The organism is Coleofasciculus sp. F4-SAH-05, assembly GCF_040222985.1.
Taxonomy (GTDB): Bacteria; Cyanobacteriota; Cyanobacteriia; order Cyanobacteriales; family Coleofasciculaceae; genus Coleofasciculus; species Coleofasciculus chthonoplastes.
This window is the reverse complement of the sequence record NZ_JAVKBY010000212.1, coordinates 1-57,671: the sequence shown is the minus strand read 5'-3', so window position 1 is coordinate 57,671 and position 57,671 is coordinate 1. Positions and strand designations below refer to the sequence as shown.

47 protein-coding genes and 2 pseudogenes (1 of these 49 running past the window's edge) are annotated in these 57,671 nt (G+C 46.5%); 21 read left to right on the top strand and 28 right to left on the bottom strand.

All coding sequences use genetic code 11. From position 1 onward, the window contains the following. From pilM to RIG27_RS25630, 8 genes are all read left to right on the top strand, one after another. Positions 1-326 carry the end of a type IV pilus assembly protein PilM gene (pilM, locus tag RIG27_RS25665; RefSeq protein ID WP_446349923.1) on the top strand. Its footprint begins 778 nt before the window's first position, so the window shows 326 of its 1,104 coding nt (coding positions 779-1,104); its start codon lies off the left edge, out of view; it ends in the stop codon at positions 324-326. A 5-nt stretch (positions 327-331) separates the two neighbouring features. Next, positions 332-1,201: a PilN domain-containing protein gene (locus tag RIG27_RS25660; RefSeq protein WP_446349921.1), complete on the top strand. Its 870-nt coding sequence runs from the start codon at positions 332-334 to the stop codon at positions 1,199-1,201. Positions 1,202-1,208: 7 nt separating this feature from the next. Then, entirely contained in the window at positions 1,209-1,991 is a 783-nt protein-coding gene (locus RIG27_RS25655; RefSeq protein ID WP_446349919.1) for a hypothetical protein, read from the top strand. A 151-nt stretch (positions 1,992-2,142) separates the two neighbouring features. Continuing rightward, positions 2,143-4,962, top strand: coding sequence for an AMIN domain-containing protein (locus RIG27_RS25650; RefSeq protein WP_446349917.1), 2,820 nt, complete (start codon positions 2,143-2,145; stop codon positions 4,960-4,962). A 233-nt stretch (positions 4,963-5,195) separates the two neighbouring features. Continuing rightward, positions 5,196-6,344, top strand: coding sequence for an RNA-guided endonuclease InsQ/TnpB family protein (locus tag RIG27_RS25645; protein WP_446349915.1), 1,149 nt, complete (start codon positions 5,196-5,198; stop codon positions 6,342-6,344). A 363-nt stretch (positions 6,345-6,707) separates the two neighbouring features. Then, the gene (locus RIG27_RS25640) at positions 6,708-6,989 is read left to right on the top strand and encodes an HU family DNA-binding protein (RefSeq protein WP_044207165.1); all 282 of its coding nucleotides are present in this window, start codon (positions 6,708-6,710) and stop codon (positions 6,987-6,989) included. 75 nt (positions 6,990-7,064) lie between these two features. Next, a complete protein-coding gene (cobD, locus tag RIG27_RS25635; RefSeq protein ID WP_446349913.1) occupies positions 7,065-8,219 on the top strand; it encodes a threonine-phosphate decarboxylase CobD in 1,155 nt (384 codons plus the stop codon). 132 nt (positions 8,220-8,351) lie between these two features. Beyond that, complete coding sequence (locus RIG27_RS25630; protein ID WP_446349911.1) at positions 8,352-10,022, top strand: dihydrolipoyl dehydrogenase family protein; 1,671 nt, start codon at positions 8,352-8,354, stop codon at positions 10,020-10,022. Positions 10,023-10,142: 120 nt separating this feature from the next. Here RIG27_RS25630 and RIG27_RS25625 read toward each other — a convergent pair whose 3' ends face one another. After that, positions 10,143-11,252, bottom strand: a complete 1,110-nt coding sequence (locus RIG27_RS25625; protein ID WP_446349909.1) for an S-(hydroxymethyl)glutathione dehydrogenase/class III alcohol dehydrogenase — start codon at positions 11,250-11,252, stop codon at positions 10,143-10,145. Positions 11,253-11,525: 273 nt separating this feature from the next. Here RIG27_RS25625 and RIG27_RS25620 point away from each other — a divergent pair, with 273 nt between their 5' ends. Next, positions 11,526-12,128: an esterase/lipase family protein gene (locus tag RIG27_RS25620; protein ID WP_446349907.1), complete on the top strand. Its 603-nt coding sequence runs from the start codon at positions 11,526-11,528 to the stop codon at positions 12,126-12,128. A 60-nt stretch (positions 12,129-12,188) separates the two neighbouring features. Here the strand turns inward: RIG27_RS25620 and RIG27_RS25615 are convergent, their stop codons facing one another. Further along, on the bottom strand, positions 12,189-12,617 hold the full coding sequence (locus tag RIG27_RS25615) for a VOC family protein (RefSeq protein ID WP_446350103.1): 429 nt from the start codon (positions 12,615-12,617) through the stop codon (positions 12,189-12,191). A gap of 221 nt (positions 12,618-12,838) precedes the next feature. On the opposite strand from RIG27_RS25615, the gene RIG27_RS25610 reads away from it, so the two are divergent. Beyond that, a complete protein-coding gene (locus tag RIG27_RS25610) occupies positions 12,839-13,609 on the top strand; it encodes a TIGR00297 family protein (protein ID WP_446349906.1) in 771 nt (256 codons plus the stop codon). A 159-nt stretch (positions 13,610-13,768) separates the two neighbouring features. Here the strand turns inward: RIG27_RS25610 and hetR are convergent, their stop codons facing one another. The 3 genes from hetR to RIG27_RS25595 form a co-directional block, all read right to left on the bottom strand. Beyond that, the gene (gene hetR / locus RIG27_RS25605) at positions 13,769-14,668 is read right to left on the bottom strand and encodes a heterocyst differentiation master regulator HetR (protein WP_446349904.1); all 900 of its coding nucleotides are present in this window, start codon (positions 14,666-14,668) and stop codon (positions 13,769-13,771) included. A gap of 273 nt (positions 14,669-14,941) precedes the next feature. Beyond that, the gene (patX, locus tag RIG27_RS25600) at positions 14,942-15,208 is read right to left on the bottom strand and encodes a heterocyst-inhibiting protein PatX (RefSeq protein WP_446348031.1); all 267 of its coding nucleotides are present in this window, start codon (positions 15,206-15,208) and stop codon (positions 14,942-14,944) included. A gap of 300 nt (positions 15,209-15,508) precedes the next feature. Beyond that, positions 15,509-17,455, bottom strand: a complete 1,947-nt coding sequence (locus tag RIG27_RS25595) for an FAD-dependent oxidoreductase (RefSeq protein WP_446349902.1) — start codon at positions 17,453-17,455, stop codon at positions 15,509-15,511. A gap of 180 nt (positions 17,456-17,635) precedes the next feature. Between RIG27_RS25595 and RIG27_RS25590 the strand changes: the two genes are divergently transcribed. The 3 genes from RIG27_RS25590 to RIG27_RS25580 all read left to right on the top strand — a co-directional run bounded on the left by RIG27_RS25590 (position 17,636) and on the right by RIG27_RS25580 (position 18,779). Beyond that, positions 17,636-17,863: a photosystem II protein, Psb35-related gene (locus tag RIG27_RS25590; RefSeq protein ID WP_446348214.1), complete on the top strand. Its 228-nt coding sequence runs from the start codon at positions 17,636-17,638 to the stop codon at positions 17,861-17,863. A gap of 231 nt (positions 17,864-18,094) precedes the next feature. Next, positions 18,095-18,541, top strand: a complete 447-nt coding sequence (gene msrB / locus RIG27_RS25585) for a peptide-methionine (R)-S-oxide reductase MsrB (RefSeq protein ID WP_446349900.1) — start codon at positions 18,095-18,097, stop codon at positions 18,539-18,541. Positions 18,542-18,572: 31 nt separating this feature from the next. Beyond that, complete coding sequence (locus tag RIG27_RS25580; protein WP_446349898.1) at positions 18,573-18,779, top strand: RNA-binding S4 domain-containing protein; 207 nt, start codon at positions 18,573-18,575, stop codon at positions 18,777-18,779. A gap of 396 nt (positions 18,780-19,175) precedes the next feature. On the opposite strand, the gene RIG27_RS25575 is transcribed toward RIG27_RS25580, so the two are convergent. Further along, a complete protein-coding gene (locus RIG27_RS25575; RefSeq protein WP_446349896.1) occupies positions 19,176-19,439 on the bottom strand; it encodes a hypothetical protein in 264 nt (87 codons plus the stop codon). 1,221 nt (positions 19,440-20,660) lie between these two features. On the opposite strand from RIG27_RS25575, the gene RIG27_RS25570 reads away from it, so the two are divergent. After that, the gene (locus RIG27_RS25570) at positions 20,661-20,828 is read left to right on the top strand and encodes a hypothetical protein (protein ID WP_446349894.1); all 168 of its coding nucleotides are present in this window, start codon (positions 20,661-20,663) and stop codon (positions 20,826-20,828) included. A gap of 317 nt (positions 20,829-21,145) precedes the next feature. Here the strand turns inward: RIG27_RS25570 and RIG27_RS25565 are convergent, their stop codons facing one another. Together RIG27_RS25565 and RIG27_RS25560 are read right to left on the bottom strand one after the other, a co-directional pair. Beyond that, entirely contained in the window at positions 21,146-21,676 is a 531-nt protein-coding gene (locus RIG27_RS25565) for a 2-keto-4-pentenoate hydratase (protein ID WP_446349892.1), read from the bottom strand. Positions 21,677-21,951: 275 nt separating this feature from the next. Continuing rightward, positions 21,952-23,643: a GH3 auxin-responsive promoter family protein gene (locus tag RIG27_RS25560; protein WP_446349890.1), complete on the bottom strand. Its 1,692-nt coding sequence runs from the start codon at positions 23,641-23,643 to the stop codon at positions 21,952-21,954. A 250-nt stretch (positions 23,644-23,893) separates the two neighbouring features. On the opposite strand from RIG27_RS25560, the gene RIG27_RS25555 reads away from it, so the two are divergent. Beyond that, on the top strand, positions 23,894-24,079 hold the full coding sequence (locus tag RIG27_RS25555; protein WP_446349888.1) for a hypothetical protein: 186 nt from the start codon (positions 23,894-23,896) through the stop codon (positions 24,077-24,079). Between the two features lie 4 nt (positions 24,080-24,083). Then, positions 24,084-24,656: a Uma2 family endonuclease gene (locus RIG27_RS25550; protein ID WP_446349886.1), complete on the top strand. Its 573-nt coding sequence runs from the start codon at positions 24,084-24,086 to the stop codon at positions 24,654-24,656. 108 nt (positions 24,657-24,764) lie between these two features. Here RIG27_RS25550 and RIG27_RS25545 read toward each other — a convergent pair whose 3' ends face one another. Further along, entirely contained in the window at positions 24,765-24,941 is a 177-nt protein-coding gene (locus tag RIG27_RS25545; protein WP_446349884.1) for a hypothetical protein, read from the bottom strand. Positions 24,942-25,208: 267 nt separating this feature from the next. Between RIG27_RS25545 and RIG27_RS25540 the strand changes: the two genes are divergently transcribed. Continuing rightward, positions 25,209-26,732, top strand: a complete 1,524-nt coding sequence (locus tag RIG27_RS25540; RefSeq protein WP_446349882.1) for an MFS transporter — start codon at positions 25,209-25,211, stop codon at positions 26,730-26,732. Positions 26,733-26,953: 221 nt separating this feature from the next. On the opposite strand, the gene RIG27_RS25535 is transcribed toward RIG27_RS25540, so the two are convergent. The 3 genes from RIG27_RS25535 to RIG27_RS25525 all read right to left on the bottom strand — a co-directional run bounded on the left by RIG27_RS25535 (position 26,954) and on the right by RIG27_RS25525 (position 27,656). Next, positions 26,954-27,190, bottom strand: a complete 237-nt coding sequence (locus RIG27_RS25535) for a hypothetical protein (protein ID WP_446349880.1) — start codon at positions 27,188-27,190, stop codon at positions 26,954-26,956. Further along, positions 27,187-27,312: a hypothetical protein gene (locus RIG27_RS25530; RefSeq protein ID WP_446349878.1), complete on the bottom strand. Its 126-nt coding sequence runs from the start codon at positions 27,310-27,312 to the stop codon at positions 27,187-27,189. The genes RIG27_RS25535 and RIG27_RS25530 overlap by 4 nt, the downstream gene beginning before the upstream one ends. A 152-nt stretch (positions 27,313-27,464) precedes the next feature. Further along, positions 27,465-27,656, bottom strand: a complete 192-nt coding sequence (locus RIG27_RS25525) for a hypothetical protein (protein ID WP_446349876.1) — start codon at positions 27,654-27,656, stop codon at positions 27,465-27,467. A 14-nt stretch (positions 27,657-27,670) separates the two neighbouring features. On the opposite strand from RIG27_RS25525, the gene RIG27_RS25520 reads away from it, so the two are divergent. Continuing rightward, positions 27,671-29,914, top strand: a complete 2,244-nt coding sequence (locus RIG27_RS25520; RefSeq protein WP_446349874.1) for a molybdopterin oxidoreductase family protein — start codon at positions 27,671-27,673, stop codon at positions 29,912-29,914. A gap of 321 nt (positions 29,915-30,235) precedes the next feature. On the opposite strand, the pseudogene RIG27_RS25515 reads toward RIG27_RS25520, so the two are convergent. The 7 genes and pseudogenes from RIG27_RS25515 to RIG27_RS25485 all read right to left on the bottom strand — a co-directional run. Continuing rightward, positions 30,236-30,991: pseudogene (locus tag RIG27_RS25515) on the bottom strand (AAA family ATPase); the annotation flags it as partial. 171 nt (positions 30,992-31,162) lie between these two features. Continuing rightward, entirely contained in the window at positions 31,163-34,780 is a 3,618-nt protein-coding gene (locus RIG27_RS25510; protein WP_446349869.1) for a PAS domain-containing protein, read from the bottom strand. Positions 34,781-35,019: 239 nt separating this feature from the next. Further along, positions 35,020-35,334, bottom strand: a complete 315-nt coding sequence (locus tag RIG27_RS25505; RefSeq protein WP_446349867.1) for an HNH endonuclease — start codon at positions 35,332-35,334, stop codon at positions 35,020-35,022. Then, positions 35,331-35,693, bottom strand: coding sequence for a hypothetical protein (locus tag RIG27_RS25500; protein WP_446349865.1), 363 nt, complete (start codon positions 35,691-35,693; stop codon positions 35,331-35,333). The genes RIG27_RS25505 and RIG27_RS25500 overlap by 4 nt, the downstream gene beginning before the upstream one ends. A gap of 150 nt (positions 35,694-35,843) precedes the next feature. After that, complete coding sequence (locus tag RIG27_RS25495; protein ID WP_446349863.1) at positions 35,844-42,890, bottom strand: PAS domain S-box protein; 7,047 nt, start codon at positions 42,888-42,890, stop codon at positions 35,844-35,846. Between the two features lie 104 nt (positions 42,891-42,994). Continuing rightward, complete coding sequence (locus RIG27_RS25490; RefSeq protein WP_446349861.1) at positions 42,995-44,761, bottom strand: ATP-binding protein; 1,767 nt, start codon at positions 44,759-44,761, stop codon at positions 42,995-42,997. Further along, the gene (locus RIG27_RS25485; RefSeq protein ID WP_446349859.1) at positions 44,712-45,215 is read right to left on the bottom strand and encodes a hypothetical protein; all 504 of its coding nucleotides are present in this window, start codon (positions 45,213-45,215) and stop codon (positions 44,712-44,714) included. Before RIG27_RS25485 ends, RIG27_RS25490 begins: the two co-directional genes overlap by 50 nt. Positions 45,216-45,396: 181 nt before the next feature. On the opposite strand from RIG27_RS25485, the gene RIG27_RS25480 reads away from it, so the two are divergent. Beyond that, positions 45,397-46,365, top strand: coding sequence for a cation diffusion facilitator family transporter (locus tag RIG27_RS25480; protein ID WP_446343170.1), 969 nt, complete (start codon positions 45,397-45,399; stop codon positions 46,363-46,365). 188 nt (positions 46,366-46,553) lie between these two features. Here the strand turns inward: RIG27_RS25480 and RIG27_RS25475 are convergent, their stop codons facing one another. Both RIG27_RS25475 and RIG27_RS25470 read right to left on the bottom strand, forming a co-directional pair. Then, positions 46,554-47,054 (bottom strand): hypothetical protein, encoded by a 501-nt coding sequence (locus RIG27_RS25475; RefSeq protein WP_446349857.1) that lies wholly within the window; start codon positions 47,052-47,054, stop codon positions 46,554-46,556. A gap of 68 nt (positions 47,055-47,122) precedes the next feature. Beyond that, positions 47,123-49,876 (bottom strand): valine--tRNA ligase, encoded by a 2,754-nt coding sequence (locus RIG27_RS25470; RefSeq protein ID WP_446349855.1) that lies wholly within the window; start codon positions 49,874-49,876, stop codon positions 47,123-47,125. A gap of 196 nt (positions 49,877-50,072) precedes the next feature. Here RIG27_RS25470 and ilvN point away from each other — a divergent pair, with 196 nt between their 5' ends. Then, positions 50,073-50,591: an acetolactate synthase small subunit gene (gene ilvN, locus RIG27_RS25465; protein ID WP_446349853.1), complete on the top strand. Its 519-nt coding sequence runs from the start codon at positions 50,073-50,075 to the stop codon at positions 50,589-50,591. A gap of 376 nt (positions 50,592-50,967) precedes the next feature. On the opposite strand, the gene RIG27_RS25460 is transcribed toward ilvN, so the two are convergent. From RIG27_RS25460 to RIG27_RS25450, 3 genes and pseudogenes are all read right to left on the bottom strand, one after another. Then, positions 50,968-52,443, bottom strand: coding sequence for a M23 family metallopeptidase (locus RIG27_RS25460; RefSeq protein ID WP_446349851.1), 1,476 nt, complete (start codon positions 52,441-52,443; stop codon positions 50,968-50,970). A 145-nt stretch (positions 52,444-52,588) separates the two neighbouring features. Further along, on the bottom strand, positions 52,589-53,449 hold the full coding sequence (locus RIG27_RS25455) for a biotin--[acetyl-CoA-carboxylase] ligase (protein ID WP_446349849.1): 861 nt from the start codon (positions 53,447-53,449) through the stop codon (positions 52,589-52,591). Positions 53,450-53,614: 165 nt separating this feature from the next. After that, positions 53,615-53,710, bottom strand: a pseudogene (locus RIG27_RS25450) (transposase); the annotation flags it as partial. Positions 53,711-53,843: 133 nt separating this feature from the next. On the opposite strand from RIG27_RS25450, the gene pgeF reads away from it, so the two are divergent. After that, positions 53,844-54,635, top strand: coding sequence for a peptidoglycan editing factor PgeF (pgeF, locus tag RIG27_RS25445; protein WP_446349847.1), 792 nt, complete (start codon positions 53,844-53,846; stop codon positions 54,633-54,635). Between the two features lie 351 nt (positions 54,636-54,986). On the opposite strand, the gene RIG27_RS25440 is transcribed toward pgeF, so the two are convergent. The 4 genes from RIG27_RS25440 to RIG27_RS25425 all read right to left on the bottom strand — a co-directional run bounded on the left by RIG27_RS25440 (position 54,987) and on the right by RIG27_RS25425 (position 57,460). Further along, entirely contained in the window at positions 54,987-55,787 is an 801-nt protein-coding gene (locus RIG27_RS25440; protein WP_446349845.1) for a TPM domain-containing protein, read from the bottom strand. Positions 55,788-56,025: 238 nt separating this feature from the next. Further along, positions 56,026-56,550 carry a DUF948 domain-containing protein gene (locus RIG27_RS25435; RefSeq protein ID WP_446349843.1) on the bottom strand — a complete coding sequence of 175 codons (525 nt, stop codon included), beginning with the start codon at positions 56,548-56,550 and terminating at the stop codon, positions 56,026-56,028. An 11-nt stretch (positions 56,551-56,561) separates the two neighbouring features. Then, on the bottom strand, positions 56,562-56,915 hold the full coding sequence (locus RIG27_RS25430; RefSeq protein WP_446343189.1) for a YtxH domain-containing protein: 354 nt from the start codon (positions 56,913-56,915) through the stop codon (positions 56,562-56,564). Between the two features lie 209 nt (positions 56,916-57,124). Continuing rightward, complete coding sequence (locus RIG27_RS25425; protein ID WP_446343190.1) at positions 57,125-57,460, bottom strand: hypothetical protein; 336 nt, start codon at positions 57,458-57,460, stop codon at positions 57,125-57,127. Positions 57,461-57,671: the final 211 nt, after the last annotated feature.

Genomic DNA, 57,671 nt, shown 5'->3' with positions numbered 1-57,671 from the left:
TGGATGGCATTCGCACGGGTGCCACTGGAATTAATCCGGGAATGGCAGCACTGCTGAGAGTTTTAGGTGAACTCGCCGATGAATTGCGTCGTTCCATCGACTTTTATTTAAATCAGAGTGAAAATCTAGAAGTGGCTCAACTCCTCCTCGCTGGACCTGGTGGCGGAATTGGACAACTGGATGAATTTTTCACCCAACGATTAAGCTTGCCTACCACTCAGGTTGATCCGATTGCGGCACTATCCTTAGAGATGGAGCAAGATGTTCCCCCAGTACAACGACCCGGATTGGGAACGGTATTAGGATTAGGATTGCGGGAGGTTTAACCCTAATGTATAGTCTCGATATTAATTTTCTTAAAGATAGACCCGATTATCGCCAACCCGATAAAGGATCTGAGTCCCCCAAAGCCAAAAAACAGATTCATATTGGGGAAATGACGCCGCTGGTTCTGGGTGTGATTGTTGGGTTACTGCCGCTGGCGTTAGCCGCCGGCATCGGTTTTTTGTGGCTACCTCAGCAAAATGCCAAGTTAAACCAGGAAATTGCTGAAATCGACCAAGAACTAGCAAGTTTGGAAGCGGAAAAAAATAAAATTAATAACCTGGATAATCAAATCCAAGCGGTGAGACAGGAAACCGAAGCCTTGGCAACGGTCTTTAATCAAATTAAGCCCTGGTCAGCCATTCTACAGGATATTCGCGATCGCGTCCCCAGCGGAGTCCAAATTCAAGCGATTGAACAAACGGAAACCGAAACTGAAGCGGCTGAGGGGACTGAGGGTAGCACCCCCTTACCCACAATTAACGTGGAGATTTCTGGCGTAGCGCGTTCGTTTGATGATGTGAACAACTTTCTGCTGACGCTACAGGAATCTCCCTTTTTTCAAGAGGAAGAAACTCATATCGTTACCGCTCAACTGGAGGAGAACCCCGCTGAGTTAGAAGTACCGGAAAAGGAAGACGGCGAGACGGTGGCTGAGATAACCTACGAGTTGCCCAAAGTGGTAGGCTATAGCGTTGAAACGAGCTTGACAAATGTCCCTGCTTCTGAGCTATTGCGCGAAATTGACCGCAAAGGAGCGGTGGGATTAGTGGCTCGGATCAAAGCCTTACAGCAGATTGAGCAAAATCAGGCAACAGAGACACCTAGCCCAGCTCCAAGCCCCAGCCCCAGCCCAACTGAGACAACTACGGAGTGATCTAACTATGACTTATGCTGATCCAGATTTTATCCCCGTTGAAGAGCAGGAGGAAGAACCCAGTTATCCGGAGGCGTTTGGGATTACCTTCACGCCAAAAGTTGCGGGAATTATCTTGGCTATTTTAGGACTTGGTGGGGCTGCTTATCTCGCCTGGAAAGTTGTGCAGCCTGCCTTGGTTGAAAATCAAGGGTTAAGGGCGCAGCGTCAAGAAAAAGAGGGTCAACTCCAAGATCCCCAAGAAATTCAGCAGCAGATTCAACAGAAACAACAGGAATTAGTTCAGGTAAAGCAGCAAAACCAAACGGTGACAGGTTTATTTGCTGATGAACAATCGGCAAATACCTTGCTGCTAGATGTGAATCGGTTTATCAAAGACGCAGACGGAAAATTGACGAGTTATGAACCGGTTCAAGTCAATGAAGAAGAAAGCGATATCGTTACCGATGGTTCCCTGGGAGCAGCCGTTAACGGCAAACTCAAACGCCAAAGCTTTAATTTAGAGATGGAGGGCAGCTTTAACGCAATCCAGTCAATTTTACGGAGTATTGAGCGACTACAAACCCTAGTTGTGGTGAAAGAGTTGACAACAGATATCAGCACACCGCAAGGGCTGTTGGTCGATGACCAAGGTACGGTGACACCCATTGTAGAGAAAGATGAACAAATCATTCGCGGTGCTCCACCGACTCTGACAACAAGCTATAGACTGGATGTGTTGATGCCCTTGAGTGAGGAACAAAAGCAGGCAGAAATGGAAGCCGCCGCTGAAGAAGAGGCTCAGGAATAGGGTAGTAGAGCAGGGGAAGCAATGTAGAGACGCGCCATGGCGCGTCTGGGAGCAGGGTGAAGAAATTCTGAACCCAGATTAATTAATTAATTTATCCCCATAACATCATTATGATTAAGGTGGTTTAGAGGTCATAAGTGAGGAGTGAATTGTGAGACAGGAGCAACTGTTCAGTGGAATCGCGATCGCGACGGCCGTCTCCCTATCGATAACACAACCCGTCTGGGCGGCGACGGCTGAAGTTACCGCCGTTCGGCTCAATCCCAGAGGTAGTAGTTTAGAACTGATTCTGGAAACCCAAGCGGGGGATCAGCGCCCTCAAGTTTTCCCGGTGAACCGGGGTAAGGATTGGGTGGCGGATATTGTCAATGCTCGGTTGAACTTAAGGGAAGGCAATAGCTTTCGTCAAGACAACCCCATGCCCGGTATTACCGCTGTTACGGTGAGTCAAATCGAACCCAACAGCATTCGAGTAACAGTTAGTGGGGCAGAAAGTCCACCGGAAGGTCAAATTCTTCAGCAAGCGTCTCAGGCAATTACTCTAGGAATTAGTCCTGCTCCCAGCAATCAAGCCGCCGTTTCGATTCCCGTTTCCTCGCCCTCTGGGGAGTCAGCGTCAATTACTCCACCAACACTACCCTCCTCTACTGCATCAAATAGCGCTAGGAGTAGAGAAAATGTCAGTATTCCCCAACTGGGAAGCAGTAGTGCAGGGACGCGAACAGAGGCGAGTAACGCGGCTTTGAACCCGATTGCCGCTCAACCGGAGATTACCACTCCAGCTAATTTCAATCTTAATCCAGCAGTAGAAAATCAACAGAACATTTCCATTCCCGTTACTCCGCCACCCAGAGAATCAGGATCAACCGTTGCCACTCTACCCAATCTCGGAACCACTCGCTCTACCTCAGACTTTTCATCTCCCGCCACTCCCCGATCCCAATCCCAGCGTTCTAATTCACCCCCAGTCGTTGCCCAAACCCCGACACCGGACTCTCCTGAACCCACTCAAGCTCAACCCACTCCCGTAGTTCCAGCACCTTCACCTGATGTATTAGTTCCCAATCCGACAATTACCATTGATGGGGTTCCGGCTGCACCTGCGGGGACAGTCCAACCGGTTGCTCCAGCGCCCCCATTCTTGCCTAGGGCGGTTGCGCCACCGGTGGGGGATATTGCCGTTTCTAATATTAATGCCGCCGCCAGCGAGATTGACCTGGGAACAGCCGCCGTAGTACCCCGCCTATCCTTACGAGAAGCCCCTGTCCGAGAAGTCTTGGCACTCTTGGCGCGATCGGCTGGATTGAACCTTGCCTTTGCTGGAGGAGGCGGTGGTGAGGCGGCGGCGGCGGCTGAGGAAACGATTTCCCTGGATTTGGAAAACGAACCAGTTCAAGATGTGTTTAACTACGTTCTTCAGCTTGCTGGACTCCAGGCAAATCGTCGGGGACGTACTATATTTGTGGGGACTCGCCTACCTCAAGCGGCACGTAATGTGATTAGTCGCACGTTACGGTTAAATCAAGTTAGCGTTTCCAGTGCTTCTGCCTTCCTGGCAACCCAAGGAGCAGAGGTTCAACAAGTGGTTATCCCCATTGAACGAGAATTCAATCAAGAGACGGGAGCCGTGATTCGGGAAACCGAACAACCCGCCGAGTTGAGACCCCTCACCGTCAATCAGCCAGGGGAAGCAATGGGTGCCTTGCTGCTGAGGGGATTATCGGTTTCTACAGATGAGCGATTGAATGCGATTACCATGGTGGGTGAACCGCGCCAAATTGAACTGGCTTCGGCTTTCCTGACGCAATTGGATTTGCGGCGTCGTCAAGTGGCAATCAATGTCAAGATTGTTGATGTTAACTTGTTGGGAGAAGATGCCTTTAATACCAGTTTCTCTTTTGGCGTTGATGACGGCTTTTTTGTCGTAGATAATGGGGCTGCAATTTTTAATTATGGAGAATTCAGACCCCCGAGTGATTTAGAAGCAACGTCAAGTCTTGGCGCTCCAACGATTATCGCTAATCCCTTTAGCGGTGCCAATACGTTTCTTAATCTTAATGAGACAAGAGCTATTGGACAAACTGATCCAGGAATAGTATTGATAGATGAAGCGACTGGTTCTGTTAGAAGACTCTTACAAAGAGGAGCATTAGAGTTTTTTACCCGAGAAGCTGGGATTTCTGAAAATCCTCTGCAAGCCCAAATTACAGATGTTACTTTGGCAACAGATACCATTATCACGCGCGACGCAGAGGGGAATTTAAACATATCACAGGGCGAGGAAGGAACAGCTACGGCGGCTTTACCCAGTTTATTTAGATTTCCCCAAAATTTCCTTGCCCAATTACAAGCTCAAATTACGAGCGGAAATGCTAAGATTTTGACCGATCCCACTTTGTTAATCCAAGAAGGACAAACAGCAGGTGTTAACCTGACGCAAGAAGTGGTAGGGAATATTCGGAGAGAGACGGAAAGCAGTGATAACCTAACGACAGTGACTGTCACCACGGAAATTAAAGAAGCCGGTTTACAATTGGGCATCACCGTTGATCGCATTGACGATAATGGATTTGTTACGCTAAATGTCAATCCGAGAGTTACCTCTATTGGCAGTGTACAAAACATCTCGATTGGAGAAGATACGAACCAAATTGCACTTTTGAATGTGCGTGACCTTAATTCCGGTCAGATTCGTCTACGGGATGGGCAAACTCTAATCCTGACAGGCATTATTCAAGAGAGCGATCGCACAACGGTGAGAAAGGTGCCAATTTTAGGCGATTTGCCAATTCTGGGGGCGTTGTTCAGAAGTACCGAGCGGACAAACCAACGTCAAGAGGTAATTGTGCTGCTTACGCCTCAGATTTTGGATGACTCAGAACGAGGCTCCTTTGGCTACAACTATACGCCAGGGCGAGAGGCGCAGGAAGTGTTACAGCGCCGAGGGTTTCCCACGACGGGGGGTTTTTAGACATCGGTATAGTCGGTATTTATAGTTAAAAATCCCGAAATCTACATAATTTAACAAACCTCGCGGAATTCCCCACCCGTCTAAACGGTGGGGATGGATAGGGAACATTCAAAAAAATGTTGCTTGACTGTCCTTTTCTGGGTATAATTTCAGATGATAAAAACCAGAAAAGGACGAGGTAAAAATTGGCAGTGAGACGGTGTAAATTTAGATTGTATCCAAACAAGCAGCAATTGACAAAGTTATTTGCTGCCCGTCGTCTTCATGCCTACTTATACAACGCCTGCGTTGCCCACCGTCGTTATGAATGGAAGGCAAATAAACACAGTGTAACCTATTTTGAGCAACAGAATTGTTTGCCAGAATTCAAGAAATTCTGGGAGGAATATGCTCGGCTTAATTCTCTAAGTTTGCAGGCAACAGTAAAACGGGTTGACCTAGCCTATAAAGGCTTTTTCCATGGGTTAAGAAAGCCGCCGAAATTCAAGTCAATTTGTAAATATTCCGGCTGGACTTATCCATCTTCACCCAAGAAATCAGGATGGAGAGTGGAAGGTAAAGGGGAACATGGGCGGCTGACTCTCAAAGACCTGGGGATCACCTTGCGGATGAGGGGAAAAGTCAAGCAGTGGGGAGAACCGACAACGCTCACCATTGTCCATAAGCCAGGAGTGAATCAGTGGTTTGCCTCAATTACGGTTGAGCTAGAAGACGCGCCACCGAAGTTCGGATCGCAATCTGATTTGAGCTATGAGTCGGTGGTAGCCTTCGACTTGGGAACCGAGACGGCAATCACCACCTATAACGGGCAAGAATTTGAGGAGATAACCAACCCTCGGTTCACCCAAGTCCTGGAACCCAAGATTAAGAAAGCATCCAAGGAGCTAAGAAGGAAACGCGCTCCCAACCGGAAGAAACGAATCAAGGCATCGAATCGGTGGAAGAAGCATCGCCGGAAAGTATCAAAGCTGCAACGGAAAGCCGGAAATCAACGGAAAGACTGGCAGCATAAAATCACGTCAGATCTAGCAAGTCGTTATGACATCGGCGTGAGCGAGAAGTTGAATACGAAGGCGATGACACAAAAGGCGAAAAAAGGGGGTAAAGGGAAGAAACAAAAAGCCGGACTAAACAAATCCATTTTGTCAGTAGGGTTTGGCAATCTGAACAAGTTGCTGACCTATAAGATAGAAGGGAAGGGGGGCTTAATGTTAATCCTAGATACCCGAAAACTGAAGCCATCACAGCGCTGTCCTCAATGCCACACAGTCCATAAAGAGTGGGCAGAGTTATCAAACCGATACCATGTTTGTGACAAGTGTGGATTTGAGATTGAGCGGGATAGAGGCAGCGTATTGCTAATGTATAACGTTGACGAATAAGCAACCGGAGTTAGGAACTAGCTCCGTCAGTCTTGGATGCTCTGGCTCTACTTCATCACCCAAAGTTCCATTGAATTGCGGAGGGATGAAGCAACTGGGGCAGATGAAGAGACGAAGATCCCAAGCTAAGGAGAAAGGGGAATTGAAACCGCAATTTCCTACGAGTTGGGGTTAGTTCATAGGTTTCCACGTTCCATATCGGGCAATCAGCCATTAGAATAATGCAGTGAAACTTTGAGCCGATGGGTGTTTCGGGCATTTTTCCCTGAAACCCCTGGTTCTGGGGGTCAAATAGTGAACTCTAGACTAATGGGTTAGAGTAAGCGTTGACCTAAGATTCACGCAGAAATAAGGAGATTTATAATGAACAAGGGCGAATTAGTGGATAAGGTGGCGGAAAAGGCTGCTGTGACCAAAAAACAAGCGGATGCGGTGTTAACTGCGGCATTGGAATCAATTATGGAAGCTGTCTCTGAGGGCGATAAAGTCACCTTAGTTGGCTTCGGTTCCTTTGAATCGCGGGAACGCAAAGCCCGTGAGGGACGCAATCCTAAAACTGGCGATAAGATGGAAATCCCGGCGACGAAGGTGCCGGCGTTTTCTGCGGGCAAGCTGTTCAAGGAACAAGTTGCCCCTCCCAAGTAAGGGTGTGAGATAAGAGAGAATGTAGAGACGCGCCATGGCGCGTCTCTACAGACGGATTTTGAGGAGACGTGATCCTTGAAACGACCCATTCACGGGGGAAATCTAGCCTGGGCAGCGGCGCGGGCAGGTTGTTCCCCTTCCCTGATTCTGGATTTTTCGGCGAGTATCAATCCTTTGGGACCGCCAAAATCTGCGATCGCGGCGATTGAGTCTCATCTGGATGACTTGGTGGCTTACCCTGCACCGGATTACTACCCGTTACGGGTGGCTCTGAGTCAATTCCATCCGACGCTGAACCCTGACTGGATTCTACCGGGGAATGGCTCGGCTGAGTTGTTAACCTGGGCTGCCAGGGAACTCTCAGAACTGGAGGAAACGATTATTTTGACTCCTGCCTTTAGCGACTACCAACGGGCGCTGAGGGCGTTTAATGCCAGAATCAGGGGGTGTTTTTTATTTGGGGGAGATGGGGGAGATGGGGAAGATGGGGGAGTTGTCTCAACACTCAGTCAGGGCGGGTTTTGCCCAAAGGTTATCATCAATAGTCAAAACAAAATCCCTAAACCCGCCCCTACATTAGGGCTTGTCTCTGGCAAAAATCAGGGTTTGCTGCTGAATAATCCCCATAATCCGACGGGTCAATTATGGGATACAGCTAGCCTGCTGCCTTTTTTGCAGCAATTTGCTTTGGTGGTTGTGGATGAAGCCTTTATGGACTTTTTGCCACCGGATCAGCAGCAAAGCTTGATTCGGTGGGTGCAGGATTATCCGAATCTGGTCATTTTGCGATCGCTGACTAAATTCTACAGCCTGCCTGGACTTCGTTTAGGTTATGCGATCGCTCATCCTGAACGGTTACAACGCTGGCAACAGTGGCGTGATCCTTGGTCTGTAAATGTCCTGGCTGTGGCGGCTGCTATTGCTGTGGTGCAGGATCAGGCATTTCAACGCCAAACTTGGGATTGGCTTCCTGCTGCGCGATCGCATCTGTTTCAAGGGTTATCATCGTTACCAGGGTTACATCCCTATCCCAGCGCGGCTAACTTTTTGCTGGTACACTCAGAACACTCCTGTTCCCAACTACAGGAACACCTACTCAAGCACCATTGTATTTTAATTCGGGATTGCTTGAGTTTTCCGGAATTAGGCGATCGCTATTTTCGAGTCGCTATTCGGACTCAAGCAGATAATCAATGTTTATTAGATGCTTTGAAAGATGTTATAAGTTAGAAATTCTGAATCAGAATTATTTTTTTTAACGCAGAGGAACGCAGAGGTTAACGCAGAGGAACGCAGAGGAATTGGGAGTATTGGCGTGAAAAGTTTATAGAATTGGAGAGACAAGCGGAAATAATATGACAAATGACAAATGATTATGACCTTATTGTAATTGGTAATAGCAGGGCTGGCGCTTATGCTGCCTTGGCTGCGACTCAATTAAAGGCTCGTGTTGCCTTGATTGAACCTGAGAACCTCCAGAGCAACGGGTTGGGTCAAGATGTGCTGTACAATAAGGCATTGATGCAGGTAGGGCGAGTTCTTCAGCAAGTACGGAAAGCGCCTCACTTTGGGGTTAATTCTGCTATAAATCCCTCGATTGCTGATAATCCTGGATTACAAAAACAGTTGATAAAAAAATCAGAGGAAGCCGGGGAAGAAGGTAGAGACATGCCAGGGTTTGTCTTGGAGTCATTCCCCCATTTTGCTACTGTACACATTACTGAAGCAATGGAATGGGCGGATATGTTGGTTTCTACTTGTTCTGAAGCCACTTCTCCAGCAATTTTGGCATCCTTTGGTGTGCATGTCATTTCTGGGGGCGGAGAATTTTGCCTTTTACCTCACTTGGGCTTTGTTGTCAATAATCGACGCTTACGGGCAAGGGCATATTTAATTGCAACGGGTTCTTGTCCAGAAATTCCTGATATCGATGGGTTAGAGACAATCCGTTACTTTACCCCAAGAGATATCTGGAAACAGGTAGACAAGTATAGAAGCAAAGTTATCAGGACAGATTTGACTGATACCGTTCCTCAAAAAAACGATAAGGTAACGACACATAGTCCTCAAGGAAAACCGGAGAACTTAGAAGAAACTATTCCATTTCAGTTACAGAAAAATTGGTTAGTTGTGGGTAGTACTCCCAATGCGGTGGAACTCGCTCAAACATTAGCGCGGCTGGATTGTCAGGTTACACTGGCGGTGAGTGAGGCTTATATTTTTCCCCAAGAAGATTTAGAGGCGTCGCGTCTGGTGCAAGCGCAATTAGAAGCCGAAGGAATTCGTGTTTTGACTCAAAGTTCGGTGACTCAGGTAAGGTGGATTGAGGGACAAAAATGGGTGCAAGTGGGAAATTGGGCAATTGAAACCGATGAAATTTTGTTGGCGACGGGTCAAACTCCTAATATTGAATCGTTAAATTTAGCTGGAGTTGGGGTCAAGTTTTCCCGAAAGGGGTTGAAACTCAACCAAAAACTGCAAACCACGAATCCGCGTATCTATGGTTGTGGTGATGTGATTGGCGGTTATCAATTTGAGCATATTGCCGAATATGAAGCCAGTATTGCAATAAAAAATGCTTTATTTTTTCCCTTATGGACTGTAGACTATCAGGGAATTCCTTGGGCAATTTTTACTGATCCAATCTTAGCACGGGTGGGGTTAACAGAAGCGCAAGCCAGACGCCGTTATGGGAAAGAGGTTTGGGTGGTGCGACAGTATTTCAAAACCTTGGATAAGGCGCAGATTCTAGGGGAAACGACGGGATTTTGCAAACTGGTGCTGCGTCGGAATGGGACAATTTTAGGTGGATTAATTGTGGGAGCAAATGCTGATGAATTAATTGGTGCGATCGCGCTACTAATTCGCCATAAGATTAAAGTGGGTTCACTGGCTAAAATGCCGCAAGCTTCGCCTACAATGTCAGAGATTCTTTATAAAACGGCGCAGGAGTGGCAACGTCAACGTTTAGAGGGTAATAAGATGTTACAAAATCTGCTGGAAAGCTTTTTTAACTGGCGACGGAAGTGGTGAGTTGATACATAGGAATGTAAAGACGTTGCCTGTAACATCTCTAGCAACATCTCTAGCAACATCTCTACCAACATCTCTACCAACATCTCTACAATGGAGGGTTTTTAAGCTCTGCCTTAATTAAAATGTAACCACGCTGCGAATGGATTCCCCTTGGTGCATTAAATCAAACCCCTCATTTATTTTTTCTAAGGGCATGACATGGGTAATTAAATCATCAATATTAATCTTACCCTCCATATACCAATCCACAATTTTCGGAACATCAGTGCGTCCCTTTGCGCCACCAAAAGCCGTTCCTTTCCAAACCCGTCCAGTTACCAATTGAAAGGGACGAGTACTAATTTCTTGTCCTGCGCCTGCTACTCCAATAATCACACTCACGCCCCATCCTTTATGACAACATTCCAAGGCTTGGCGCATCACATTGACATTACCAATGCACTCAAAACTATAATCGGCTCCACCTTTAGTTAACTCCACCAAATAAGGAACTAAATCTCCCTCGACTTCACGGGAATTGACAAAATCCGTCATGCCAAATTTTTCTGCTAATTCCCGTTTATCTGGATTAATATCAACGCCAACAATTTGACTTGCGCCTACCATTCGCGCCCCTTGGATCACATTTAAGCCAATCCCACCGAGTCCAAATACCACAACTCTGGAACCGGGTTCAACTTTGGCGGTATTAATCACCGCACCAATTCCCGTGGTTACGCCGCAGCCAATATAACAAACCTTCTCAAAGGGCGCATCTTCGCGAATTTTCGCCACGGCAATTTCTGGTAATACGGTATAGTTGGCAAAGGTAGAGGTTCCCATGTAGTGATGCAGCATTTTGCCATTACTTGAGAACCGACTTGTGCCATCGGGCATGACACCTCGTCCCTGAGTTGCCCGAATCGCCTGACAGAGATTGGTTTTGAAACTTAAGCAATACTCACAGTTCCGACATTCGGGTGTGTAGAGCGGAATCAGATGATCACCGGGTTTAACGCTTTTTACCCCGTCTCCAACCTCGACGACTACACCAGCACCTTCATGTCCTAAGATAGCAGGAAAGAGTCCTTCTGGGTCTTTGCCAGAGAGGGTATAGGCGTCGGTATGACAAATCCCTGTTGCTTTAATTTCAACCAGTACTTCCCCAGCTTTGGGTCCCTCTAGCTGAACGGTTTCAATGGTTAACGGTTTCCCAGCTTCGTAGGCGACGGCTGCTTTAACGTCCACGTTTTCCCTCCTGCTTTTTCCACTATCGTTTAGTGTATCGCTATCCCAGAAGGCAGTTGGGTTTCCTACGTCAACCCAACATCTCAGTCAAGGCGATTGAAATCGCAGCTACACAAACAAAGTCCGCCTGCGCGGACTGGGTTATAACGGGGGTAGCTAATCCGAATTTGGTGTAATATCCAATTTAAATGCATGACAGCTTACTTATCGTAGGTGGGCATTGCCCACCCTACATCAAATGACTAATGACTAATGACTAATGACCAATAACCAATGACAAACCCAGTTATTCTCGTTCACGGTATTTTCCGCACCTCATCAGTTTTCCGCAAACTCTCTCCCTACCTCAAAAAACAAGGTTTTTCCGTTTATACCCTTGACCTAAAACCAAATAACGCCACATTGGGTTTAGACCAAATGGCAGCCCAATTAGCTAATTTTATCAACCAAACATTCCCCCTCAACCAACCTATTGATTTAGTCGGTTTAAGTATGGGAGGACTCGTCACGCGCTATTATGTGCAGCGATTAGGTGGAATTGACCGAGTGCAGCGTTACATTACCATTTCCGCCCCCCATCACGGCACCTGGTTAGCCTACCTATTGAACCGTCGCGCCTGCCTGCAAATGCGCCCAGGAAATCCTTTGCTAGAGGATTTAAACCGAGATGTCCAGATGTTAGAACGCCTCAATTTTACATCAATTTGGACACCCTGGGATTTTATTATTATTCCGGGTAATAGTTCACGAATGCCCGTGGGTCAAGATGTGAAAGTTACCGTTTTTGCCCATGCTTGTATGGTGATTAATCCTCACAGTATGCAAGCAGTAGCTTCGGCTTTATCCGAACCCTTTTATCAAATTCAGGCAAATTAGGTTTGTAGTTCGTAGTCAGGGCTTTAGCTCTATTTTAATGATAGGTGTCACCTCAAAACGTTACCGCTCGCCGATCGCCGCTAACTCGTGACTGCCGAAAATTGCCTCTGGATGAGCATAAAATTTAAACTCTATTAAATTATAAAAGGGGTCTTGTAAGAAAAAGGTGCGATGTTCGGTCACATCACCCGGAAAGCGTCGCTTCGGTTGCTGATAGAATTGAAGCTGTTGATGTTGGGCGCGATCGCATAAGGCTTGCCAGTCAGCTTCAGCGGTAAAAATCAAGCCAAAGTGACGCGGATAAATTCCCCGTTGTGGCGTTAAGGGTTCATCAGTGAGATGGGCTACCAGTTGATGCCCATAGAGGTTTAAAATGACCGCTTGACGGGTTTCTCGCCCAATGTCACAGCCGAGTCCTCTGCCATAATAGTCTTTGGTTTGCTCAATATCGCTAACGGGAAATGCCAAATGGAAGAGAATGGGATTCATGCTACTCATTGAAGTTTTGCCTAATCCTATAATCACCCTAAACAGTTATTCATCGATCGCATACCCGAAACTGTCGCCTACGATACACCCGGCAACGTCCTCTTAACCCTTAAGATACGCCATGGTGGGGTCAGGGCGGGTTTTGAACAAAGGTTATCATCAATAGCTTGCGCCAAGTCCCTAAACCCGCCCCTACACAATCAAAACTCAACACTTAGTAAATGCTTGCAACCTTCAATTCTCTCAACCCTTGGCTTATTGCTGTCCTCTTAAATACAGTATTATTAGCGATCGCCTGGGTAATCCCCAAGCAACTCCTCACCCGCCCTGGAATTCTCCACGCCTGGGCGTTGGGAATTGTGATCTGGGGGACGTTAGGCTGGCAAGGGTATCTGATTGTTATGGTTTATTTCCTGGTAGGTTCAGCCGTTACCCGTATCGGTATGGCGGAAAAAGAAGCGGCGGGAATCGCGGAAAAGCGTTCAGGCGCCAGAGGACCGGAAAATGTGTGGGGTTCGGCTTTAACGGGTACGCTTTGTGCGGTGGGCGTTCTTTTCCTGGATGAACCCGATCGCAGTTTTCTCCTACTGGGGTTCGTCGCCAGTTTTGCCACTAAGCTTTCTGATACTACCGCCAGTGAGGTGGGTAAAGCTTACGGTAAGCGCACGTTTTTAATCACCACCTTACAACCTGTATCCCCCGGAACCGAAGGTGCAGTTAGCTTAGAAGGAACTCTGGCGGGGGCTGTCGCCTCGGCTGCGATCGCGGTTCTGGGTTGGGGTGTTGGCTTTATCGACTTGACAGGTGTCTATTTTTGTGTTTTAGCTGCCTTTGTTGCCACTAACCTAGAAAGTGTGATTGGTGCCACTTGGCAATCTCAGGTGGAATGGATGACCAACGAAGTCGTGAATTTTATCAATACGTTAATTGGTGCGATCGCGGCTATCCTGTTTGTCGTCATCTGGCACAGTATCATGGGATTACCTGGATAGTATAGTTTTCCTGACCTTTTATCCTGAGTCATAGAAAAGTCCTCAGTTAAATAACCAAGGACAAATAATCAATAATCAATGACCAATGACCAATGACCAATGACCAATGACCAATGACCAATGACCAATGACTAATGACCAATAACTAATGACCAATAACTATTCTATTTGCCGACCAAACACCATTTGTAAAACCATCGGTTTACCATCATCGCGATGATATTTATCCGCCCAAGCGCGAATAATCTCATCAAGTTCTGCCATGGCTTGATCAACATTTTCCGGTGGAATATCCAATTCCTCCAACACCCGCATCACACCGTCCTGACGTTCTGCCCACTCTTTCATCAACCGGAAGTACTGCGCCGTATCCTCCACCATCGTGTAGGTACGTTCTTTGCCATCTACGGGCGAATACGAGGCACTGGTCAGAGCATAATACGGTAAACCCCAAGGACAATCAATGCGCGTAACGGTTCCGGAGTACAGCAAACGCCTTTTGATATGTTCTGCCATGGCTTCCGAAAGAGATGCCCGCCGTTCCGGAGGTAAATCTTCCTGAGAACGACTGTGCAGGAACTCAATCAATTCCATGAACTGTAAGGAACTCACCACCTGGGCATCTGGGAGATGATCCGGCAGTTTTTCTTCGAGAATTCGCTTTTCTTCCTTGTGCAGGCTAGTGCCAGAGATCCGCGATCGCCCCGGTTGCCAGGAATACTGATCCATCCACACGTAAGGAAACTGGATCAAATAGCGGGGTTCTTGAGACCCCAGCATCTTCAGCAGTTTTCCTTCCGTTAATGCCTGTCGAACTTCTTCAACAATAACCTTGACCCGCTTTGGTTCAATATGGTGTAAATGTCCGGTCATCCGGATATTTTCACTCTGTTCCAAATAGGTCGTGTAAATCGCACATTTAGCAGCAGTCGCCGCCGCATCTAGAAATGCCCCATGTCGGTGTCCACTGGTTCTCATTGCGCTGAAAGCCAGATATATCATAATCTGATCCATGGCGCTGGGGCTAAGGCTTTTGATCAGATCGAGATGATTAGTCATTTTAGGGAGCGGTCACATCGCATGGGTACAACAGAATAAAAGGTAATGACGAACCCACGGCTTCACCTAAACCAGCGAGTCCAACTTCAAAAGCAAAACATGCGCTTAATTTAAAGCACCCTAATATTAAGTCTAAATTCTCCTTAGATTATAGACGACGGAAGATAAACAACCCAGGAGATACCTTAAGCTGGAAGCCCCCCTGGGTGGGTCACAACTAGGGGGTATAATTCTTCCAGGAAAGTATATATTATATCAAATGGCACTAACTACCTATGCCCAAGTAAATTCGCGCCGTCCACTACCCCGGTGACAAATCTGGGGCGCGAGGGTGTCTTGGGAGGTGAAGAAACGCCGTTGTCCACCGCGATTGGTCTCAGGACCTTGAGGACCCGCATCTCCAGTTTTCACTAAAGACAATAGCGAGTGGGCAGGAGTAGACTGAAAAAGTGAGACCGAGCGATCGCGAATATCATGAGCATTGACAGCCAATGAGAGCGTAAGCAGGCTCACTAAAGTAACAGAAGTGTAAAAGCGCATAGATGTCCGTGTCAGGGTTTCTAGTCCCTGTTACGGACTCTTTACTCATGGTTCAGGAAAAATCCCCGTCAGAGTTAATGTGGATTGTGTGAAGTTTAATGGTAAACTAGCCTGTTTATCTTGAGTTTGTTCCCAATTTGGGTGAGGGGAATTGGGGTGCAGAGGTACACAGATGCCATGGCACGTCTGGGAGCAAGAGAAAGGTTGTAGGGGCGGGTTTTACCAATAACATTTTGGAGACAACCCCTAACCTCACTAAACCCGCCCTTTTTAGCGCAACAGGAGCAGACTAATCCCTGATCACTGTAAACAGTTTACGAGCAACCAGTTTCCCGCCGGATTAAAACGTCCCCACCCTTGTAGCTGTTGCTGATCAGGATAATGCTGGAGTTGCTGATTAACATCCGGTTGTACCGTAATCAACATCCAAATTTGACCCATAAGACTTTCAGGTTCGCTCAGGGTAATCATGTAATCCTGGTCAGCATGGCGTTGGAATATGCCAGTGAAATAGATTAAGGTATATGATTGGCGATTGGTGATTAGTGATTGGTGATGGGGAAAATTCTCCCCCATCTTCCCCATCTTCCCCATCTTCCCCTGCTCCCACTGCTCCCCCTGCTCCCCCTGCTCCCCCATCTTCCCCATCTTCCCCTGCTCCCACTGCTCCCCCTGCTCCCCCTGCTCCCCCATCTTCCCCATCTTCCCCATCTCCCTCATCTCCCCCTGCTCCTCAACCATGCCCGAACTGGGATACTCTTCTGGATGATCCAAGTAATAATGTTGCCAGTACCGCCAATCGGGATCATCAAGGGATTGATTAAATATAGGAATCATGACAGCCGGGGCAATAGCATCGCCCAACAATGCCTCTTGAATATGTCGGACAGCTAACTCCCTCGGCTGACAGCCAAGTTCCACACACAATGCCGCCGCCATTCCTGCGGCTTGACCCAGATTCATCACCACAGGCTGCAACCGCGTCGAACCATTGGCAATGTGAGAGACCGAGATATTTTTATCACACACCAACAAACCATCCATTGACACGGGTACAAGGCAACCATAAGGAATCGTAAACGGTGTTCCTGTCCAACGCCCTCCCCAACGGATGGATTTTGGGGCTAAGGGAAATGTAAAACCGGGATAATGATGGTCATTGGCATAATTTCCCACAGCAATTCCGGTAAAATCGCCTGACTCATCGACAGGCAAAGGCGCAACTTGACCTCCCGCTATCGGTAAAATCTCTTGTTCCCGCAATGTCACCACCCCCACCAGACGCCGACTTTCTCGATAGTAAGGATGTAAAGCGTAAGCCCCACCCCCAATAGACGCCTCTGGAAACATATCATCGGCTAAACCATAACGCCGTCCCAGTTGAGATTGAATAAAACAGGCAAAGCCTTGACTATGCCAACGGGCTTCTTGGAGAAACTGCTGTCGGGATGCATCCGATTCCACTAAGCGCCCAACTCCCTCACCATAATCATTGCCAGATTGGGGCCAATTCAGCATAAACAGTCCCCCCGGTAAGCGTCCGTAATTGAGAAAGGATTCCATCCCATAACCCTCCCACGTACTGATAAACTGTTCTGGTTTGTATTCAGGCGGGGGAGGAATTTCTGGTGCGGTATCAGTGCCAAAATCTTTGAGGATGACGACCCATGTTGGTGCTTGAACTGGATAGCGTTGAGTCAAGTCATTGTCAGAAACAGGCGCACTCAGTTCACCAAAGCGCGATCGCAACTCCCAACCCCAGCGATAGGAAATCTCGGCTAATTCCAGTACATCTCCCAATTCCGTGGCGTCTAGGGTGACTTTGGCGTGAATCACAACATCAGTAAATCGCACGCCGGTGACACAATCCCCTGCTTTGAATACCGCTAACGGCGTTTGTCCAGAAATCCACTTGAGGTTAGGTAATACTTGCACCCAATCCGCCAAGAGTTGAGCGCCAATTCTAGGGTGGTAGGTAAACAAACTCACCCACCCATGATCAAGTCCTCCGGGCTGTCGCTGTTGGAGTTCTCGCAAAAACGCGCCCCATAACCCTGTTTGCCACGCGGCTAATTCATTGCCATCAGGCGCACAGACACCGGCTGTTGTTAGCATTCCTCCTAGCCAGGAAAATTCACTAACTAGAATTGTTTTTACGCCTCGACGTGCGGCTTGGATGGCTGCACTTGTGCCACCTGTACCACCACCGACAACTAAGACTTCTGTTGTTAATTCATTCACAGCCATACAAAAAAATGGGGAGCCTGTCACCTTACTCCCAAAAAATGGATTTAGTCAGGGATAGTGATTATCATCACTTCTGGATCAGAGTCAAGTCACAGATACTTTTTGTAATGATTCGTTACATTGTGAATAACATAAATTTACAAAATAGCTCAACAAAGGAGAACGATTATGATTAGCCCAATGGTTATCCTAGTTTCATTGTTTGTCGTCGGTTGGGTCGCCGTTGCTGTATTAGGGACTCAGGCTTACTTCCGAGGCGAACAGAGGAAGCCAATCCACGATCGCAACTGGCGTTCTGAGTCCTTTGAGCAGCTAGCTGAGTCGATCACAGGGACTCAGACGAATTACAGCGATCGCACACCAGCTTACAAGATGGATGCTTATGCGAGCAATAATTTGCCTTCCTAACCACATCCCTGTTTGATCAACGATTTTCAACGCTTTTACACCGCCATCTCGCTTTTAGCTGCATTTGCTGTTAAGGACAATGGTGACTGTAGGACAGTAAAAGTAGAGATTTGAGTTGTGGGTTATGAACTCAAATCTCGCTAATTTTTCTCTAAGCCAACGAATCACCTTATCATGTTGGGTGTAGATCTGGCTTAACCTGATGTTTGCATAGTTAAGGAAGCTGAAACAATGATTCAGAAAGTACAAAAGAGTGACACGGAGTGGATACAACAGCTTACCCCGGAACAATATAAAGTGACCCGACAGAAGGGAACAGAACGCGCCTTTACTGGAGAGTATCACGACAGCAAGCAGCCGGGAGTCTACAAATGTGTCTGCTGTGGCAATGACTTGTTCACCTCCAAAACCAAATATGATTCTGGTACGGGTTGGCCCAGTTTTTGGGCGCCGATTGATGAAGAAAACATCAAATACGAAGCCGATAATAGTCTGTGGATGCGTCGCACTGAAATCCTCTGCGCGGCTTGTGACGCTCACTTAGGTCATGTCTTTAATGATGGACCAGCACCAACGGGTCAGCGTTACTGTCTAAATTCTGCCTCGCTAAACTTTGTCAAATCCGATCAGGTTGAATCAGAATCTGAGGCGGAAACCGATAAATCTCCAACCACCTAACCCTCCAGATCAGTGATTTGTCTATTTTGGCATGACCAGCCCCATCCAAACCATTAAGTTAGATCAGTTCCTCAAGTGGGTAGGTGTAGCGTCCACAGGCGGCGAAGCTAAACTGATGATTCAAGACGGTGATGTTACCGTTAATGGCATCATTGAAACTCGACGCGGACGTAAATTAGTTGCAGGCGATTTGGTAAGTGTACAAGGAGAAACCTATAAGGTGGGAACTCCACTCTAGACATAGTTGAGCGGAGATTTTTTGAACCATATCCGCTTAAAAAAATGGCGAGGTAATTCCCACATTTACAGACGCGAGTCCTTGTTTCTACATGGCTATCCTCCATGGAGGACAAGTATTTAGAAGCTTATCGGGGCGGGTGAAAGACGCTTAATAAAAGGTGTCACATAAAACTAAGATTTTTGCCCAACCCGCCCTCACCCAACCTGTAAAATGAAGGTAGGTTTCTTTACGATATTAGGGTATTGAGATTAACGGAAATGAGAAAAATTAACGGCAAAAATCTGCTACTTCTTAGGTATTGAGTTCAGGATGATGCCCGTAATAACTTGGGCAAGTTGATTCATTAAGTCAGAGACAAAAATAAATGGAAAGCTGTTGAATCTTAGGGATAGCTTATAGTTCCCATTCGCGATAGTTAACTAGCATGTCGTCTAAGTTTGTTTCAAACTCCTTCCAGTCATTAAACCAGATGTCCCTATTGTTATCATTTACTGGATAATCTGCATCCCATTCCTCGATAAAAGCATCCGCATCCCAGTCTTGGGATAAGACATCTGCATCCCATTCCTCGAAAGATATGTACTCATTGTTATCTGTGTCTTTTAACAGAAGTTCTATATCTCCTTCGCTGACTGTATAATTGGTAAATACTCTCATTGTTAGTTCCCCGTTTGCTCTCAACTCAATTTAACTAATCAACCAAGTTACATCTAAATCATCTCCCATTTTTCGGGAAATTATTGTAATTTAATCCATAAAAAATAGTGATTATTCTCACCATTTAGTGTGATAAACTCGTGAAAAAATGGTGATTTTTTAAGCGTTTAGCTGTGATTAATGTCACAGATTTTTCAAAAAAACTCCAGATTGAGATGTTGTCAGATCTTTTTTATATACTTTTAGTTACTTTCCTTTCATAATGCTCAATAGATGTAATTAAAACTTTACATTTGTGTCAATAATTGTAAATAAGCTGTTCGGCATTTAAATTGGGATACCTAAAACCCTGAAAGGCAACAGGTAACAGGCAACAGAGAATACACAATTTAAATGTGTTTTAGCTTATAACTGTCCTGATTTATCGGTAAATCGGAAAGATCCCGTTACAAAAGTTTAGTTATTGGAAAAGTTTTGAGTTGAAAGCGCTCCCGGAGCAAGGCTGTAGGACAAGGATTTACAGTATCGGCAATTCCTCTTCCCTGACTTGTTTAGCAAGCTAAAGCCGGAAGCCCAACGCCATACCTGTACTTCGACAGGCTCAGTAACAACTTAGGTTGGCGTTGGGATGAATAGGCGATCAATCGATGGGATTCAACATCCCTGAGATTGATAACTTGCGTATCAGTTCGCGAATAACATCTGACTGGGTTCTTTCTGTCACTTCGCAAAATTTGGTCAGATGTTCATACTCCCTATCCGATACTCGCGTTGTTACTTGTTTCATAGTTTTCAATCTGCTTTCACATTGCTAGAGTAACAGGGTACAGGTTAATTGAATAAAGCTAACCGCTTCCTGTACACCGTACCTTGACAACCTGGAATATGGGGTTCTGCCTAGAAACAGGCTATTTGTAGTCGCATCTGTGGGCGGGTAAAATTCCAGCGGTACAAAGCAAAACAAAGCAAGACAGATAGATGAACAAAACTTTGTATTGTTCCGGCGCACAGGGGCATCCCGTGTCGTTAATAAAGCCAAGAGTCTCCTAAGGGGTAGCCGGATTGTCTTGGAAGCCTACACCGTAATCTTTGATTCGGTGTAGGAGTATGTCACGAAATACATTTCTCGGCTACCTAAGCCCAAGTAATTTGGAAGGGCTAGTCCCTCCGTTGACCCGCCTTACATCCCCACCCTATAGAAGGATGGGGTATTACAGCGCTATGATAACAGGAGTGCAATTGCCACTGCTCAATGGTGACTCGGAGAGCAAGCAGACAGCAACGTTGCGCCAACCCGAACTTGATCTCACCGGAATTCGAGTCCTCACGGTGGATGATGAACCTTCGGCTGACTCAGGAAAACCCAAGCGTGAGAGATCGCTGGGGTAAGAAAGTGAGATTGTAGCCACTATCTAGATTATCACTTCCTTCATCTGTCGAAAATAGGGAATGATACCAAATCCGATGAAGTAACCCCCTCTAGCCCTAGGGTACTTTTTCCTTGAAGGCTTCTGCCTTCTGCCCTGGAGCCTTCTGCTATAAGTTGAATTTTCCGGTACAGTGTCATCTGGTAAAAGTCTGAGGGATATAGCTTGGTTATTTCTTCCCACAGACAGACGATAACCAGCTTTTTAGAAAATAGCGAAGGTGAAAGCTATCGAGATTCATCCGAGGGATGAAACCGAGCGTATGTAACTAAGTCGAATTTATTCGACCATTATAACAGTTGCGGGATGTATTATAGTTTGTCCTGATTCTACAGGCATTAAGGGTGTTATTGTTCCTAATGATAATAAATCGCCTTTTCTGAGTCGCTTTCCCACGGATTGCAAATCATCCCGCAACCATAAAACCACGTCTAAAGGGTGTTCTAATAATGCATTACTTGTACCTGTGGCTAATTCCTTTCCGGTTTCATCCAAAATCACTAATTGAATATTACTTAACCGTTCCTGCCATTCTGGAGTAGCCTGAAGTGGAATCGGTTCACCCACAATTCCTAAACGCGCCCCCACATTAATCGCGATTAGGTCAGCCGCGTCTAATTTTACCCCAGAATCATAGATTAAATCCGGCAATTCAATAAATGGAACCACTGCATCTAACGCAGCTAAAACCTCTTGGCGACTCGTCGCCTGATTAATCGCCTCACTCCCCACTCTCACCATTAAATCCCCTTCAAACAGTGGACGTGCGCCAAAATTAGCGGGTATAAGTGACCCACTGGGTAGCAGCATTTGTTCTAAGAGAATCCCGCGTAAGGGATGAGAGACATTAAACTGTTTTTGCGCTGTCGCATTCGTGAGTCCTGCTTTGTAACCGATGCGTTGTCCTAAAATAGGAGTGAGTTTTTCGATGAAGCGATCGCGTAATTGTTCTGCCTCCCTTCTCTTCTAGATCCCCGAATTCAAAGCCTCTCTCCTCGCAGGAGAGAGGTTTGGAGAGAGGTTTTCTATATCTCGTGAAAATAAGCATCTTCCCCTGCTTCCCAAACTCCCAAAACTTCCTCCTCTCAATCGCCACTATTTCCGGGTAATCTTACCTCTTCTAACACCTCTAACCCTGCCAAAAATTGCCGATCATTGCTAATATGAGGAAACTTCAACTGAGAATCGGGAACGCCGCGTTCTAACTGACGCTGACGCAGTATGGCAAAACTACCCGGTGCTAATATCCGTAGGCGAGGTGTTGGAATATAATTACCCGGTCGCTTTATCGCATAAGATGTATTCGCCTCTTGTAACTTACGCTCAAAACTAGCCAGAAAAGTTTGAGGATTCTCTAAATGTTGACCCAGTGCTAACTCAATGTTGACTAAATAATGGGGAGTGACAATACTCTCTGATAAAGTCAAACAAAAGTCTTCTAACGGTACACCAAATTCCTGCTGTAAGGCTTGCATGACTTGAGTCGCGTGGTGTTCCGTTGTCTTCTCCGTCGTCGCCGACATGGTTCCCCCGTGACGATACCGAAACACAATTAAGGGTGTTTTATTGTAAAATCCGACAACTTCTACCACATCGCCAATATCATAGCGATAAAACCCACTATAATTTGTAGTTAAAATGCGGTATTTTTCCCCAATCTTAACCTCCGTCGCTAGTAGTGTTTTCGGATGTTCGGCGTGCCATTGATCTTGGGGAACAAATTCAAAAAAGCCGCTTTCAATCGCCAAAACACTCCCATCAGTATCGACATCCGGGTAAATACTAAATGTGGCTTCTGCTGAGGAATAAACCGCCCCAAACGCAGGTGTATCGCCAAAATAATCAGGAAAGCGTTGAAAGTAAAAATCCGATGTACCGCCCCGTGCGGTGGCGACAAAGGATAACTCTGACCAAACCCGTTTCGGTGTTAAGCGTCCCTCGTGGTGTAAAATATCTCGTAGTTCCTGCGCCCGTTCCGGATACGCTGACCATTGATGTTCTAATTGTGACCGAATCCCTGATTCTAAGTCCAACCAATTGGCTATTGTCCCTTTTTCTAAATCCCGAATCAAGTCTTCGGCGTAGGTTTCCAAATAACTTGCCGTTCGCAGCAGGAGCATGGGAAAATTAGCAATCATCCCCCGCATGGTGCGATCGCGTAAAGCAAAGAGTAAGCAAACGTAATGGCGAGTGAGGCTATCCCCTGGTTGCAGGGTTTCAAAGGGATGGGAAAATAGTTGTTTGTAGAGAAATTTTCCCATCCGCAGCACACCTACACTTGTTGCACCATACTTGACCCCTCCTGGCGTTTGTCCCAGCAGTTGTACGGAGTTCGTCAATAGTAATTTGCCAAACTGACGCTGGCGACGGTTCAACGCTTCAGCTAAGAAGCCCATACTGGTTAGATTAGCCCCTCTTAGGGAATTCTGAAACCGCTTGGTTACGGGAATTAGCTTTTTTGATCCTGTGGAACCACTGGTGAGATTTATATAGACAACGGGATCAGGGGTTAATATATTCGACTCACCCTGGAAAATGCGTTCGGTGTAGGGTTGATACTCACTATAGGGCAGAACCGGGACGCGATCGCGAAATTGGTCGATGGTGCTAATCTCTCTCAACCCCCATTTCCGCCCTAGTTCGGTGTTCTGATACCGTCGCAACAGCGTCAGCAGAAACCGTTCCTGTACCGCCTCCGTCTGATGCGTCTTATTCACGAAATTGGCTTTAACCTGTCGGGTTAGCGTGGTTAACAGGGGCAGTATATAGTTTGACATGACATCCTCACACCAGTTGAATTTGAGCGGATATTGAGCGTTTCTGGTTAGCAGAATCAGTTTTTGGCAATTTTTTCGGCATTTTCCGGCAGTTTATGGTATTTTCTTATACCGAACCCTTGTCCAGATTCCTATCCTGGTTTGCCCATGACCGATTACAAATTTCATCATTTTTGCCACTTCTTTGATAAATTGTCAAGTGAACCCTTGCCAAGATGCGCTTTGTGATGTCAGCGGAATTGATAACAGCATGATGTGTTCAGTCAATCGATTCTGGCGCATTTATCCGGTTAGACGCGCCTTGCTGAATTGGGAACGATGGCGGTCTATCCTGGGAGTTGTCTGTGCTATTCCTTATATAGGAGGCAATTTAATCACGGCTTTATTTCAGCCTCATCCCCAATCCACAATTCGCAAAATCTTGTACAGAATTTAATTCGATGGTTCAAATTCCCACAAAAGAATTAACCCTAGCCGAGTTTTTCGACTTACCAGAAACTCAGCCTGCTAGTGAATACATTAATGGTCAAGTCATCCAAAAACCGATGCCCCAAGGCAAACACAGCACAATTCAGGGAGAACTAATTACAACGGTTAATGCTGAGGTTAAACCTCAACGTATTGCTTGGGCATTTCCCGAATTACGGTGTACATTTGCTGGACGTTCCATCGTGCCGGATATTGCTGTTTTTACGTGGAATCGTATTCCTTTAGATGAACAGGGTGATATTGCCAATGTTTTTGCTACACCTCCAGATTGGACAATTGAGATTTTATCTCCCGACCAAAGCCAAACGAAAGTAATCAGTAATATTCTTCATTGTCTCAATGCAGGTTGCCAGATGGGTTGGTTAATTGATCCGACAGAGAAATCTGTGCTTGCCTATCCTGCTAATCAACAACCCAGGATTTTTCAAGAGCCAGATCAGGTACTTCCCACTCCAGAATTTATGGGAGACTTTAAGTTGAGTGTTGGCGAATTATTTGGCTGGCTAAAACCTGGCAATATTTAAATACTTAATTCCTAAACTGAATGGCACTGAAATAAGCATTAGAGAATCGTCGAAAGTTTTGCGATACCGTAGGGTGGGTTTCGACTTCGCAAGGACCCACCAGTATACTCAAAACCTTACAGGAGACGTAGCTTGCTTCTCGATAAAAGCGAGTATGACAAATGACGAATGACGAATGACGAATGACAAATGACGAATGACGAATGACGAATGACGAATGACAACCCACCAAACATCTAACTTAGGGCACAAGCCTTGCGCCACTACATACTGATAATCATGCACTCAAAGAATAAACATGATGCACTAAGCGCATATTTAGTGAACTTTTGTAATTAAATATACTAAACCTCCCTGGCAAGGGTGTGATTCTTGTAGCGGACATCGGGGAACCGTAAACAAAATACTTCGGTTAATTGAGAGCAATTGAAAAGGGTATCACTCTATCCTTGAGCAACAATTCACTCAGCCACTAAGAAATTCAGTGGATAAAAAAATTGCTCGATTAAATTTGCCCCCATTCTGAAATTTTTACACAGGGTTAAGTAACAGATGCTGCAAGAATTATGGTCATTTCGCGGTCGATACCGCATTTTACATCTAACTTGGTTCGCCTTCTTTCTCTCCTTTGTCGTTTGGTTTAATTTCGCCCCATTAGCAACAGCCGTACAAGAAGAATTAGGGCTGAGTGCGGCACAAATTCGGACATTGGCGATTTGTAACGTAGCGCTGACTGTACCGGCTCGGATTATTATCGGTATGTTACTCGACCGTTTTGGTCCACGGTTAACCTATTCGGTGTTGCTGGTTTATGCCGCCATTCCTTGTCTGGCGTTTTCCCTGGCACAAGACTTTAGCCAATTAGTGATCAGCCGTTTAGCCTTAAGTATCGTAGGTGCAGGCTTCGTGATTGGTATCCGCATGGTGGCGGAATGGTTTCCCCCCAAAGAAATTGGCTTGGCTGAAGGAATTTATGGGGGATGGGGTAACTTTGGTTCGGCTGCATCTGCCTTTGCCCTACCCACAATCGCGGCGTTATTAACGGTTGGCGCTGGGGGTGGATTGATCAACTGGCGATTGGCGATCGCACTCACCGGTATTATTGCTGCACTCTATGGCGTCATTTACTATAGAAACGTTCAAGATACACCTCCGGGTAAAGTTTATCAGAAACCCAAGCGTCATGGGGGCTTAGAAGTCACCACCAAGCGGGACTTTGGATTCCTGATGCTGATGAATGTTCCTCTGGTAGGTATTCTGGCTGTCTTGGCTTGGCGTTTGAGTAACGTTGGTTTCTTAGATCAAACGGGATTAATTATCACCTGGTTAGCGCTGTTGGGGTTATATCTGTTCCAGGCTTACAAATGCTGGGATGTGAATAAAGACCTGATGACCAGTAAAAAACGGTATCCTGCTAATGATCGCTATAATTTCTCCCAAGTCGCTCTTCTGGAACTAACTTATGTAGTCAATTTTGGTTCAGAATTAGCCGTTGTGTCTATGCTTCCCGCCTTTTTTGAAGGAACATTTGGATTGAGTAAGCAATTAGCGGGAATGATTGCTGCGAGTTATGCGTTTATGAACTTAGTTTCACGCCCCGGTGGCGGATTAATTTCAGATACTTTAGGAAGCCGGAAATGGACGATGACGGTGTTGACAGGATGCATGGGAATTGGCTATCTGATGTTAAGTACCGTAAATGGGAGTTGGTGGCTACCTGCTGCGGTTATTCTCACTATGGGATGTTCCTTCTTTGTCCAAGCTGGTGAAGGGTCTACCTTTGCCATGGTACCGTTAATCAAACGCAGAGTCACGGGTCAGATTGCGGGTAATGTTGGTGCTTATGGCAATGTTGGTGCTGTCGCCTATCTCACCCTATTTAGTTTGCTTCCAGAAGGTGATTTCGGTAACCGAATTTTCTTCCAAACCTTAGGAGTTACAGCATTAGTCGTTACCTTCCTCTGTTGGTTCTTCCTCAGAGAACCTAAAGGATCTTTTGCGACACATCATGAAGGTGAAGAAACCGAATTGCCAGTCGAAGGTGTTCCAGTTTTGGTGGATGAACAATCCCATTGATGTTGATGATTCATTGGTAAGTTAGCCAATTATCGACATCCCTTTGTAGAGACGTAGCATGCTACGTCTCTACAGGTTTATGGGGGGATTTGACTGCATCTTGTAAAATTTGGTTTATGTGTTTCAATCCCGTTACCGGGATTCATTATAAGGAAACCGGGATAGTTCAGAGCGGGATTATCTGCCGCTTTGCTTCGTTTCAATCCCGTTGCCGGGATTCATTATAAGGAAACCCCGCCCTCTGAAACCCTTTCTAGCCAAGACTCCCACAGCCAATTTTGACGGCTGACGAAATCCAACGGCTGAAATGGACTTTTTGCTTTTTTTACCTTTGACCAAAAACGGCTGAAATCTTTAATTGTCAAGGTTCCTAGCGTTTTGACGGCTGACCGGGGTTTTCGCCCCCGCTTTCGCCCGTCAAAAATCGGCTTATTCACATCATAGAATAAGGCTCTCATCTTGTCGAGGTTAGCGCGTAGGTTGGAGAGCGATCGCGACACCCAATATCCCAGACGATTGGCTGAGATGAGACGTTGTTCACCGGAATGCGATCGCGTGTACCCAGTTCATCAACCAGCACCTAACATCCAATCTTACGTTCCACGGGATCTGGAAAACCTCTCTCCAAACCTCTCTCCTGCAAGGAGAGAGGCTTTGAATTCTCTCCTGGTTTTTACCTGTCCTCTATTATCTCATAGTGAAATACGCTCATTTTCACACCATTCTGTAAAATTAGCATTTCTCCAATGTAATTTTTTCATATCCCATTAATTTTTGTCGTTGTTTATACCAAATTAACAATTTTATTTCTTTAACCTGAACTGAAAGATAGTTGGAAAATAAAACGTATTGGCAATTGGCAAATGTGGCAACATAAAACGAATGACAAATGACAAATGACAAATGACGAATAACAAATGACAAATGACAAATGACAAATGACTAACTCAACAAAAACCCTTTGTCCCTATTGCGGTGTTGGCTGTGGTTTAGAGGTAACGCCACCCGCCCAATCCGGTAAAGCCACCCATCGCGACAGTGAAGGAACACCAATATGGCGAGTACGGGGCGATCGCGATCATCCCTCCAGCCAGGGAAAAGTTTGTGTCAAGGGAGCGACAGTAAGCGAATCCTTAGATAAAAATCGTCTCAAATATCCGATGATGCGAGACTCCTTGGATCAGCCCTTTCGACGAGTCAGTTGGGATGAAGCCCTCGATCGCATCGTCCTCCAACTGCAAACCGTCCGCTTTACCCAAGGACCTGAAGCCATCTGTATGTATGGTTCTGGTCAATTTCAAACGGAAGACTATTATATTGCCCAAAAATTACTCAAAGGTTGTCTGGGTACTAACAATTTTGACGCCAATTCTCGCCTCTGTATGTCCTCCGCCGTATCGGGTTATATCCAGAGTTTCGGATCAGATGGTCCCCCCTGTTGCTACGAGGATTTAGAAAAAACAGATTGTGCCTTTTTAATTGGTACAAATACCGCCGAATGTCACCCAATCGTATTTAATCGCCTGCACAAACATTGTAAAAAGAACCGCAAGGTGAAAATGATTGTGGTTGACCCCCGGCGTACTCCTACCGCAGAAGCCGCTGATTTACATTTAGCGATTCGACCAGGGACGGATATAGACTTGCTGAATGGAATTGCCCATTTGCTGATGCGTTGGGGGAAAATTAATACCCTATTTATTGATGACTGTACGCGAGATTTTCCCCTCTACGCCGATATCATTCGCCACTATCCCCCCGAACTTGTAGCGCGTAAGTGTGGGATTCGGTTAGATGAATTGGAGAAGGCGGCTCAATATTGGGGGGATTCGGAACGGGTATTATCTTTGTGGTCGATGGGGATGAATCAATCCTCGGAAGGAACCGCCAAAGTCCGCACGTTGATTAATTTACACCTGATGACCGGAACCATTGGTAGACCGGGATCGGGACCCTTTTCCCTCACCGGACAACCTAACGCCATGGGGGGACGGGAAGCTGGGGGACTGGCGCATATTCTCCCCGGTTATCGGTTGGTGAAGAATCCCCAGCATCGGGCAGAATTGGAACAATTGTGGGGACTCAAGCCGGGACAAATTTCCCCAGAACCGGGTTTACCGGCTTGGGATATGATCCTGGGATTAGAAACGGGTGCAGTCGGATTCCTCTGGATTGCGGCGACGAATCCGGCGGTGAGTATGCCCGATTTAGAACGCACGAAAGCAGCGTTGAAACAGTCCCCGTTTACGGTGTATCAAGACGCCTATTATCCCACCGAAACCGCCGCTTATGCTCATGTCATCCTTCCCGCCGCCCAGTGGAGTGAAAAAACGGGAACGATGACGAATTCTGAACGGGTGGTAACCTTATGTCCCCAATTCCGCAACCGAGTGGGTGAATCTAGGGCCGATTGGGAAATCTTTGCCGAAGTTGGGAGGCGTTTAGGGTTTACGGAACACTTTGACTTTGCGGATTCGGCGGCGGTGCATCGGGAGTTCGTGCAACTCACCCGTGGGCGGGTTTGCGATATGACGGGTATTAGCTATGAGGGATTACAGGAGGGTCCGATTCAGTGGCCCCATCCGCAGGAAAACCCGGAGGCGGGGTTTACCGATAAGTCCTCAACCTCTAACGAGACTAAACCCACCCCGACAAATACAAAACGATTGTACACAGATTGGCGCTTCCCCACCGCCGATGGACGGGCAAAGTTTGCGGCGTATCACTCACGGGGATTGGCAGAACCCCCTGATCCGAATTATCCTTTAGTCTTGACAACGGGACGCCTTTATGGTCATTGGCACACCCAAACTCGGACGGGTCATATTCCCAAGATTCAGCAAATGCATCCGCAACCCTTCCTAGAAATCCATCCCCGTGATGCCCAGAAACTAGGGATTGAAGACGGGAACTGGGTAGACGTGCGATCGCGCCGGGGCAAAAGTCGGTTTCCGGCTCAGGTAACGAAAGCGATCGCGCCAGGGACGGTATTTGTGCCGATGCATTGGGGGGCGTTGTGGGCAGCGAATTCAGAAGCGAACGCCTTGACGCATCCAGAATCTTGTCCGGATTCTGGCCAACCGGAGTTAAAAGCTTGTGCGGTGCAGTTGAGTTTAGTTCCAGAATCTTCAGAGGTGTTATGGGAACAAGAGTTGGAGCAACAGTCGATTTTGGGCAAATAATCCTAATTTGAATGTTCACCTGTAGGGTGGGTTAGGCGGTGCTTCATTGAGGAAACGAACCCTTTAATCCTATATCCGCCGTAACCCACCAGGTTATCAACAGCGCCATTGAGTAAAGGGCGACCCGAGTCAATTGAATGGACGCCGTTGTGAATTGATGCAAGCGGGTCGCCCCTACCATAATCAACCGTAGGGGCGCACAGACGTGCGCCCTTTGTCAGACGTGCGCCCTTTGTCAAAACCCGCCCCTACCATTCATCCCCGAATCACCACAATGGCGAGATTTCCGGGAGTGTTTGCCGATTCTGTGGTTGTGCGATCGCTAATCGGTGGGGTTTGGCTTAACACCCGAGGGAGTACTTCCTGATATATGGGATTCGCGATCGCTAATCCGCCCTGAGAACTCATGCGACACAAGCCCAAATCAATCAGAAATTGTACATCATCATTGGGAATATCCCCTAAGGATTTAATCTTGATATTGAAGGGACTTGAGGTGTTCAAGCGGTTACTCCCCCCAGATGCGACTTTATAGTCCCGTACATCCCGCACCCCAATCAGCCCCAGAGAGTGAGGAAATCGTTGGGGACGTTTGGGATACCCAGAACGCAATTGACGCAGTACCGAAATTAGAGTTTCATCCTGCAGGGCATCAATTTCATCGATGAACAGGACAAAGGGAAGGGGGGAGGCTTTTGCCCAAGCCCTTAATGCGGACTGGATACGCTGTCCGGGTTCTGCCGGAGACCATTCCGGTGGATGGAGTTCTGTGGGTAAATAGTCTTCGCCATTCTCGCGCCAACTGCCCAGCATGGCGTTTTCTGCGACTCCTGGATCATGGGGAAAGGCAGCGCCTACTTCTGCGGATACCATGACGGCGGCGTATTGTCCACTGGCAGTTAACTGTTGGGCGAGGGCGAGCATGGCGGTGGTTTTGCCTGTTTGCCGGGGCGCATGGATGACAAAGTAGCCCTGCTGCTCAATTAGTGGGTCTAACTGGGGTAGCCGCGCTATGGGCGAGAGCATGTAGTGGATGTCGGCTTTGCACGGACCTGCGGTGTTAAACCATTTGGGCATGGGAGTTTTGAGGTTTGAGTAGGGGCGGGTTTATGGGCTTACATGTCGCTATTGATGATAACCTTTTTTCAAACCCGCCCTGACCGAGTTTTGATCGCGTGGAGGGTTGATATTTTGTTTGTTATATGTATAGGGGGAGGTTGGGGAGGCGATCGCGCTGGATATCATGTCCTAGATTGACTCATTAACGGGAATTTCGATAATAAATTCTGTGCCTTTGCCTAAATCAGAAACACAGCTAATTTTACCCTGGTGTTTGTCCACGATAATCTGGTGACTTATGGCTAACCCTAAACCCGTGCCACTCCCGACAGGTTTGGTGGTGAAAAACGGGTCAAAGATATGCTGAAGCACGTTATCACTCATGCCAATTCCGTTATCGCTAATCCGAATAATTATGGATTGCTCCTGTGTACCTCCAGGTTCTCTATGATTAGAGACTTCAGTGGTGATGGTAATGAATCGAGGTTCGGCTTGAGAGTTGAAGGCTTCAATCGCATTATCAAAGATATTGATAAATACTTGATTTAACTGGCTGGCATAACAAATCACTTTGGGAAGTTGGCTATAGTGTTTAATCACTTGAATTTCTGGGCGATTGCCTTCAGCCCGGAGTAGATGCTGTAATATGAACAGGGTGTTATCAATGCCTTCATGGATATCTACAAGTTTTAACTGAGCTTCATCCAACTTAGAGAAGGATTTGAGCGATCGCACAATTTTTTCGATGCGTAGAATCCCGACTTCCATGGAGTTGATTACCTTAGACCAATCCTCGACCATAAACTCTAAATCGATATCCTCACTCAGTTGCTGAATCTCGGCGGTGGGTTGAGGATAGGTTTGCTGATACAGTTGCACCAGGTGTAATAGGTCTTGGAAATAGTCACGGGCATAAGTAATATTGCCGTAGATAAAGTTGGCGGGATTGTTGATTTCATGGGCAACACCGCCAATCATCCGCCCTAAACTGGACATTTTCTCGGTTTGGATCAATTGGGCTTGGGTGCGTTTTAATGCTTTGAGGGTGTCTTGGAGCGCCGTGGCTTTTTCCCGTTCCCGGATTTCTGATTCTTGCAACGCCAGTTCGATTTGTTTGCGATCGCTAATATCCCGGTGAGTACCTGTCATCCGCAGGGGTGAACCGTTTTCATCGTCGGCGACGACTTTCCCGTAATTGGAAATCCATTTATAGTCTCCGGATTGGGTTTGAAGTCGATAGTCTAATTTGTAGGGGATGGAGTGATCCTGTAAATGCGCCTGCAATCGTTCCATCACCTCTGGTTTATCATCAGGATGGATTAGTTTTTCCCAAGTGCTGACTTGTCGGGGAAGTTGATCACACTCATAGCCCAGCATATCGAACCAGTGACGGGAGAAATACACGTCTCCGGTTTGAATTGTCCAATCCCATAACCCATCTCCAGAGGCGTCTAACGCCAGTTGTAAACGTTCTTCACTTTGGCGTAAGGCGGCTTGCGATCGCATCCGTTCGATGGCAATTTTGGCAAGGTAGAGAATTTGGTCAATTAAGTCTTGATCTAGGTTAGTTGCAGTTTGCGGTTGGTCATAATACCCGGCAAATGTGCCTAAGATGCTGCCATCACTGGATAAAATGGGGACAGACCAACAGGCTCTGAGTCCATGAGATAAGGCTAAGTCTTTATAATTTGCCCATAACGGATCAGTAGCAATATCGGTGACAATAACTGTTTCTTGGCGATACGCCGCCGTACCACAGGAACCCACGCCCTCACCAATTTCCACACCATCGATCGCTTGATTATACGCATCAGGTAAACTAGGAGCAGCACCTAAGCGCAGTATTCCCTGTTCATCGACTAAGAGAAAAGAACAGCGCAGTTGTCCAGATTGTTCTTCAACGAATCGGGCTAAGGCTGCTAAACTATCCGGCAGAGGCGCATCAGAGGCAATCTGTTTCAGGAGATGATTTTGCTGTTCGAGCAGCATCTGGGCTTGCTTGCGTTCAGTAATATCCAGAACAGTTCCCATTAGTTTAATCACCTGGTTTTGGGCGTTCAGGACAGGTTTACCTCGACCTTCTAGATAGCGAACTTCACCATCGGGACGAATAATTCGATATTCAATCGTATAGGATTGAGGCGTCTTGAGCGCGTTTTTCACCTGTTGGGTAAATAAAGGGCGATCATCGGGATGAATCCAAGTCAGATGTTGCTTATAGGTGAGGGGTTTTGGGTTGGGTTCTAGCCCATAAATCCGAAAGAGTTCCGTTGATCCAATAATCTCCCCCGTCAGCCGCTCCGACTCCCAACTACCAACATGGGCAATTTTCTGGGCTTCGGTGAGTCTGGCTTCAGACAGGCGCAGCTTTTCTGCTGCTGTTTTGCGATCGCTAATGTCAATCGCAGCCCCTAGGGTTTGTCGGGTTGTCCCGTCTGCATCCTGTTTAAACACCGTCTCTTGGGCAAATAACCAATGCCATTCCCCGTTTTTGTGGCGCATCCGGTACTCTAACTCAAAGATTTCCCCCACGTTGGCATGTTTAATTCGTTGGGCATGATCCAAGAGGATAGCAAAATCATCGGGATGCATCAGCCGAGAAAGAACCTGATTCCCCATCTGTTGGATTTCTTCCGGGGTATAGCCTAAAATTTCATGCATTTCCCGGTTCGCATAGATATTGCGCCGTTCTACCCAGTCATGAATGTAGATAATATTGGGATTCGCATCATTAATTGCCTGTAGCCAGCGCTGGGAGTCTTGTAGGGCTTGATCCAGTTGCTGGCGTTCAATTCCCACCGCGATTTCGTGAGCAACGGAGGCGAGGGTATGCAGAATCGATAGGGATAAGGGATGGCGGGCGAACATTGCCATAACCCCCACCAGTTTATCTTTGACGATTAGGGGATAGCCAGCAAAGGATACCATTCCTTCCCCTCGCGCCCAGTCTGGATCAGTGATTTCTGGGTCATTGAGGATATCATTGGTGAGGTGGGGTTGGCGTTGGCTAGCAATGTGACCAATTTTTGACTGCTTTAAGGGGACTCTAGCATGAGCGCCATTAATATGAGTGTACAATCCCGCCGAGGCTTGCAACTCTAAGATATTGTCTTGGGGATTCAGCGTCCAAATTCGGGCAAAGGCGATATCCAGATGGTGAACAAACGCTTGAGTACAGCGAGACAGCATCGGGGATAACTCACTTTCCTGACTCAAGGCAAATCCGATATCTGAACGCAAGGCTAAGCGCCGCGCATGTTCCGCTAATTCGGCTTGGGCTTGTTGGCGATCGCGAATTTCTTGGTGCAACTGGGCGTTTTGGTTCTGGAGTTGCTGGGTTAACAATTTCAGATGCAGGTGAATTTTAACCCGGGCTAACACTTCATCCAGTTGAATCGGTTTACTAATATAGTCAACCGCCCCTAGAGATAACCCTTTGACTTTTGCCTGAGAATTTGACGTATCCACCGCCGCCGTCATAAAAATGACTGGGATATCTTTGGTTTTATCCCACGCCTTCAGATGACGACAGGTTTCAAACCCATCCATGTCCGGCATCATCACATCCAGTAAGATCAGATCGGGATTCAGTTTCTCCAAGAGTTTCAGCCCTTGCTCACCACTTTTCGTGATCCGTACCTCAAAGCCAGCCTCTCTCAAAAAATCCGAAACCAGTTTCAGATTCTCTGGCGTATCATCAATGACTAGAATTTGTGCATAGCTTTCAGAATTATGAATCTCCCCCCAGACGTTCGTCAACTCGTTTGGGGAATCTGGATGTAACTGAGAGTTTGGATAGAGTGACATTTTAGCTTAGTTTCCCTTGCCCGGTAATGCTATTCTATTCGCTTGGCACAGGATGAGGTAGATAAGGGAGTCTAATTTTACTCAAAATTTAACTTCGCTAGCATCGACGAGACGATCTTCAGTTTCCCGATTACTCTGTCGCCGTTTTTATCTAGCTTGACGCTATACTCGACCTAGCAGAAAGTTGATCGGGTAAAGAGGGCGGGTTTTGTCTGTTCAATTATCTCAGACGATCAACATTAATCCCCAAACCCGCCCTTATTCCATTTAAAATGTTGATGCCATTGATGGATACGCGGATTATAAAGCGGTACGATATTATTTGTGTCCGGATCAACTGAAGCAATATCACTCCCTTTATACTTATTACATAGAGTACACGACAGGGCTAAATTTTCTGCAACAGTCTGACCCCCATGTTTTTTAGCAATGACATGATCGACTTCATGAGGAGATAACGTAGCCACATCAGGAATCAAACAGTATTCACAACAACCTTGGGCGAGTTTATAGACTAGCTGGCGTAAAGCGGCTGTAATGTAGGTTTTACTCATGCGCCATTTGTTTCCTTCAATTTAAGCAATGCTTTAGCCTTAGCCATTCGCACCAAATGTTCTAAATATTCATAACTTTGCCAAATTTTTTCTTCATCAGGTGTTAGCCCGACAGTGCGATTTTTCTCCAACAAGGTTTGAATTTGAGTTTGCAAAGCTGGCGAGGGGCGCAGGGCAAGAATTTCCTCGGGTGTTGGTAGAGTTGCTAAGAATTCCAACACTTCAGCCATCCCCGAAAAACCAACATGAGTGATGGCTTCAAATTCTCGTAAACCCAGTTCCAGAATTTGAGGTAAGCAATTCTCCAGAGTGTTAACTCGTTGTGCTACATCGTCAGGAAGATCAAACGTAACTTGCATGGGAAAAATTATCTAGGATATAACGTACTATTTTACAGCGCTTTTCAAGTAAGTGAGGTACACAGACAGATCCCCGACTTCTTGGAGAAGTCGGGGATCTTGCTTAGAGGGATCTTGCTTAGAGAATGACAAATGACGAATAACCAATCCCTAATTGCCAAAACAATTATCCAATAAATCAACAATTTTGTCATAGTCAAACTGAGCCGCTAGTTCCAAGACTTCGAGGGCAAAGGGAATATAATCTGGATTAATATCTTGCAGTCGCATCGTTTCCTCCTCAACCCCAGCGACATCCCCCATACTCGCCGCTTCATAGAGAACCCTTAACTCCTCCTGCGTCGGAATTACGCGATCGCCTGATTCCAAATAAGAGTTAGATAGTTCAGCTTTATCCTCATAAATCCATAACATATCTAAATACACCTGAATTTTCTGAAGCAAGTCTGCTGTGGCAATTGGCTTGGTAATAAAATCAGTACAGCCAGCCTCTAAACTCTCAACGCGGTTATTGGCAAAGGCATTAGCTGAAATGGCAATAATTGGTGTTGTGTTAAACTCTGGGATTTGACGTAATTCTTGGGTCATCTGATGTCCATCCATCACAGGCATAACAATATCAACCAGAATCAAATCCGGTTGCCATTCCCGCGCTTTGTCTAATCCCTCTTGTCCATTCGCGGCTTCTTGGATTTCAAAACCAATGGGTTCTAAAACACTCCTGAGAACCGCGCAATTTTCCCAGCGATCATCCACAATCAGGATTTTACGTTTAGCACCAGAATACCCCACAATTGTCTCCATCGGTTTTGCCGGAATAAACTTGGCTGAAGAAGAGACTTCCGGTAAATCCACCTCAAACCAGAATTTACTCCCCACGCCGGGATGACTTTCAACCCGAATTTGGCTTCCCATCAAGGCGATGAGTTTCTTAGTAATTGCTAATCCTAATCCGGTGCCTTCATGGTAACGAGAACTTTCCTTAATTTGCTCGAAAGGTAAGAATATTGTCTCTAAGTCTTCGGCACTCATGCCAATTCCCGTATCTTCAACCTGGAAGCGGATTTTGTCATTTGTCATTTGTCCTTGGTCATTTGTCCTTTGTCCTTTGTGAATTATATTTACTGTAAAGGTGACACTGCCTGTATCGGTAAATTTAACTGCATTGGAAAGCAGGTTCATTAAAATTTGACGCAGGCGCTTTTCATCCCCATGAACGACTTGCTGTATAGGGGTAGGAGCATTGTAGTTAAAGGTGATATCTTTTTGAATGGCTTTGAGGCGAAATATTTCACAGATTCCGACGATAAATGAGGGAAAATGAAAGTCTTCGGGATAGAGTTCCAGTTTTCCGGCTTCCACTTTCGACAGGTCTAAAATATCGTTAATCAGGGTGAGTAAGTGTTCACCGCACTGGTGAATAATTTCAATGCCGTCCTTTTGTTTAGAGGTTAAATTAGGATTGGGTTTAAGAATTTGAGCATAGCCTAAAATACCATTTAGGGGTGTGCGTAACTCATGACTCATTGAGGCTAAAAACGCACTTTTGGCACGATTGGCGGCTTCGGCGGCATCTTTGGCTGCGGCTAATTCGATCTCAGTTTTCTTGAGTTCCGTAATATCAATTTCAATCCCATCCCAAACGGTGCTTCCATCCGCTAAACGACGGGGGGCAGAACGTACATAAGACCATCGAATATCACCCGTCGGTGTACGCTTCCGCATCTGCATCTCAAAAACCGAGAGATTACGCCGCGACACTTCGGTTAATTGCTCATTAATCAGGCGATCTTCTTCAATAATTAGATTATGCAGAACACTGGCATCCTGGAGAAAAACCTCTGGTTTAATGCCGACTAAGCGTTCAATTCCGGCGGTGATGTACGAGAAGTAAACCTTGCCATTGGATTCTTGAACGAGTTGATAAATTAAACCATTGGGCAGATTATCGGCTAGAGTACGCAATCGGTATTCCCGCTCTTGTAACGCTAATTCTGCCTGTTTACGATCGGTGATATCTTTACCAATTCCCACTGTAGAACCATCGGGTAAGCGAATATTTACCCAAGTAATTTCTAGAACTTCGCCCCTGCGGGTTTGAGTCTGAAAGTCTTGCCAAGTCCCATCGGCTTTGAGCATAAACTCTAACACTGAGGCGCGATAGTCCGGGTCAGGATAAATCTCTGCCATAATATCAATGTTTCGCATTTCTGCCAGTGACCATCCCAATGTTTGCTCCAATGCTGGGTTAATGAATTCTACCTCAACTCCATCTTTATAGAAACACAACAGGATTGGGATAGAATCAAAAATTGTCTGGAGAATTTCTTTTTGCTGACTCAATGCCAGTTCAGCCTGTTTGCGATCGCTAATATTTCGGGTGAGGAAAATGACTTCGGTTTCATGCAGGGGAACTATTCGCGCCTCGAAGTATTTTTTCTCTTGATTCATGGGTAAGGAATACTCGACACTGACGAGGGATTGAGTGGCTAAGACTTGTTGAATAGTAGCATAGAGTTTGGCTCCCGTCGCTGTCGGCAATATCTCTTGCATTTTATTCCCCAGAAATGCGTCTGGTGAGGTGTATAAATGATGAGCGTTGTTAGTGCGAAAATCTAGAATCGTGCCATCCGCCGCCAACCGAAATAGGATATCGGGAAAGGCATCAAAAATTGCTTGCATTTCCTGATTAGTTTGACGCAATTGGGTTTCTACCTGTTTCAATTCAGTGAGATTCCGACAATTGACGACAACCCCGGAAATTTGCTGATTAGCATCCAGATAAGGGATATAGGTGACGCTGATAAATTCGTGTTTTCCCCCCGGATAGTCAAACCATTCTTCATAGCTTACTGTTTCACCCGCCAGACATCGATCTAAATTGGGTTTAATCACCTGTTCAAATACCTCGTTCCCCATCAAGTCACTCACCGAATGTCCGACAATCTCGTCATATCGTTTTTGATTCCCATCTAGATAGGCTTGATTGACAATCTGATAGGTGTAATTGCGATCCAGCAAGGAAATGGCATCGATTGTTGATGAAACAATCCGTTCATACCGTCGTAATGCTTCCTCGGCTTCTTTGAGTTCAGTAATATCCTGAGAGGTTCCCAAAATCCTAATCACCCGATTATTTTCATCCCGCTCAAATACCACTTCCCGTGACAGTAACCAGCGCCACGAACCATCTTTATGACGAAATCGACTCTCAGTGGTTAAAACATCGCTATCTGATGCTGTTAGCCAAAATTTTATATTCCGCTCAATCAAGGGTAAGTCATCAGGATGGAGAACATCGAGGAAAAACTCCATTCCCCGCCGTATAATTTCATCGGGATTGTAACCCAATATATCCAGAGATTGTCGATTAATATAGAGATCGGTTCCCGCTGTTGGGTCAAACAGGTAGAGCAGTTGTGGCGAAGCATTAATGATTTTCTCAATAAACCGTTGATTTTCCTTAAGTTGAAGTTCAATCTGTTTGCGATCGCTAATATTCAAGCCAGTCCCAATTAGTCGATAAATGCGGGAGTTGCTGTCTTTCAGGGGGGTTAAATTACTAATCCACCAAGAGTCTTTTCCCTTCAGGTGCAGCGAATGTTCATAGGTAATTTTTTCTCCCGCCGCCAGACAACGAAGATACCGTTGACACACCGCCTCAGCAATGTCGGGTGTTAATGCTTCTTGGGGCGTTTTCCCTTTTATTTCTGAGTTGCGAAGACCGGACATCCGTTCATGGGTGGGATTAATGCTAACATAGCGAAACTCACCATTTTCCAGAACATCAACGATAAAGACAGCCGCTTCAATGCCTTCGTAAATACTGCGTAAAAATGCTTCACTTTCTCGTAAGGATTCCTCAGCTTGCTTCCGTTCCGTGATATCTTGGGCAACAACCATCCCAGCAATAATTTTTCCCGTCTCATCTCGCACCGCCCGCGTTTGCAGGAGTTGAATCCGATTTCGATAGGGCATTTCCAGGGTTTTTTCGATCCCCGCTAAAGCCTCACGATACAGAGGTTCAACTACCGCACATTCTTGCTCAGATAAAGCGTCCCAAATCGTTTTTCCTTCTAAGACATTCCGACTATATCTTGAGCCGGAGCGACCTAATCCTTGACCATCTGCCACTAAATACCGGAGTTCCTGATTAAACAGGAAAATTGCCCCATTAGGAAAATGTCTTGCCATGGTACGGTACAGTTGCTCACTATAGCGTAGGGCATTTTCAGCTTGTTTGCGTTCAGTAATATCTTCCACCAATCCAACAAACCGCAACGGTTCTCCCGCTTCATCTCGCACCACCGAAACATCAGCGGTAATCCAGCGTTGTTCACCATTCGGTCGAATAATCCGATACTCCCGCTTTACCGAATGTCCTTCAAACTGTTGGCTCAGGGAATCGAGAACCAACGGACGATCCTCTGGATGTACCGCCTCCAGCCAGGATTCTGGGTCTTGATATAGACTTTCACAAGAACGTCCCCACATCGTTTCGTAGGCGGGGCTGACGTAGAGAAACTGACCGGAACTGGCGGAGCGGACAAAGAAGAACTGACTCACGGTTCTGGCAATTTCTTGGAAGCGGTTCTCGCTCCTGATTAAGGCTTGTTCAAACTGCTGGCGCTCGGTAATATTCTGGGTGACAACCATCCCAGCGATGATGGTTCCTGCATCATTTCTCACCGCCGTACTCTGACATAAATAGGTGAACCCTCCGAAGCTAACTTCTTGAGTCTGCTCAACTCCGGCTAACGCGGCATGATAGAGTGGCTCCACCAAGTTACAAGTTTCTGGCGGTAAAACCTCCCAGAGGGTTTTCCCTTGTAACCCTTCCCAGCGATGTCCGGCTTCTCTCAACGCCTGACCATCCGCCACCAGATAGCGTAGGTTATGGTCAAACAGAAGCATGGCTCCATTGGGGAAATTCCTAGCCATGGCGCGATACAGGTATTCACTGGTACGGAGAGCGTCTTCAACCTGTTTGCGATCGCTAATATCTCGCGCTACCCATATTACTGCTTGATCAGACAAAGGCGCAATGGAGATAGTAAACCATATCTCATGGTTATCGAGGGTTAAATTCCAGTCAAAATAAAGGGGTTGCTGGGTGTCCAATACCTGTTGCACTTGGCAGAACCAAAGCTCCTCCGGGTCTTGAACAAACTGCTCGACAATGATATTGAGCAGATCCGTGTCTTCCGAGGATAAGTAGGTTCGTTTAGTCGGGGCAACTTCGATACCTTTCTGCCTATCAATAATTAGGATAATATCGTTAATCGCTTCAAAAATAGTCCGAATTCGTTGCTCAGAACTATACAGCTTACCTTCGATTAACTGACGTTCTGCTATTTCTCGCTTTAATTGTTCATTCGCTTCCCTTAATTCAGCCGTTTGTTGAGCAACGTTGGCTTCTAGAGTACAATTATAATTCCGTTGAAGTGCCTCGGATCGCTTACGTTCTGTGATATCAAAAAAGGCGACAATTGCGCCGATAATTGTCCCCGTTTGATCGAATAAAGGTGTTGCATAAGCTTCTACGGGAATAATCCGACTCCGTTGATGAATTTCCAGATCATCCACTATCATTTGTTCACCGTTCAGGGCGCGAACTACAGGCAGATTTTCCACCGGACAAAACTGCTGGGTGTCGCTCTGATAAATCTGATAGGTTACGGCTAAGTCCTCGATTTGGGCATCGGGTAATGTCTCAATTTCCAGTAACTCTTTTGACTTTTGATTAGCATAGGTCAATTGTCCAGTTACATCATGAACCGATATACCTACGGGTATGGCTGCCAGAATTTGAGTCAATCGGCTTTCACTTTGGGTTAAGGCATGATTGGCAGATTGCAATTGAGTAAAATACTGGTGTAATTGCGCTGCCATCGTGTTGAAAGAATTTGCCAGTTGACCGACTTCATCCTTACGGTTAATCGGCAGGAATTGCTGCCATTCTCCCCGTGCGATCGCGTCAGCGGCTAGATTTAACTTCAGAATCGGTTTTGTCACCCAGCGAGCGGTACAAATTCCCACCACAATAGACAGGATTAATGCTGCCACACACAATCCTATCGTGGTGCGCGTATTGGCATAAACTTCTGCCATAAAGTCCGATTCCGGAACAACGGTGATAATACACCAGTTCAACCCAGATTGCGCCTGAATCGGATTAATATGCAGGAAATAAGACTTATCGTTAAAATTAAACTTAAATGTTTGATCGTGCTGAATTTGACCCCAGTGATTCACCTGATTCAAGATAACCTTGACGGAGGCTTGAGTCAATGGATTCCTACTCTGTTGAGCAGGTAGCCGCCAGTCTTGAGGATTTAAGTTTTTGGTATAATCGGAATTTAAATCGGGCTTAAAGGGTATTTCACCTGTAGAACTAGCAACCAGTTCTCCTTTTTGATTAACCATGAAAACTTGACCCGTTTTTCCCACCTCCACACCCTCTAGAAACTCAGCCAACTCAGGCAGAAAAAAGGTAGCTACCAAAATCCCTTGAAACCTCCCCTCTGAGTCATTAAACGGCAAAAAATTAGCGATCAGCAATAGGGGTTTATCAATGCCCTGGGATAAACTAACAAGCGGATGCCAAATTCCTTTACCGGCTTGCTTTGTCGCTTGATACCAAGAATCACCCTCAGGTGGATCAGTGTGGGGATCAAAGTCATATCTAACTTGGGTTCGTTTAATTCGCTGACCCTGAAGATTGGCAGTATAGTAGTGAAAGGCGTAGTTCGTCGATTGATCTAAAACACGGATAACTAAAGAATCACTTTCTAATAATTTGCCTACATTCAAGAATTCTCGTTCCTCAGTGATGATTGCCATACTACTCACCGTGCCATAAATTTGCAGTTGTTGGGCGAAGTAGCGTTCTAAACCCGGAAAATTTTTCCAGTCTACAATCCCAGTCTGAATAGAAGCAGCAAGGGTTTGAGTTACCTGGTGAGGACTCTCCAGATAATGGTACACATTTTGCTCGACGCGCTCATCCACCTCATCGATTAACTGATAGGCTAAGTTTTCAACTGACCGTTGACCATTACGATAGGAAAGATACCCCACTAATCCCACCGTCCCCACAATTTGCAGTACAAAAGGTACAATCAAAACCGTTCGCAGAGGCAGATGCGCCGCCACGTTAGTTAGGATACCGTTGAGAGATTTAACAGGGTTTAACATAAAGAAGAAAAGCAACAGCAAACAGGGAATATAGAACAGAGCATTTTTATTTCTTCTAGATTTTATTTAGACTATATCTCAGAAGTTTAATCGCTCTAAATATGCTAATCTTTATTAATTAAATTGACAATTTCTTCATAATTAAAATCTTCAGCCAATTTCATAGCTTGAATGGCAAAGGGAATATAGTCTGGATTTAAGTCCTGAAGGTTAAAAAGTCCCGCTTCAACTCCTGCTACATCCCCGGAACAAGCGGCTTCGTACAGGTCAACCAGTTGTTCTCGAGGCGGTATCACCATGTCTGATAAATTTATTTCCTGGTTATCCTGGGTTTCATCTTGGCGATAAACCCAGGATAAGTGTAAGTGATGTTGCAGTTTTGGGTGCAGTTCATCCCATTGAATCGGCTTAGTCAGGAAATCATTACACCCTGATTCTAAACTCTGACTCTGATTCGTGGCAAAAACATTGGCTGAAATGGCAAGAATTGGCGTATCCTGAAACTCAGGAACTTGGCGCAATTGTTGCGTCATTTGATGACCATCCATTACAGGCATCACAATATCCACTAAGATTAAATCAGGTTGAAACTGGTGGGCTTTGTCTAATCCCTCTTGTCCATTCGTCGCTTCTACGACATTAAAGCCAATCGGTTCCAGCCTATTAACCAGAACGGCACGATTTTCCCACCGATCATCAACAATTAAAATCTGGCGTGGCTCTCCCGTATAGCCAATAATCGTCTCTCTCGATTTTATCATCATTGGTTTGACCGCAGCGGAAACGTCCTGTAACTCGATATCAAACCAAAATCGACTCCCTAAACCTGGGGTACTTTCGACAAAAATTTGGCTATTCATCAGTGAGACAAGTTTCTGACTAATTGCCAGTCCCAACCCCGTTCCTTCCTCACGCTGTAACGAATGTACCACTTGCTCGAAGGATAAGAATATTTTCTCGATTTGGTCATAATTTATGCCAATTCCTGTATCTTCAACCTGGAAGCGAATTTTGCCATTTGTCCTTTGTCCTTGGTCAATTCTATTTATGCTAAAGGTAACAATACCTGTATCAGTAAATTTAATTGCATTAGATAGCAAATTCATTAAAACTTGGCGCAGTCGTTTTTCATCGGCATAAATAATGTCCGGGAGAGAGGGAGACGCCTGATAGGTAAACGTAATATCTTTTTGTTCAGCTTTGATGCGAAAGATATCAATTAAGCCAATTAGTAATGAAGAGAGATAAAAATCTTGGGGATAGAGTTCCAGTTTATTGGCTTCAATCTTGGACAGGTCTAAAATATCATTAATCAGTGTCAGCAGATGTTGACCACATTTGTAGATAAGATCAATCCCTTTCTGTTGTTGGCGGGTGAGGTTAGAATTTTGGTTGAGAATTTGGGCATACCCTAAAATTCCATTTAACGGGGTGCGGAGTTCATGACTCATATTTGCCAGGAACTGACTTTTTGCCCGGTTCGCGGTTTCTGCGGCATCTTTTGCCTGTTCTAAAGCGGCGGCTGCGAGTTTGCGATCGCTAATATCGGTAAATGAACCAACCATGCGGTAAGGGTTACCATTTTCATCGCGCAATGCATTGCCACAAAGGGCAAACCAACCGTAGGTTCCATCTGCCCGTTGGATACGAATTTCTACTTTATAGGGATGGTTGAATTCAAAATGATTCTGTAAGCTTTGGGTAAATCTATCTTGATCCTCTGGGTGTATTCGTTGAAAAAGTGATTGATAGGCATTCGCTTCTAAAGGTGTGGGAGGCAAACCTAGCAAACGATAAATTTTTTCTGACCAAACTGATGTATCATCCTGAATAGTCCAGTCCCAAATCCCCTTGATTACCCTGGCGATCAACACTATAGACCCGCAAATTTCCTTGGGTAAAATTGTCAGTCAAGGCAACGGAAAACCCGCGTTCATCATTCCCCGTTGAAACCAGTCCCCCCTGAGAGTTACTGAAATAAATGCGATTGAGAGAGTCAAAGACTTGGATTTGCTGCAAAAAGTGACGTTTTAAGCTACTCTGGTCTGTGATATCGAGTTGATTCAGACGGATAGCATTAGCGTTCGTAGCATTAATCTGATGCGGGGTTTGCAGGTACGTTTTCAGGCGTTCAGCCACGCGATCGCTAATTTCTGCTTCTAACTGAGTTGCCAAGTCACTCACGGCTTCCTCTCCATGGCGATAGGAGAGATATCCGACTAATCCTACGGTTCCTACAATTTGCAGAACAAAGGGGACAATCAGAACCGTTCTCAGGGGAAGTTTTGCCGCAAGGTTAGTGAGAACGTTTTTGAGAAATGTCATTTGTCATTTGTTGATTGTTCATTGGTAATCCTCTTCCCCTGCTCCCAGACTAGGTATGCTACGTCTCTACATTTACATTGCTCCCCCATCTCACCTATCCCTAGCAATCTTGGCGAAAGAAGGCACAGATTAGGCTTACTATTGGGTAGTTTCCCCTGTTGGGTTCACTACCTTCTGACACATGACTGAAGGATCACATCGCATTCAGACGAGTCGTCTGATACTATTTACAACGCTTTGGCTAACTTTATTTATTCTATCGGTTAAAGTTTCTGCGGCTTGGGCGACGCGATCGCTGAGTCTTATGGCAGAATCGATGCAGACGTTACTGGTTAGCTTCAGTACCCTGCTAAGTTTATATAAGCTAATCGCCCATGAGCATCCCATCCGGCGATCGGTATATGGTCATGGTAAGTGGGAAACCATGATCCTATTCTTACTGATTGGCTTTTTTGGGTTTACCGGATTAAATGTCTGGGGAATGTCAGCTCAACAATTATTGAACCAACCCTCAGACGACTGGCTAACGTTTCCCGTGCGGGTGAATTTACCCCTGATTCAATTACTCGCTGTTGTGGTAATTACCAATTTAGGATTGGTATTACTTGGACGGTATCAAGGGAAACAACTGAGAAGTGCTGCCTTAGGGTTTAATGCTCGACAACTGTTTTTGGATGTTTGCCTGACTCTGATTATACTCTTGGGACTTTTGGGCGTCCAGGCGGGGTTAGTATGGCTGGATGTGGTGTTAGCCATTGTCCTCGTACCCGTCATCATCAGAAATTGCTGGCAAGTGATCAACTGGCAGTTTCCCCTACTTATTGAGCAAACCGCGATCGCTCCAGAAATTCTAGCGCAAATTGCTCATCAAGTTGGCGGAATTACACACTGTTATGATATTCAATCACGAGGAGTTGTTGGGCGTTATGTATATATTCAAATGCACCTGATCATCCATCCTGAATTTGCTGGCGTAACCTCTTTACTGGTGGAACGAATTAAGGGGATGATTGAGGAGGAATATGGCCCAGTACAGGTAACGTTTTATATTGATGATGACTTTACGGTAGCGGCAAATCGTCAGAGTTCAGGATTAATGTCTGATCAGAATCATGATAGTCAAAATAATCCTGAGTTCGGGGATTGGTAATTTGTCGTCATTGGTCATTTGTCATTGGTCATTTGTCATTTGCGATAATTGAACGGTTAGGTTGGGGCGGGTTTAGTTACATCAGGGTGAAAACGAAATGTTAGTAGTAAAACCCGCCCCTACAAAAGATGTTTCATCGGAACGCCTATTCTCCCCCTGCTCCCCCTGCTCCCCCTGCTTCCCCTGCTTCACCCATTTCCCTTATCTTCCTCATCCGGAAGAGTAATATTATACTTTTCTAATTGATCCTGTAACTTGGCTTCGCGTTTCTCCATGTCTTGCTGTTGGAGTTTTAATTCAATTTCCAAGGCTTGAATATTTTCGCGACGGGCTTCCATTTCAGCCCGCTGACGAGTTAAATCTTGACTTTGTAGCGTCAAATCTTGTCGCCATTGTTCTGTGCGGGTCACTTCTTCCTGTAAGAACATGGGCGTAATTCCGATAGTTAGATATCGGTGGACGAAGTTTAATACCCACTCCTTAGCAGATTGAATATCCAGAACCTCTTGATTGTCAGAAATGTCTACCAACACTAACGAGCCTTGATGAAAGGAGTTCGCACCATCCAGCGAAATGCTTTCTGGTGGATTAATGACTGCCCAGCAATCATCCGATTCTTGACGGGCTAGCAATTGGAGTTCAATTTTGCCGTCCTTGTCGTTGTTTTGCACTTCACCCAGATGTAGCATAGCCTGTTAGTTGTTGGTCGTTAATGAATAAGGAATTGATTTTCACGAAGGAATAATTTATCATCGTTTTAAAGTCGCTTGAGGCGATCGCGCAAAATTTCGGCTTGATGCATAGACTCGCTCAATGCATCTTTAGCACCTTGAACAATATCGGCGGGGGCTTTGTTGACAAAGTTTTTATTCGCCAAACGACTAGACAGAGATTTGACTTCAGCATCGATTTTACTGAGATCTTTTTCTAACTTAGCGCGAAGTGTTTCGACATCGACTAACCCGGCTAGAGGAATAATCAGTTGAACAGTGCCAATTACACCTGCCATTGTGGTTTTGAGTTCTTCGGTTAAGGCTGGCACAATCGTCAAGGTATCGACTTTACCTAAGTCTTGCAGGTAGGATTCACCTTTCTGTAAAATCTCCCGTTCATCCGGATTTTCACTTTGCAAAATCACCGGGGCTTTTGTCTTTGGTTTTACACCCGCTTCTGCACGCAGGTTACGGATGGTGCGGATTGCACCAATGAGTAACTCGAACTGCTTTTCTAGGTCTTGATTGATGGGAAATGCACCAAGTTCGGTTTCCAAGTCGGGTAGCGCGGGATAGGGTTGTAGCGCTAAACACTCGTCCGTTTTTTGAGTTAAGGTATGCCAGATTTCTTCGGTAATATGCGGCATAAACGGATGCAACAGTTTCAGGATGCCATCGAGGACATGCGCCAGAGTTTGCTGGGCGATTTGCCGTGATTGGGTTCCCTGCTGTCGTAACCGTTGTTTAACCAGTTCAATATACCAGTCACAAAAGTCACCCCAGATAAAGTCATAGAGTCCCTTGGCGGCTTCTCCTAAACCGTAATGATCGAGATCCTGACGGGTTTGAGTGACAACTTGATAAAAGCGAGAGAGAATCCAGCGATCGCTTAATTCTAATGTATCCCGTTCCTGTGCCAATGGCGAACCCAAAGCTTGGGGCGATTTACCATCCAGGTTCATCATTACAAACCGTGCCGCATTCCACAGTTTATTGGCAAAGTTGCGCGAGGCTTCTACGGATGCGGATTCATCGGTTTGGCGATTGTACTCTAAACGAATATCTTGACCCGCACCTGCGACTTCTCGGATTAAGGTATAGCGTAGTGCATCGGTTCCATATTTCTCGATTAAGATCAGCGGATCAATACCATTATTTGCCGACTTGGACATCTTTTTGTTATTTTCATCCCGAACTAAGCCGTGGATGTAAACCGTCTGAAATGGCATTTGATCGGTAAAATACCCACCCATCATCGTCATCCGGGCAACCCAGAAAAAGATGATATCAAAGCCTGTAACCAACACGGTGGTAGGATAGTACGTCTCTAAATCCGGTGTCTGTTGGGGCCAACCCATGGTGGAGAAGGGCCACAAGCCGGAGGAAAACCAAGTGTCGAGGACATCGGGGTCTTGGATGAGTTTGACAGATTCGCCAAATTGTGATTTAGCTTTTTCTAAGGCTTCTGCCTCACTATGAGCCACGATAAAGGGAGTATTATCGGTAATTTGTCCCCCGGTTTCACTGACGGCATACCAAGCCGGAATTTGATGTCCCCACCAGAGTTGGCGAGAAATGCACCAGTCCTCTAATTTAACTAACCAGTCCCGGTAAACTTTTGTCCAGCGATCGGGGACAAAATTGGGGGAGTTATGCTGATCCAAGGATTCCAGCGCTTTATCCGCCAGGGGACGAATCTTGACGAACCATTGGGTAGATAGTAGGGGTTCAACCGGAACCTTGCCGCGATCGCTATAGGGAACGGTATGATGGTAGTCTTCTACCTTAACCAGGCATCCATCCGCCTCTAGTCGCTGCACCACATTTTTCCGAGCCACAAATCGGTCTTGTCCTTGAAACTCGCCCGCATTTTCATTCAGCGTGCCATCTTTATTCAGAATAGTAATAAAGGGCAAGTCATGGCGTTTACCCATCTCAAAGTCATTGGGATCATGGGCTGGTGTAACTTTGACGCATCCCGTACCGAAACTAGGGTCAACTAACTCATCCCCAATCACCGGAATCTCTCGCCCCATAATCGGTAAGGTTAAGGTTTTGCCAATTAAATGCTGATAGCGTTCATCATTGGGATTCACCGCCACTGCTGTATCCCCCAGCATGGTTTCTGGGCGAGTTGTCGCCACTTCCACTGACCCATTTCCCTCAGTCAGGGGATAACGAAAATGCCACAGATGACCATTAACCTCCTTATTTTCCACCTCCAAATCCGAAACCGCCGACTGGGATTGGGGACACCAATTCACCATATATTCACCCCGGTAAATCAGTCCGGCGTCATAGAGTTGGACAAAGGCTTCCAGCACCGCATTAGACAAACCTTCGTCCATGGTGAACCGTTCCCGCGACCAATCCACCGACACGCCTAAGCGACGCAATTGGTTAACAATCCAACCCCCTGATTCTTCCTTCCATTGCCAAGCGCGATTTAGATAGGTTTCCCGTCCCACATTTTGACGAGTTTTGCCTTCAGCCTTCAGTTGCCGATCTAAAATTGTGGACACCGCAATACTCGCATGGTCAGTCCCTGGAACCCACAGCGTATTACACCCCTTCATCCGGTTATAGCGGACCAGGATATCCATAATCGTTTGTCCCAAGGCGTGACCCATGTGCAGGCTACCTGTGACATTGGGCGGTGGAATCACCATTGAATAGGGTTCGCCACCTGGTTCGGGGTGGGCTTGAAAAACGTTCTGTTCTTCCCAAAACCTCTGCCATTTGCCTTCAGTGGTCGTGGGATCGTATTGAGTGGGTAGGGAGGAAGTGATTGCTGTCATTAGAGTCTTGCGTTTTACGTTTAATTTTGCCATACCCGATGACGGGGTTTGGGTTTCACCGAGATTAAAGTTAAAAAATAGATGAATTAAGTTTTGTTATTTTTTCAGACCACGATAAGATATAAAAGCCTCATGCCGAGACCCGATTATACAGAAGCAAGAGGCAATTGCCTTTGTGCCACTTTGGGGTTAGCTTATGAAACACACCCTTTCCGTTTTAGTCGAAGATGAAGCCGGCGTTTTAACTCGCATTGCTGGTTTATTTGCCCGTCGCGGCTTCAATATTGAAAGTCTTGCCGTAGGTCCTGCGGAAAAAGTTGGAATTTCCCGGATTACGATGGTAGTGCCTGGGGATGAGCGATCGATTGAGCAACTCACCAAGCAACTCTACAAGTTGATCAATGTGATCAAGGTTCAAGAGATTACCACGACTCCTTGTGTGGAACGGGAATTAATGTTGATCAAAGTCAAGGGCACCAGTTCCACGCGATCGGAGATTATTGAACTTGCCCAAGTATTCCGGGCGCGGGTGGTCGATATTGCCGAAGATTCCCTAACCATTGAAGTTGTGGGAGACCCAGGAAAAATGGTCGCGATCGTCCAGATTTTGAGCAAGTTTGGACTTCGGGAAGTCGCCCGGACTGGAAAAATTGCCCTGATCCGCGAATCCGGTGTCAATACCGAATATCTCAAGTCCCTAGAAGCCAAAGTATAGCTGAAAACCCGAACCCCCACTCAGTTATTGACACCCTTGGGGAGGTGAGAAAGGAGACACCCGCTTTTATTCATCTGTAGGGGTTCATCTGTAGGGGCGGGTTTAGGGATTACGTTGTCCGATTAATGATAACCTTTGTTCAAAACCCGCCCTTTCTCAGTTTCCCCAAAGCAGGAGATTGGGAATTGGGGAAAAGGGAATTGGTGATTAAGCGGGTGGACACAATTAAAGTTAACGGTTGAGATTAGGGAACAGGGAACAGGGAACAGTAAGGGTTTGAGGGCGATTTACAAAACTTAATACAGTAACGTTTTCTTTTGCCCGACTACTTAGTGACAGGAGAAATTCTCCCCCAGCTTCCCCAGCTCCCCCTGCTCTAAGAGTCCGATTGCTCGATCGCCTGTGCCACCTGCAACGCTTCAATCAGTTGAGCCATAGCATATTCTAAATGAGCGCCAGCATCAACCGCCACCCAACCATCGGTAGTTTGATGACGCCATTCAAAGTGAAGATGTGGACCCGTGGAAAATCCGGTGCTACCAACCAGCCCAATCACATTACCCTGATCCACCGATTCACCCGGTTGCACAAAAACTTCTGACAGGTGAGCATAGCGGCTTTCCTGAGTCCCTTCCTCATGGCGCAAAATCACCGTTAGTCCATAGCCGCCTAAGTAATCAGCCGTAGCCACCTCACCCGGAGCCACCGCCAAAACTGGTGTTCCCGTCGGGGCAGCGATATCTGTACCCGCATGGAAACGAGATGTCCCCGTAATCGGATGCGTCCGCCACCCGAATACTGAGCTAATTGCCGACGGAATGGTTAAGGGGAAAATAAAGCTGGCATTACCGACGATAGTACGTCCCTGGGGTCGGTTGGAGAAATTATAGTACGTCAGACCCGTGGGAGTGGTTTTGGATGATGCCGTTGGGGATAGAGAGGAGACAGGAGGACGGCGCGTAAACTGTTTGCCCCCAGAATTGCCAGACACAGCAACCCGTTGAACTGACCGCACTGGGCGTCTAACATTGGCGTTGACAGCAACTGGAGGTGTAGGGACATTGGCGTTGACAGCAACTGGAGGTGTAGGGAGTCGAGTTCCGGCTGATGTTGCTCTTTGGGGTTGAGGGGGTTGAGGTTGAATCCGCCCTGCCACTGTTCGTGATGTTGGCGTCGCTTGACCCCCACAACTCCCACTCGTCAATCGTCCATTACGGGACACGGTTTGACACCCTGTTGACCGCTCCGTCACAACCACAGTCGGTTTTTCAGTTCCCCGCGTTGCCCCCAGACTATAGTTCGTCGGATCAATATAGCTATTATTCGGCGCGGCTGGAGTTTGAGTCGCTGTCTGAGCCGGGGAAGGATTAACAATAACTTTTGGGGGTTTGGCTAAGGTAGTGGGAGCCGGAATGGATAAATTCGGCGCGTTCAGTCTGGGTTTTGCCGCCGGGGGCGTCGCCACTCTCGGTGTGGGTGCAGCCGGAGCCGGGGCTGGAGGCTTGCTAACAGTAACTGGTGCAGGAGCAGCCGGTTTAGGCGCTGGGGGAGCTGGGGGTCGATAAGCAGGTTTTGGTGCAGGTGCTGGGGCTGGCGGTGCAACAATAGCTTGTGGCGCAGCCGGTTTAGGCTGGGCGGGAGGTGCTGGGGGCGGCGGGGTAAATTTAATCGCTGGGGGAGCAGGCGGTGCGGCTGGGGCTGCGCCTGTGTCGATTGGTGCATCGGTTTGAGCAACAACTAAACCACTACTGAGAACACCAAGTCCTCCCATCACACTGATGCCCTGCTTCAGCCAGGGATACCGATAAAATACGCCCGTTGGGGTGGAATTGGCGACGGTTTGTTTATTCATTTTGCGACTCACTCCTCATGGCTCACTCTTAATCTAATATCGAGTAAAAATTTTTAGTCAATTTAAGGAAATTTAATTAGGCAAGAACACCGATTCCGTAATTCAAACAACTCATACTCAACCCAGTAACATTTAACTTTGGGACTCAAGGCACCTCTTGAGAATAACCCAGACTAATTGTACCGGGCTTGAGGTGAATTTCGGGACTGATGGTGGTATCAGCATTTGTATCCATTGCCTGTGCTGAGTTTACGCTAACTCTTAGATCACCCGTTGACGTGACGCCTTTAACAATGCCACGATGTCCGTTGACCTGAATCGAGACTCCCTGATGAAACAGTAACCCTTGATAGGACAACCGTAAATTATCAATGCCTGATTCTAACCCGTAGTGATACCCCGATCGCAATCCCTGGATCACGATTGCGGCTAACATTTCTAGGGAGGTTACGGATGGACTCATGGATTGAGTCGCAAAAAAGGATTGTAAATTAATCCCTGTGTCTGGCACAGGATTACTCCAGTTAATGCCTACCCCAATCACCGCTTTAGTAATCTGCCCCTGAGACAGTCGAGTTTCGGTGAGAATCCCCCCCAACTTATCACCCAACAACAGCAGGTCATTATGCCATTTAATCAGGACAGGAATACCATAGCATCTTAACGCTGTAGCAATACCCCAAGCACTGCACATCGTTAGCTGGGCGCTATTGGATGCTTCCACATTCGTGGTTAAAGCCAACGATAAGTATAGCCCACCCTGCTCCGATTGCCATTGCCGTCCCCACTGTCCTCGTCCAGCCGTCTGTTGAGCCGCGATAACAACGGTAGGAGGTGGAGTTCCTCTATCCAGCAATTCCCAGAGGGTTTGATTGGTAGACGATAGGCTGTCAAATAAATAGATAGCAAGCTCCCCGGTATCTTGAAGTCCTGGGAGTCTAGAGTGGGATAGCTGTGGCGTGACGGTTTGGAGGGCTATTTCCAGAGTTTGTTGATTAAGTACCACTACAGCTTAAAGATTAGCTAAGCTAGCCTATTGTACTCCTGACCTTCCCTTGATGGAATAGTGTTTCCTATTTGACACTCCCCCGGTTGAAAACGCGGGGGATTCTTCGTTCATCCAACCACCTTAGAGTATTGATTCTCATCAACACCTCGACTCCGCTCGGTGTTGATAGTAGTTCAAGTCACGAGTTCCATAAAGCTTAAACGTTCCGGCTTTAAATCCATCGGTGAACGTGATGTGATCACGATTCTCTGATAGTTTACCCTCGTAGACAATCATTTTATCGTTTTAAGCTCACGATAGAATCATCGCATAAGCTGGTTAGCACTCGCAACTAAAGTTGCGCTTGCTTGACGCTTCGCAATTACCTACCATGAACAATGAACAAAAATCAATGCATACGTGGCACTGGCAAACGTGGGACAACTTACCGTATCTAACCTGTAGCCTTCTCAAACCTTGGCGTCACGGCTTCTTCACCTCCGCCTTTTCCCCTCGTCCCCCTGACCAAATTGTAGAAGCCCTACAGCCTGAAGCAAATGTTTATCGGGTGCGCCAAGTTCATGGGAATACTGTCCTCACACCATCTGAAATTGTGGGTTCAGTCAGTCAAAAGGAGACTCAGACACCGGAAAAACCTGCGGCTGATGGTATTTTCACTGAACACCCCCAGGAATCTGTCTGGGTTTGTACGGCTGACTGTACGCCTGTGCTAATTGGAGATGAACAAACGGGACGAGTCGCGGCTATTCATGCGGGATGGCGAGGAACAGCGGCTCGAATTGTGCCAAATACGATCGCACGATTCCTAGAAACAGGTAGCCGCTTAGACAATCTTAGAGTTGCCATGGGACCTGCGATCGCGCCAGAAGTGTATCAAGTTTCGGAAACCGTCGCCATAGAAGTCGGTTCTAGCATTATTCCTACGGATAAAACAAATACGTCTGAATCGATTTTGGCTGAATTACAGCAGCTTCCCCATTCCCCAATTTTTGAAGATCCCCATCCAGGGCGAGTACGGTTAGATGTACGGCGGGTGAACGCTATACAACTCGAACAACTCGGCTTCCAGGATGAACAAGTCGCGATCGCGCCTCACTGTACCTATCAGCAACCGGAGTATTTCTTCTCCTATCGTCGCACTCAGCAAAAAAAGGTGCAGTGGTCAGGAATTGTCAGCAAGTAAGACTGTAGGGGCGCATAGACGTGCATTGGTGTCAATTTAAGGTAGAAAACCAATGCTGGCAAGGTTTTAACCTGTGTCTATCTACTCCTCGACATTTTCCCCCTCATCCCCTAACCCCAACTCCGGACCTGGGGAGAAGGGGGATCGGATTCTCTTACTCCCCTCTTGCTCCCCTCTCCCATGCAACAAAAGTGAAACATCCTTAGTCCTCCCCCCTCTTGTAGGGGGGAACGAGGGGGGTTGGGAGAGGGGCTGGGGGTGAGGGGTTGAGCTTAAGTTGACACCAATGATAGACGTGCGCCCTTACTAGAAAAAACAAATGACCAATGACCAATGACCAATGACCAATAATTACATGTCCGACGCTGTCGTTTGACCAATGAACGGTGACAGGTAAGCCACTAACGCCCCTAGCGCAAACGCCAAGACATTCCGGAATAAAGGCAACCATTCAGCCGTCCGAGTGACAACTGGACCGATTCCGAAAGCAATGAAGAGAATACCCCACAAGGGAGAAAAGATTAACGCCCATTGCCAAGCCACAAGTTGTCCATCTTTGCGCGGAATCGCGGCAAATCCCAAAACGACACCACCCACCAAAGAGGTAATCAGGGTGAGAATCCACTGCTCTTGAGGCAAGCCCGGAACAACGTTACATCCACCCTGATTTAGGCAAGTTTTAACGGTGTTTAATGACTGGACAATTGCCTGGTTTTCACCATTCTCGCGCACAAAGTAGAGATTACCAAAGCGTGTCTGTAACTCTACCCAAAAGGTACGGGGTAGAAATTGATATAAATCGTCACCCACGTTAAAGCCCAACAGGTTACCGCCTCGTGGGTCAGCAATCAGTAAAACGCTTTTATCATTGAGTCCCCAGTAATCGCGAACGGCTAAACCGGGTGTACGGTCATATTGGGTTAATACCCGCAGCTTCCAGCCTGTTTGTGCCTCAAAGGTTTCTATGTCTTGAATTAAGGCTTCTTCCTGAAGCTGGGGGAGCAGGTTCGCCAAGTCAATAATGGGCGTCTGGGTTTTCGGGAGTAGATCCGGGTTGTTATAAGCCTGAGCGGATGGTGCGATCGCCCAAACAGAGCCAGCCAGACAAAACGCCACCAAGATTACCAAAAATCGTTTAAAAAGATCCAGCATTGCGATACACAAAACAATGGACAGGGGTGAGATATTTTAAGCGGGAGATAAGGTCAGGTTAAGGTACAAGTTTCTTTACACTTGTTTACTTTACTCTAATATTTGGGATTTGTCATTCGTCAGGGAACAGGGAACAGGGAACAGGCAATAGGCAATAGGCAATAGGCAATAGGCAATAGGTAAGGTAGAGTTTTGAGTTAACTTCCTCATCTCCCCCAGCTCCCTCTGCTCCCCTACCTCACCCATCACCCCCCTGCCGAGAAACAGGAGCATTATCCTGAATCTCCTCATATCGCTCATACTCCTGTTCAACCGTATCCGGATCTGTATCCTGTTGTTGCAAATCAAGAGCTTTGCGCTCAGAGGGGGGTAAACGATCAAGGGAACGACGACTCGCCCCAGGGTTTCTCCAGGTTTTCCAAGCCGCTTTCACACCCGCAACAACGCTACGACTGCTGACTTGGGCTTGTTTCGCCTGATTTTTCGCACCTTTGATACTTTGATCAACTTGTTGCACGACTTGACCCGCGCTTTTAACGCCTTCATTCATATCGTTGCTCAAGTCACTAATTTCTAAACCCGTCAGACGAATAGACTCTAAAGTAGGCGGTAATTCTCGCCGCAGCGTATCTGCCAACTTTTCCACACTACGGGCTGCCCGTGCTAATTCTTGGAGCGCGGGTAATGCTGCCACTAAAACAGCCGTTAAGCTAACCGCTACTAATAAAATGGAGAGTCCGAGCCAAAATAGAGGATCAATCACCGACCGGTTGCCTACACTTGATGATCAGAAACGGACGCAGGAGATTCAGTCGCCACGTCAGATTGAGTCGAGTTTAGTTCGTCTCGTGTTCTGGCGGAAGCCTCTTGTCCCGCCGCGATCGCGTCTCGTAGTCGGGTCAAGGTTCCATCCCAGTTGCGTAGGGCTGATTCGGAAAGGCGATCGGCTTGTAATTGAACAGTCGTTGATAGATCTTCAGCTAAATCAGGTAGAGCATCTGTAGATTTTTTCAACAACCGTCGCGTATCCCGCCCTGAACGCGGGGCAATCAGCAATCCGGTGAGAGTGCCAATAGCCCCTCCGACAAGTAAACCCCCAATAAATACTCCAGCACTCTTTTTTGACATCGTTTGGTCTCTATCCTTACGCCAATTTTAGGCAGATTTGCCCAGAGAATTTGATGAGAAATCCGTGAAGACTCTGCTCAAGAACGCCAATGTCAGCCAGCTTGTGTTCTCGATAGCTACCTTTTAACATAATAGGGGGCAATTGGCTTGACTTCTCCTGGGCATAAATGACCGAGGATTCTAAAAGGATACTCCGGAACGGGTAAGGTTCAGAGTTGGGAGCGTTTGGCAGGCGATCGCTTTCCCCGACGACGTCGCCTAGACTGATATGTCTTTTGGATAAAGCCCAACACCATTAAGACTCGCTGTACTCGTTGTAACTGAAACTCTAAATGCTGATAGCGTTTTTTTAATCCGTGGACACCGATTTGCCCTTTGGAGATGGCTTGAGGAGCGCCATGTAAAACCCTATAGGTACTGCGTTCAGCCCGGGCAACAATATCAGCCGCCGCCCCGATAACCCGTCGTAACTTCCAAATCCGCCACGCCAGATAAAAACCAAACAGCGATATCAGCAGATTTAAAATGACAACAACAGTTAGCATGTTTAAGGATCGGACAACGAACTGATAGCATCGATATCAAATAGATGCACAATGGAATAATTATAGGAGAGTGACATCCTCCTACACCGAATCAGAGATTACGGTGTAGGCTTCCTTTGTCGTAGTCTTACGGCTACGCTTGGGGCGTTTTATAGTGGGGAATATGCCCAGCCCCACTCTCTTGATATTAATCGCAGCGTTCCAATCTCTG

What these genes read in the sequence shown, in the direction of transcription:
- RIG27_RS25660 (WP_446349921.1), top strand. Translation starts at nt 332, where the DNA reads ATGTATAGTCTCGATATTAATTTTCTTAAAGATAGACCCGATTATCGC.
- RIG27_RS25655 (WP_446349919.1), top strand. Translation starts at nt 1,209, where the DNA reads ATGACTTATGCTGATCCAGATTTTATCCCCGTTGAAGAGCAGGAGGAA.
- RIG27_RS25640 (WP_044207165.1), top strand. Translation starts at nt 6,708, where the DNA reads ATGAACAAGGGCGAATTAGTGGATAAGGTGGCGGAAAAGGCTGCTGTG.
- RIG27_RS25630 (WP_446349911.1), top strand. Translation starts at nt 8,352, where the DNA reads ATGACAAATGATTATGACCTTATTGTAATTGGTAATAGCAGGGCTGGC.
- RIG27_RS25620 (WP_446349907.1), top strand. Translation starts at nt 11,526, where the DNA reads ATGACAAACCCAGTTATTCTCGTTCACGGTATTTTCCGCACCTCATCA.
- RIG27_RS25615 (WP_446350103.1), bottom strand. Translation starts at nt 12,617, where the DNA reads ATGAATCCCATTCTCTTCCATTTGGCATTTCCCGTTAGCGATATTGAG.
- RIG27_RS25610 (WP_446349906.1), top strand. Translation starts at nt 12,839, where the DNA reads ATGCTTGCAACCTTCAATTCTCTCAACCCTTGGCTTATTGCTGTCCTC.
- hetR (WP_446349904.1), bottom strand. Translation starts at nt 14,668, where the DNA reads ATGACTAATCATCTCGATCTGATCAAAAGCCTTAGCCCCAGCGCCATG.
- patX (WP_446348031.1), bottom strand. Translation starts at nt 15,208, where the DNA reads ATGCGCTTTTACACTTCTGTTACTTTAGTGAGCCTGCTTACGCTCTCA.
- RIG27_RS25595 (WP_446349902.1), bottom strand. Translation starts at nt 17,455, where the DNA reads ATGGCTGTGAATGAATTAACAACAGAAGTCTTAGTTGTCGGTGGTGGT.
- RIG27_RS25590 (WP_446348214.1), top strand. Translation starts at nt 17,636, where the DNA reads ATGGTTATCCTAGTTTCATTGTTTGTCGTCGGTTGGGTCGCCGTTGCT.
- msrB (WP_446349900.1), top strand. Translation starts at nt 18,095, where the DNA reads ATGATTCAGAAAGTACAAAAGAGTGACACGGAGTGGATACAACAGCTT.
- RIG27_RS25580 (WP_446349898.1), top strand. Translation starts at nt 18,573, where the DNA reads ATGACCAGCCCCATCCAAACCATTAAGTTAGATCAGTTCCTCAAGTGG.
- RIG27_RS25575 (WP_446349896.1), bottom strand. Translation starts at nt 19,439, where the DNA reads ATGAGAGTATTTACCAATTATACAGTCAGCGAAGGAGATATAGAACTT.
- RIG27_RS25570 (WP_446349894.1), top strand. Translation starts at nt 20,661, where the DNA reads ATGATAACAGGAGTGCAATTGCCACTGCTCAATGGTGACTCGGAGAGC.
- RIG27_RS25565 (WP_446349892.1), bottom strand. Translation starts at nt 21,676, where the DNA reads ATGCTGCTACCCAGTGGGTCACTTATACCCGCTAATTTTGGCGCACGT.
- RIG27_RS25560 (WP_446349890.1), bottom strand. Translation starts at nt 23,643, where the DNA reads ATGTCAAACTATATACTGCCCCTGTTAACCACGCTAACCCGACAGGTT.
- RIG27_RS25555 (WP_446349888.1), top strand. Translation starts at nt 23,894, where the DNA reads ATGATGTGTTCAGTCAATCGATTCTGGCGCATTTATCCGGTTAGACGC.
- RIG27_RS25550 (WP_446349886.1), top strand. Translation starts at nt 24,084, where the DNA reads ATGGTTCAAATTCCCACAAAAGAATTAACCCTAGCCGAGTTTTTCGAC.
- RIG27_RS25540 (WP_446349882.1), top strand. Translation starts at nt 25,209, where the DNA reads ATGCTGCAAGAATTATGGTCATTTCGCGGTCGATACCGCATTTTACAT.
- RIG27_RS25535 (WP_446349880.1), bottom strand. Translation starts at nt 27,190, where the DNA reads ATGAGAGCCTTATTCTATGATGTGAATAAGCCGATTTTTGACGGGCGA.
- RIG27_RS25520 (WP_446349874.1), top strand. Translation starts at nt 27,671, where the DNA reads ATGACTAACTCAACAAAAACCCTTTGTCCCTATTGCGGTGTTGGCTGT.
- RIG27_RS25510 (WP_446349869.1), bottom strand. Translation starts at nt 34,780, where the DNA reads ATGTCACTCTATCCAAACTCTCAGTTACATCCAGATTCCCCAAACGAG.
- RIG27_RS25505 (WP_446349867.1), bottom strand. Translation starts at nt 35,334, where the DNA reads ATGAGTAAAACCTACATTACAGCCGCTTTACGCCAGCTAGTCTATAAA.
- RIG27_RS25500 (WP_446349865.1), bottom strand. Translation starts at nt 35,693, where the DNA reads ATGCAAGTTACGTTTGATCTTCCTGACGATGTAGCACAACGAGTTAAC.
- RIG27_RS25495 (WP_446349863.1), bottom strand. Translation starts at nt 42,890, where the DNA reads ATGTTAAACCCTGTTAAATCTCTCAACGGTATCCTAACTAACGTGGCG.
- RIG27_RS25485 (WP_446349859.1), bottom strand. Translation starts at nt 45,215, where the DNA reads ATGACATTTCTCAAAAACGTTCTCACTAACCTTGCGGCAAAACTTCCC.
- RIG27_RS25480 (WP_446343170.1), top strand. Translation starts at nt 45,397, where the DNA reads ATGACTGAAGGATCACATCGCATTCAGACGAGTCGTCTGATACTATTT.
- RIG27_RS25475 (WP_446349857.1), bottom strand. Translation starts at nt 47,054, where the DNA reads ATGCTACATCTGGGTGAAGTGCAAAACAACGACAAGGACGGCAAAATT.
- RIG27_RS25470 (WP_446349855.1), bottom strand. Translation starts at nt 49,876, where the DNA reads ATGACAGCAATCACTTCCTCCCTACCCACTCAATACGATCCCACGACC.
- ilvN (WP_446349853.1), top strand. Translation starts at nt 50,073, where the DNA reads ATGAAACACACCCTTTCCGTTTTAGTCGAAGATGAAGCCGGCGTTTTA.
- RIG27_RS25460 (WP_446349851.1), bottom strand. Translation starts at nt 52,443, where the DNA reads ATGAATAAACAAACCGTCGCCAATTCCACCCCAACGGGCGTATTTTAT.
- pgeF (WP_446349847.1), top strand. Translation starts at nt 53,844, where the DNA reads ATGCATACGTGGCACTGGCAAACGTGGGACAACTTACCGTATCTAACC.
- RIG27_RS25440 (WP_446349845.1), bottom strand. Translation starts at nt 55,787, where the DNA reads ATGCTGGATCTTTTTAAACGATTTTTGGTAATCTTGGTGGCGTTTTGT.
- RIG27_RS25430 (WP_446343189.1), bottom strand. Translation starts at nt 56,915, where the DNA reads ATGTCAAAAAAGAGTGCTGGAGTATTTATTGGGGGTTTACTTGTCGGA.
- RIG27_RS25425 (WP_446343190.1), bottom strand. Translation starts at nt 57,460, where the DNA reads ATGCTAACTGTTGTTGTCATTTTAAATCTGCTGATATCGCTGTTTGGT.